Origin of the sequence: Microcoleus sp. Pol12A5 (assembly GCF_036701435.1) — a bacterium.
In the GTDB taxonomy this organism is placed as follows: Bacteria; Cyanobacteriota; Cyanobacteriia; order Cyanobacteriales; family Microcoleaceae; genus Microcoleus.
The window spans coordinates 111,679-169,349 of sequence record NZ_JAUBQU010000001.1; the positions used below are offsets into that span (position 1 = coordinate 111,679).

General features: G+C 46.9%; 47 protein-coding genes (1 of these 47 running past the window's edge). 23 read left to right on the top strand and 24 right to left on the bottom strand.

Annotation, left to right across the window (positions count from 1 at the left end; all coding sequences use genetic code 11):
* Positions 1-98 precede the first annotated feature (98 nt).
* A complete protein-coding gene (csaB, locus tag QUA45_RS00460; RefSeq protein ID WP_333218876.1) occupies positions 99-1,136 on the bottom strand; it encodes a polysaccharide pyruvyl transferase CsaB in 1,038 nt (345 codons plus the stop codon).
* Positions 1,137-1,535: 399 nt separating this feature from the next.
* Between csaB and QUA45_RS00465 the strand changes: the two genes are divergently transcribed.
* Together QUA45_RS00465 and QUA45_RS00470 are read left to right on the top strand one after the other, a co-directional pair.
* A complete protein-coding gene (locus QUA45_RS00465; protein WP_172186134.1) occupies positions 1,536-1,850 on the top strand; it encodes a DUF2499 domain-containing protein in 315 nt (104 codons plus the stop codon).
* 16 nt (positions 1,851-1,866) lie between these two features.
* Complete coding sequence (locus tag QUA45_RS00470) at positions 1,867-2,286, top strand: lysozyme inhibitor LprI family protein (RefSeq protein WP_333218877.1); 420 nt, start codon at positions 1,867-1,869, stop codon at positions 2,284-2,286.
* Positions 2,287-2,411: 125 nt separating this feature from the next.
* Here QUA45_RS00470 and QUA45_RS00475 read toward each other — a convergent pair whose 3' ends face one another.
* A complete protein-coding gene (locus QUA45_RS00475; protein WP_333218879.1) occupies positions 2,412-3,281 on the bottom strand; it encodes a DUF4037 domain-containing protein in 870 nt (289 codons plus the stop codon).
* A 260-nt stretch (positions 3,282-3,541) separates the two neighbouring features.
* Here QUA45_RS00475 and QUA45_RS00480 point away from each other — a divergent pair, with 260 nt between their 5' ends.
* Complete coding sequence (locus QUA45_RS00480) at positions 3,542-7,381, top strand: DNA polymerase III subunit alpha (RefSeq protein ID WP_333218881.1); 3,840 nt, start codon at positions 3,542-3,544, stop codon at positions 7,379-7,381.
* Here the strand turns inward: QUA45_RS00480 and QUA45_RS00485 are convergent.
* From QUA45_RS00485 to QUA45_RS00495, 3 genes are all read right to left on the bottom strand, one after another.
* The gene (locus tag QUA45_RS00485) at positions 7,358-9,448 is read right to left on the bottom strand and encodes a serine/threonine-protein kinase (RefSeq protein ID WP_333218882.1); all 2,091 of its coding nucleotides are present in this window, start codon (positions 9,446-9,448) and stop codon (positions 7,358-7,360) included. The genes QUA45_RS00480 and QUA45_RS00485 overlap by 24 nt on opposite strands.
* Before the next feature lie 329 nt (positions 9,449-9,777).
* Positions 9,778-10,116 (bottom strand): DUF3593 domain-containing protein, encoded by a 339-nt coding sequence (locus QUA45_RS00490; protein WP_333094864.1) that lies wholly within the window; start codon positions 10,114-10,116, stop codon positions 9,778-9,780.
* Positions 10,117-10,413: 297 nt separating this feature from the next.
* Positions 10,414-11,064, bottom strand: coding sequence for an ATP-binding protein (locus tag QUA45_RS00495; RefSeq protein ID WP_333218884.1), 651 nt, complete (start codon positions 11,062-11,064; stop codon positions 10,414-10,416).
* A 170-nt stretch (positions 11,065-11,234) separates the two neighbouring features.
* On the opposite strand from QUA45_RS00495, the gene QUA45_RS00500 reads away from it, so the two are divergent.
* Positions 11,235-11,438, top strand: coding sequence for a hypothetical protein (locus QUA45_RS00500; RefSeq protein WP_333094860.1), 204 nt, complete (start codon positions 11,235-11,237; stop codon positions 11,436-11,438).
* Between the two features lie 228 nt (positions 11,439-11,666).
* The gene (locus tag QUA45_RS00505) at positions 11,667-12,410 is read left to right on the top strand and encodes a pentapeptide repeat-containing protein (RefSeq protein WP_333094859.1); all 744 of its coding nucleotides are present in this window, start codon (positions 11,667-11,669) and stop codon (positions 12,408-12,410) included.
* A 104-nt stretch (positions 12,411-12,514) separates the two neighbouring features.
* Here QUA45_RS00505 and QUA45_RS00510 read toward each other — a convergent pair whose 3' ends face one another.
* Together QUA45_RS00510 and gatA are read right to left on the bottom strand one after the other, a co-directional pair.
* Positions 12,515-13,498, bottom strand: a complete 984-nt coding sequence (locus tag QUA45_RS00510; RefSeq protein WP_333218886.1) for an alpha/beta fold hydrolase — start codon at positions 13,496-13,498, stop codon at positions 12,515-12,517.
* Positions 13,499-13,616: 118 nt separating this feature from the next.
* Positions 13,617-15,077: an Asp-tRNA(Asn)/Glu-tRNA(Gln) amidotransferase subunit GatA gene (gene gatA / locus QUA45_RS00515; protein ID WP_333067011.1), complete on the bottom strand. Its 1,461-nt coding sequence runs from the start codon at positions 15,075-15,077 to the stop codon at positions 13,617-13,619.
* Positions 15,078-16,321: 1,244 nt separating this feature from the next.
* Here gatA and QUA45_RS00520 point away from each other — a divergent pair.
* The 3 genes from QUA45_RS00520 to QUA45_RS00530 all read left to right on the top strand — a co-directional run bounded on the left by QUA45_RS00520 (position 16,322) and on the right by QUA45_RS00530 (position 19,188).
* On the top strand, positions 16,322-16,777 hold the full coding sequence (locus QUA45_RS00520; RefSeq protein ID WP_039886916.1) for a helix-turn-helix domain-containing protein: 456 nt from the start codon (positions 16,322-16,324) through the stop codon (positions 16,775-16,777).
* Between the two features lie 207 nt (positions 16,778-16,984).
* On the top strand, positions 16,985-18,295 hold the full coding sequence (locus tag QUA45_RS00525) for a serine hydrolase (RefSeq protein ID WP_333218888.1): 1,311 nt from the start codon (positions 16,985-16,987) through the stop codon (positions 18,293-18,295).
* Between the two features lie 56 nt (positions 18,296-18,351).
* Positions 18,352-19,188, top strand: coding sequence for an alpha/beta hydrolase (locus QUA45_RS00530; RefSeq protein WP_333218890.1), 837 nt, complete (start codon positions 18,352-18,354; stop codon positions 19,186-19,188).
* Between the two features lie 137 nt (positions 19,189-19,325).
* On the opposite strand, the gene QUA45_RS00535 is transcribed toward QUA45_RS00530, so the two are convergent.
* The 3 genes from QUA45_RS00535 to QUA45_RS00545 all read right to left on the bottom strand — a co-directional run bounded on the left by QUA45_RS00535 (position 19,326) and on the right by QUA45_RS00545 (position 21,954).
* Positions 19,326-19,604, bottom strand: a complete 279-nt coding sequence (locus QUA45_RS00535; protein ID WP_333082740.1) for a DUF1816 domain-containing protein — start codon at positions 19,602-19,604, stop codon at positions 19,326-19,328.
* Between the two features lie 296 nt (positions 19,605-19,900).
* On the bottom strand, positions 19,901-21,244 hold the full coding sequence (gene rlmB, locus QUA45_RS00540; protein ID WP_333094855.1) for a 23S rRNA (guanosine(2251)-2'-O)-methyltransferase RlmB: 1,344 nt from the start codon (positions 21,242-21,244) through the stop codon (positions 19,901-19,903).
* A 263-nt stretch (positions 21,245-21,507) separates the two neighbouring features.
* A complete protein-coding gene (locus tag QUA45_RS00545) occupies positions 21,508-21,954 on the bottom strand; it encodes a Mini-ribonuclease 3 (RefSeq protein ID WP_190662113.1) in 447 nt (148 codons plus the stop codon).
* A gap of 97 nt (positions 21,955-22,051) precedes the next feature.
* Here QUA45_RS00545 and QUA45_RS00550 point away from each other — a divergent pair, with 97 nt between their 5' ends.
* Positions 22,052-22,351 (top strand): hypothetical protein, encoded by a 300-nt coding sequence (locus QUA45_RS00550; protein WP_333094854.1) that lies wholly within the window; start codon positions 22,052-22,054, stop codon positions 22,349-22,351.
* Here the strand turns inward: QUA45_RS00550 and QUA45_RS00555 are convergent.
* Together QUA45_RS00555 and carA are read right to left on the bottom strand one after the other, a co-directional pair.
* Positions 22,338-22,694, bottom strand: coding sequence for an STAS domain-containing protein (locus QUA45_RS00555; protein ID WP_333037230.1), 357 nt, complete (start codon positions 22,692-22,694; stop codon positions 22,338-22,340). The two genes, QUA45_RS00550 and QUA45_RS00555, sit on opposite strands and share 14 nt — an antisense overlap.
* A gap of 151 nt (positions 22,695-22,845) precedes the next feature.
* Positions 22,846-24,003, bottom strand: coding sequence for a glutamine-hydrolyzing carbamoyl-phosphate synthase small subunit (gene carA, locus QUA45_RS00560; protein ID WP_333094853.1), 1,158 nt, complete (start codon positions 24,001-24,003; stop codon positions 22,846-22,848).
* Between the two features lie 118 nt (positions 24,004-24,121).
* Here carA and QUA45_RS00565 point away from each other — a divergent pair, with 118 nt between their 5' ends.
* Positions 24,122-24,937, top strand: coding sequence for a retropepsin-like aspartic protease (locus QUA45_RS00565; RefSeq protein WP_333094851.1), 816 nt, complete (start codon positions 24,122-24,124; stop codon positions 24,935-24,937).
* Positions 24,938-25,142: 205 nt separating this feature from the next.
* Here the strand turns inward: QUA45_RS00565 and trpD are convergent, their stop codons facing one another.
* Positions 25,143-26,258, bottom strand: a complete 1,116-nt coding sequence (gene trpD / locus QUA45_RS00570; RefSeq protein WP_333218892.1) for an anthranilate phosphoribosyltransferase — start codon at positions 26,256-26,258, stop codon at positions 25,143-25,145.
* Positions 26,259-26,267: 9 nt separating this feature from the next.
* Positions 26,268-26,441, bottom strand: a complete 174-nt coding sequence (locus tag QUA45_RS00575; RefSeq protein ID WP_333218894.1) for a hypothetical protein — start codon at positions 26,439-26,441, stop codon at positions 26,268-26,270.
* Between the two features lie 689 nt (positions 26,442-27,130).
* Between QUA45_RS00575 and QUA45_RS00580 the strand changes: the two genes are divergently transcribed.
* Complete coding sequence (locus tag QUA45_RS00580; RefSeq protein WP_333218896.1) at positions 27,131-30,121, top strand: PAS domain S-box protein; 2,991 nt, start codon at positions 27,131-27,133, stop codon at positions 30,119-30,121.
* Positions 30,122-30,193: 72 nt separating this feature from the next.
* Here the strand turns inward: QUA45_RS00580 and QUA45_RS00585 are convergent, their stop codons facing one another.
* The 6 genes from QUA45_RS00585 to QUA45_RS00610 form a co-directional block, all read right to left on the bottom strand.
* A complete protein-coding gene (locus QUA45_RS00585; protein ID WP_445305228.1) occupies positions 30,194-30,352 on the bottom strand; it encodes a transposase in 159 nt (52 codons plus the stop codon).
* Positions 30,353-30,797: 445 nt separating this feature from the next.
* Positions 30,798-32,381 (bottom strand): mechanosensitive ion channel domain-containing protein, encoded by a 1,584-nt coding sequence (locus QUA45_RS00590; protein ID WP_333218898.1) that lies wholly within the window; start codon positions 32,379-32,381, stop codon positions 30,798-30,800.
* Between the two features lie 384 nt (positions 32,382-32,765).
* The gene (locus QUA45_RS00595) at positions 32,766-33,449 is read right to left on the bottom strand and encodes a ribonuclease HII (protein WP_333218900.1); all 684 of its coding nucleotides are present in this window, start codon (positions 33,447-33,449) and stop codon (positions 32,766-32,768) included.
* Positions 33,450-33,452: 3 nt separating this feature from the next.
* Positions 33,453-35,765, bottom strand: coding sequence for an Rne/Rng family ribonuclease (locus tag QUA45_RS00600; RefSeq protein ID WP_333218902.1), 2,313 nt, complete (start codon positions 35,763-35,765; stop codon positions 33,453-33,455).
* Positions 35,766-37,115: 1,350 nt separating this feature from the next.
* Positions 37,116-39,953 (bottom strand): TIGR03960 family B12-binding radical SAM protein, encoded by a 2,838-nt coding sequence (locus QUA45_RS00605; protein ID WP_333094843.1) that lies wholly within the window; start codon positions 39,951-39,953, stop codon positions 37,116-37,118.
* 140 nt (positions 39,954-40,093) lie between these two features.
* Positions 40,094-40,447 (bottom strand): STAS domain-containing protein, encoded by a 354-nt coding sequence (locus QUA45_RS00610; protein ID WP_333094841.1) that lies wholly within the window; start codon positions 40,445-40,447, stop codon positions 40,094-40,096.
* A 382-nt stretch (positions 40,448-40,829) separates the two neighbouring features.
* On the opposite strand from QUA45_RS00610, the gene QUA45_RS00615 reads away from it, so the two are divergent.
* Positions 40,830-41,027: a hypothetical protein gene (locus QUA45_RS00615; RefSeq protein ID WP_333067027.1), complete on the top strand. Its 198-nt coding sequence runs from the start codon at positions 40,830-40,832 to the stop codon at positions 41,025-41,027.
* Positions 41,028-41,803: 776 nt separating this feature from the next.
* On the opposite strand, the gene QUA45_RS00620 is transcribed toward QUA45_RS00615, so the two are convergent.
* Both QUA45_RS00620 and QUA45_RS00625 read right to left on the bottom strand, forming a co-directional pair.
* Positions 41,804-44,638, bottom strand: coding sequence for a PAS domain S-box protein (locus QUA45_RS00620; protein ID WP_333218904.1), 2,835 nt, complete (start codon positions 44,636-44,638; stop codon positions 41,804-41,806).
* A gap of 457 nt (positions 44,639-45,095) precedes the next feature.
* Positions 45,096-45,260 carry a hypothetical protein gene (locus tag QUA45_RS00625; protein WP_333218906.1) on the bottom strand — a complete coding sequence of 55 codons (165 nt, stop codon included), beginning with the start codon at positions 45,258-45,260 and terminating at the stop codon, positions 45,096-45,098.
* A gap of 507 nt (positions 45,261-45,767) precedes the next feature.
* On the opposite strand from QUA45_RS00625, the gene QUA45_RS00630 reads away from it, so the two are divergent.
* The 6 genes from QUA45_RS00630 (at position 45,768) to argH (ending at position 53,353) form a co-directional block, all read left to right on the top strand.
* Positions 45,768-46,493 carry a DUF502 domain-containing protein gene (locus QUA45_RS00630; RefSeq protein ID WP_333094837.1) on the top strand — a complete coding sequence of 242 codons (726 nt, stop codon included), beginning with the start codon at positions 45,768-45,770 and terminating at the stop codon, positions 46,491-46,493.
* Positions 46,494-46,846: 353 nt separating this feature from the next.
* Positions 46,847-47,479, top strand: a complete 633-nt coding sequence (gene nusB / locus QUA45_RS00635) for a transcription antitermination factor NusB (protein ID WP_333218908.1) — start codon at positions 46,847-46,849, stop codon at positions 47,477-47,479.
* A gap of 154 nt (positions 47,480-47,633) precedes the next feature.
* Positions 47,634-49,391, top strand: a complete 1,758-nt coding sequence (ftsY, locus tag QUA45_RS00640) for a signal recognition particle-docking protein FtsY (protein ID WP_333218910.1) — start codon at positions 47,634-47,636, stop codon at positions 49,389-49,391.
* Between the two features lie 572 nt (positions 49,392-49,963).
* Positions 49,964-51,451 (top strand): PP2C family protein-serine/threonine phosphatase, encoded by a 1,488-nt coding sequence (locus QUA45_RS00645; protein ID WP_333094834.1) that lies wholly within the window; start codon positions 49,964-49,966, stop codon positions 51,449-51,451.
* Positions 51,441-51,680, top strand: a complete 240-nt coding sequence (locus QUA45_RS00650; RefSeq protein ID WP_333094833.1) for a hypothetical protein — start codon at positions 51,441-51,443, stop codon at positions 51,678-51,680. Before QUA45_RS00645 ends, QUA45_RS00650 begins: the two co-directional genes overlap by 11 nt.
* A gap of 287 nt (positions 51,681-51,967) precedes the next feature.
* Positions 51,968-53,353 (top strand): argininosuccinate lyase, encoded by a 1,386-nt coding sequence (gene argH / locus QUA45_RS00655; RefSeq protein WP_333218912.1) that lies wholly within the window; start codon positions 51,968-51,970, stop codon positions 53,351-53,353.
* 99 nt (positions 53,354-53,452) lie between these two features.
* Here the strand turns inward: argH and QUA45_RS00660 are convergent, their stop codons facing one another.
* Complete coding sequence (locus QUA45_RS00660; RefSeq protein WP_190738786.1) at positions 53,453-53,644, bottom strand: hypothetical protein; 192 nt, start codon at positions 53,642-53,644, stop codon at positions 53,453-53,455.
* Positions 53,645-53,970: 326 nt separating this feature from the next.
* Here QUA45_RS00660 and QUA45_RS00665 point away from each other — a divergent pair, with 326 nt between their 5' ends.
* The 4 genes from QUA45_RS00665 (at position 53,971) to QUA45_RS00680 (ending at position 56,084) form a co-directional block, all read left to right on the top strand.
* Positions 53,971-54,132 carry a hypothetical protein gene (locus tag QUA45_RS00665; protein WP_333094831.1) on the top strand — a complete coding sequence of 54 codons (162 nt, stop codon included), beginning with the start codon at positions 53,971-53,973 and terminating at the stop codon, positions 54,130-54,132.
* Positions 54,113-54,586 carry a thioredoxin-dependent thiol peroxidase gene (gene bcp, locus QUA45_RS00670; protein ID WP_333094829.1) on the top strand — a complete coding sequence of 158 codons (474 nt, stop codon included), beginning with the start codon at positions 54,113-54,115 and terminating at the stop codon, positions 54,584-54,586. The genes QUA45_RS00665 and bcp overlap by 20 nt, the downstream gene beginning before the upstream one ends.
* A gap of 77 nt (positions 54,587-54,663) precedes the next feature.
* Positions 54,664-55,119 (top strand): NUDIX hydrolase, encoded by a 456-nt coding sequence (locus tag QUA45_RS00675; RefSeq protein WP_333094826.1) that lies wholly within the window; start codon positions 54,664-54,666, stop codon positions 55,117-55,119.
* A 158-nt stretch (positions 55,120-55,277) separates the two neighbouring features.
* Complete coding sequence (locus tag QUA45_RS00680) at positions 55,278-56,084, top strand: alpha/beta hydrolase (RefSeq protein ID WP_333094825.1); 807 nt, start codon at positions 55,278-55,280, stop codon at positions 56,082-56,084.
* 53 nt (positions 56,085-56,137) lie between these two features.
* On the opposite strand, the gene QUA45_RS00685 is transcribed toward QUA45_RS00680, so the two are convergent.
* Positions 56,138-57,049 (bottom strand): pantothenate kinase, encoded by a 912-nt coding sequence (locus QUA45_RS00685; RefSeq protein WP_333094824.1) that lies wholly within the window; start codon positions 57,047-57,049, stop codon positions 56,138-56,140.
* Positions 57,050-57,363: 314 nt separating this feature from the next.
* Between QUA45_RS00685 and QUA45_RS00690 the strand changes: the two genes are divergently transcribed.
* Positions 57,364-57,671: the start of a GAF domain-containing protein gene (locus QUA45_RS00690; RefSeq protein WP_333094822.1), read on the top strand. 1,801 nt of this gene lie beyond the right edge of the window; the window shows 308 of its 2,109 coding nt (coding positions 1-308); it begins with the start codon at positions 57,364-57,366; its stop codon lies off the right edge, out of view.

Below are 57,671 nucleotides of genomic sequence, written 5' to 3' on the forward strand. Positions count from 1 at the left end.
CAGGTTCCTCATCTAAAATGAAGTCGTCGGGCAATTTTTCCCAGGTAATTTTTAAGTCTGCTGTACTGACTGTCATTGTATTTCACCTCTGAATGAGATTACTGGAGCGCGGCTCGCAATACTTCGCGATGAAAGAGCGATCGCCCTACTATAAATTTTATCCTGTCTGGCGATAATGCGTCGCCGTTAGCATAGTGTTCCATCCAGGTTTTGCTGATTAAATAAGGATCGTCTGGCAATTCTGATAATAAGTATCCCGGCATTTCTAACTCGTCCATCAATTGACTGACTTTGGGGTCGTAGCTGAGGGCAAAACAGCGGCATTCTTCGGATGCGGCCATAATTAAACTGTGGTAGCGCATCCCGATCGCCATTTCGACTCCCCGGAATACTCCTTTCAATTTTCTGGGGTCGTCTAAACTGAGTATGCGACTCCTTTTCGGCAGCGCTTCGTGCAAATGTTGGGCAATTTCTAAGTCGTGAGACGCTTGAAAAGGCAGCAGCAAAATTAAGGTGCGAGTTGCTTTTTGGAAATCAACTAAAGCTTGAGTTAAGATTGACAAACGGGCGGGAGTTAGTGTAGAATGAGAACGCAAACAAACAGCAACTCTGGGCGCAGGTAAATCCCACAAACCCGACACAGGGGAATTCTCCAAAGCCCACACGGGATCGGGCGCTAAAGTAAAAGGAATTTTCCAATTTGCAAGTAAAGTAGCTGAACCTTTATCCCGCACGCTGACGGCGGTGCATCCAGCAAAACACCGCTGAGATAACTTGCGAGTCATTTCCCGCTTTAAAGGCCCAATTCCCTGGGCCCAGGCAACAGTTTTTAAGCCCATCCGCTGCGCTATTCCCATCAAACCGCCATAATAGAAAGGGCTCGCAATGCTAGTAGCGTCTTGGATTAAACTACCGCCGCCCCAAATTAGCGCGTCGGAGGTGCGGAGTGCTTCGAGAACTTGCAACGCATTCATGCGATCGCGCGCAGCTACCCCGTACCGCTGATTTGTCTCGACAGGATTGCCAGACAGGACGATCGGCGTCACGCCATCTGGTAACATTTGCAGTAGCGATGCCAACAGCGCCTCGTCGCCGCCGTTGCCTTTACCGTAATAGCCGCACAAAATTGCTCGCATTTCTACTCTTTTCTTTGTTTGTGATGGGGAATCTAACTATTTTAGATTGTAGATTTTAGATTTTTTTGATATTTGAGATTTGATTCTACTACCAAAAAAATGCTACTGTCAGCAAGCTTCAAGGCTTTACGTCATCAGTCAGCTCAAATCGCAAATCTAATAAAATCTCAACTCGCTAATCTAAAATTGTATGACCAGCCCAAAAACAGGTACAAGCCCCGACTTAAGTCGTGGATGCTCCTAAAATTTTAGACCAAAGCTCAAGCTCCAAGATTCATCTGTGGAGTAAATCTAAAATCTAAAATCTAAAATCTAAAATCGACTGACTCATCATACTTTATATGACAGTTGTGTAAGTCCAGATCGATAAATCTTTCATCTTCGTTCACGATACAAAAAATGCACGCTTTGTCAATTCCCACCTGGATTATTCACATCTCTAGCGTCGTCGAGTGGATTGCCGCCATCTGGTTAATTTGGACTTACGGCGAAGTCACTCAAAACCGAGCTTGGTGGGCCCTTTCCGCCGGAATGCTGCCCGCTCTTGTCAGCGCTATGTGTGCCTGTACATGGCACTATTTTGACAACTCTCCCGCCCTAGAATGGATCGTTACCCTGCAAGCGGCGATGACTCTCATTGGCAATTTTACTCTATGGGCGGCGGCTTGGTGGATTTGGCGATCGGCGCAGCCAGCAGAGAAAATTAAAGATTAAAAAAGGGAGAAACTAAGTGAAAAATAGCACTATTTGGGTAAAATTTGCGGCGAGTTTGCTTTTGTTGACAGCCGGATTTTTGCTTCCCAGCAAAGCCAGCAACATCCCTGTACAAGTCGCCCAACAGCCTAACTGCAAAAATCCTCAAACCACGCTAGAGATGAATGTCTGTTCCAGTCAAGAGTTTGAGGCTGCCGACAAAAAGCTCAATCAAGTCTATCAGCAACTGCAAGCAAAAATCAGCAGTAGACAAAAGCAGAGATTGACGGTGGCACAGCGTACTTGGATCAAATTTCGAGATGAAAATTGTGATTATGCAAAAGGACAGTTTGAAGGCGGTAGTTTGGCTGCTTCTACCTACGGTTATTGCAGGGCCAGAGTGACGCAAGAACGGATTAAAGATTTGGAAGGTTATTTGAAACAAGCAAATTTGTAAAAGTTCGATCGCTATTTAGGGAGGTGATCGGTTTGTGGAACAGGCGCCCCGCCTGTATTTGTGGAACAGGCGTCCCGCCTGTGCTCGCGAAAGCGGTTCGTAAAAAAATCTAATTCACCCATCTTTCAGAATTGCAACGCCACAGAATTAGTAGCAATTAAACCTGCCTCAATTAACAATCGATCGAGACTGTCAACCAGTCCATCAAGACAATGTAAAATTTGGCGATAGCCCGCAGGTAACGAAATAGAATTAGTTAGACTGTGAATCGGGCTATCCAAATTTTCAGGCAATTTTGAGCACAAAGCTGTTGCCCTTTCTACCAGACGTTTTTCGCCCGGATGAGGGATAGAATTAATAGCAAAAACAATATCAAAATAACTACCTAAAAAAGCTGCTGTTCGATGGATAATACTTACTGAATCGCGGCGCCAAACAGCGGATTCTAACTGGTGGCGAAATGAAAAAATCAGGTGGCGCAAAATCGGATAATTTTTGGCAATTATCGCTTGACGGAGTGGTTCGGGATAAGGTCGATCGACATTGGCTTGCAATTGCTGAAACCAACCGTCTCTGTCATACAATGATACTGAGGTGAGAACGTTCCACCAAAAACAGGTTGAATAACCTACTGATGCTTGATGTTTGACCAAGACGCGATCGAGTTCTTCTTCGATCCATTCGGGCTGGCGGTACATAATATCTATACCGCAGCCAGTGTTAATATCTATCCACTCGTCCCCGGGTTCCCAAAATTGATTGTTGATTGCGATGCGATCGGAAAATTGTCTCGCTATTGCCTCCCGTATGTCAACAGGAATTTCCTCTTTAACATATACGTAAAAATCAAAATCCGACGACTCATCCGTAACTATAGTTGTTCTAGAACCTGCTAAAACGACGGCTACAACTTGAGGCAAACTGCTAAACTGCTCCCCAATAGTTTGAGCCATTGATGGAATTTCTTCGAGAGCTAGTTGATAATTGTGCAGCATTTAATTACCTTGTTTTGCACTTAAAAAATCACAGCAAATGCTTAACTCTAGCGCTCAATATTTTAACGCATAACTTTGAAATCGTAACTCAACAATTGATAATTGTTAACAAATACGGCGGAGGCGAACTGATGCGCTGCTACATCAGACCTCCAACCTAAACCAGCTCAAAAGTGATATAAAGCTTTGTTTTTTATTTGACGCTTTGACACGCCAATGGTGTAGAATCTAAAATCTAAAATCTAAAATCTAAAATCGCTATGTCCTTCGTTGGTTTGCACATTCACAGCGATTATAGCCTGCTGGACGGGGCGTCTCAGCTACAGCAGCTCGCAGAACGGGCGGTGGAATTGGGGATGCCCGCGATCGCCCTTACAGACCACGGGGTGATGTACGGGGCGATCGAGCTAATCAAAGTTTGCCGAAATAAAAATATTAAGCCGATTATTGGCAATGAAATGTACGTCGTCAACGGCGACATTGAAGTCAAAGTTCGAGGTAGAAGAAAATACCATCAAGTTGTTTTAGCTAAAAATACCCAAGGTTATAAAAACCTCGTCAAACTAACCACAATTTCCCACTTAAAGGGAATGCCTGAAAGAGGTATTTTTGCCCGCCCCTGCATCAACAAGGAACTGCTAAAACAATACTCCGAAGGTTTAATTGTCACCAGTGCTTGTTTGGGCGGGGAAGTTCCCCAAATGATTCTGCAAAACAAGCTAGATGCTGCCCGTGAAGTAGCCACATGGTATAAAGAAGTATTTGGGGAAGATTACTATATAGAAATTCAAGACCACGGTTCCCCGGAAGACCGGATTGTTAATGTTGAAATCGTCAAAATTGCCCGCGAACTAAAGATTAAAATAATTGCCACCAATGATTCTCACTATATTTCCTGCAACGACGTAGAAGCACACGATGCTTTGCTGTGCATTAACACCAACAAACTGATTGAAGAAGACAAGCGGATGCGCTACAGCGGCACTGAGTATTTAAAGTCCGCAGAGGAGATGGCGCAACTGTTTCGAGACCATTTGGATGATGAAACAATCAAAGAGGCGATCGAAAATACCCTAGAAGTCGCAAATAAAGTATCGAGATACGAGCTCACAGGAGAAGCTCGGATTCCCACAATTCCAATTCCCCCAGAACATACAGCCGATACTTATGTAGAAGAAATATCCTGGCTGGGACTGTTAGAACGCCTCAAAGCCCGCACCAGAAATGAAATCCCCCCCATCTACAAACAAAGACTTGAATACGAACTGAAAATGCTTCAGCAGATGGGCTTTTCGGAATACTTTTTAGTAGTTTGGGACTACATAAAATATGCTAGAGATAACGATATTCCAGTAGGGCCAGGACGCGGTTCTGCCGCAGGTTCTTTAGTTGCCTACGTCCTCAAAATCACCAATATAGACCCCGTACACCACGGATTACTATTCGAGCGATTTCTCAATCCCGAACGCAAATCTATGCCAGATATTGATAGCGATTTCTGCATAGAAAGGCGGGACGACATGATTAAATACGTTACGGAAAAATATGGTAGCGAGCGCGTAGCGCAAATTATTACTTTCAACAGAATGACATCAAAAGCAGTCTTAAAAGATGTTGGCAGGGTGTTAGGTATTCCCTACAAAAAAGCAGACGAAATGGCAAAATTAATTCCAGTGTCTAGGGGAAAACCGGAAAAACTTAAAGTGATGATTTCCGATGACACACCTGCACAGGAATTTAAAGACAACTATGAAAATACAATTTGCATAAATGCAGAAACTGGTACTGAAGTCCCCGTTCGTCAGTGGATTGACATGGCAATTCGTATTGAAGGAACCAACAAAACCTATGGCGTTCACGCGGCAGGTGTGGTAATTTCTTCAGAGCCGTTGGATGAACTTGTACCGCTGCAAAAGAATAATGAGGGTGCTGTGATTACCCAATATTTCATGGAAGATTTGGAATTTTTGGGGCTGCTAAAAATGGACTTTTTGGGATTGAAAAATTTAACAACTCTCCAGAAGACTGTTGATTATATTAAGCAAACCCAAAATCTAATTGTCGATCCAGAAATGCTACCTTCTGATATAGAGCGCAGAGCTCAAGAGACTTTTGGCAGAATCAAAAAGTTACCCGATGATGTAGATAAAACCTATAGACTTTTAGAAAGAGGAGATTTAGAAGGTATTTTTCAGCTAGAATCATCTGGAATGCTGGATGTAGTGAAAAAACTCAAACCTTCCTGTCTGGATGATATTTCTTCTATTTTGGCACTTTACCGACCCGGCCCGCTGGATGCAGGTTTGATTCCGCAATTTATTGACTGCAAGCACGGTAAAACAGTTGAGTACGATCATCCGCTATTAGAACCGATTTTAAAAGAGACTTACGGAACGCTTTGCTTTCAAGAGCAAATTATGCGGATGGCTCAAGATTTGGCGGGCTATTCTTTGGGGCAAGCTGACTTGCTGCGGCGCGCAATGGGCAAGAAGAAAGCTGATGAAATGCAGAAGCAAAAAGAAACGTTTATCGACGGGGCTACTAAGAATGGAGTCAGTCAAAGAATTGCTGATAAACTGTTCGCGCAGATGCTGCAATTCGCTGAATACTGTTTTAATAAATCCCATTCAATGGCCTATGCGTATATCACGTATCAAACTGCATATTTAAAGGCGAATTATCCTCTCGAATACATGGCTGCACTGCTGACTGCTAACAGGGGCGATCAGGATAAAGTACAGAAATATATTGCCAATTGTCTTAAGCTGGGTATTGAGGTAGAGCCGCCAGATGTTAATAGCTCGGAACTTACTTTTACACCGCTGCCCAAACAGATGACTGGCTCTGCCAAAGATAAAATTTTGTTTGGAATTTCGGCTGTTAAAAATGTGGGAGAAGCGGCAATTGAAAATATTTTGGCGGCCCGGCAAGAAGGGGGTAAGTTTAAATCGTTGGCTGATTTGTGCGATCGCGTAAATCTCCATTCTGTCAACCGCCGCGCTTTAGAAGCATTAATTCAATGCGGTGCTTTTGATAAAATTGAAAACAACCGCAATCAATTAGTACACGACCTCGAAGGGGTGATTAAATGGGCGCAAGAGCGCAAAAGAGACCGAGAAAGCGGCCAAGGCAATCTCTTTGATTTGTTAGGTGCGAATAGCTTTGGCAAGTCAGTCAATACCTATGAGTCTGCGCCAAGATCTAAAGTGGTAAAAGATTTTGAAAAACAAGATAAATTGCGTTTAGAAAAAGAATTACTTGGCTTTTATGTGTCAGAACATCCCCTAAAGTTTCTCATGCAAGTAAACGAAAATTCCGATGTTGTGACTCTCGAACAGTTAGCAGATAAAAAGGGGAAAGTATCAGTTATTGTCATGCTGAGCGCTATCAAACTGGTAGTGACAAAAAAAGGCGAGGCGATGGCTATTTTGCAATTAGAAGATTTGACACATCAAATAAAAGCTGTTGTGTTCCCCAAGGCTTACGAACAAGTGAAGCCTTACATTGTAGAGAATGCTATCTTACAGATTAGTGGAAAAATTGAGAAAGATGGGGAGGAAATTCAGATAATTGTAGACACTGCAAAGCAGATTGAAACAGTACAGGTTACAGAGGAAATCGAGAGGGCGGAACCGGAAATAAACAACCCTTGGCCGGCGGAACCAGTCAACATTGTACGATCGACAAAACCGGTCGAAGTTTTAGAAATGGTGATTGTCAAGCTTACACCGCAACAAGTACAAGACGGGAAAAAACTCAATTCCCTCAAAGCTATTTTGCAAGAACTTTCCAATCGTGGAGAAGGTGCTAGCGTTTCTGTGGGGGGAATGGTTGTCGGTGAATATTCCTGTCAACCCCTTCGCATTAACCCTCAACTGTGGGTGCAAGATGGCGAGGGAACTGTTAGCCGTCTCAAGTCGGCTGGATTTGATGCTGGGGTTTTTCCTCTAGACAATCGCGGGGATGCTGCGGTATTTCGAGAAATGCGATCGCAACTTAATGTACATTCTTGGGCCAGTCGTTTACTTGACACTGAAACCGATCGCCTTCACCAGTATCTCAATTATCTCGCCCAATTAAACAGACGCCCGCCAAACTAACACTTCGCCGCCATCGCCACCGGTGACTAAAGTTTGACCGTCAGGACTAAAAGCCACCGGATTGCACCCAGCCAGACTGCACAAACATTCTCCTGTTTCCAGGTTCCAGAGTTTAACCGTACCGTCTCGACTGCCGCTAGCCATAGTTTCGCGATCCGGACTAATCGCCACCGAAATCACCGCATCAGAATGCCCCCTCAAAGTATTAATCAATTCCCCTGTATCGGCATTCCACAATTTAACAGTAGCGTCGGCACTTCCACTGACAATCATTTTGCCGTCTTGACTAAATGCGATCGCATAAACCCAATCTGAATGACCGACAAAAGTCCGTACACTCTCCCCAATACCTACAAGCCACATCTTGATAGTTGTGTCAGCACTGCCGCTGGCAAGCATCATACTTTGAGGACGAAAACTAACAGATAAAACCTTGTCAGAATGTCCCGAAAGTTTTTGAACCAATTCTCCGTTGCGCTGGTTCCACAATTTAATACTCTGGTCGCCGCTAGCACTAGCAATCGCTCCAGAGTCGCAACTAAAAGCCACCGAGTACACGGAGCCGTAACGATGACTGTACGGCGACCCAAAATCGCTGTAAAATTCGCGAATCATCGCCTTTTTATCCAGCTTCCACTCAATAACTTTTCTGTCAAAACTGCCGCTAACCAGCATTCTCCCGTCTGGGCTAATTGCCACAGCATCAACCGTTGCGGAATGTCCGAAAAAAGTATGGATGAATTCACCTGTTTGCAGGTTCCACAGCTTAATTGTTTTATCGTCGCTGGCGCTAGCGAGAATATTACCTTGAGGATTAATAACCACAGCATTAACCGGGGCCGAATGACCCTGGAGAATGCGTTCGCACCGCCAGTTATTAGACGACAATAATCTCGGATTGCCAGCGGATGGTACAACATGAATCTTCTGGGGCGGCGCGGCAGAGACGGCGGTTGCTGTATTTGGCTGCGAGTTAGTTACTGGCGAATTAATAGCGATTTTGGTTCGATAATTATAAGAAATTTGAGAGCGGGGATATTGCCCAATATTTACCAAGTCTTGCAACACTTCAGCAGCGGATTGATATCGCTCTCGTACCGAATCTTTGAGTAATTTATTCAAAATAGTTGCTAATTTTTGGCTGACTTTTATGCCTTTTTGCGCCAAGTGCGATCGCCAAATCCATTTGCATTCCAAAGCATCGAACAAATCCTTCAATACCGCCCCAGTTAGCAGGTGAATGCAGGTAACGCCCAAACTGTAAAGGTCGCTCGCCGGATACGCCTTGCCGCTGCGAATTTGTTCGATGGGCGCATAGCCAGCAGTTCCAGTTATCGTCCCAGTTTGCGCCTCAGAAAGGCCGGTAATGTGCTTAGCAACTCCAAAATCTACTAGCACAAACTGACCGCCTCTGGGCTTCCCCTGTACAGCAGGAGATTCAGCGACAATTAGCCCTTTCATACCAGCAGAAGATTGAGGTAAATTTGCCCCTGCTTTTCCTTTACCAGGAATTGAGGTGCTATATCCCGCCGCAGCCCACAAGGTTTGTGGAGTTCTCCGCACAATATTTTCCGGCTTAATATCCCGATGAATCACCTGCTGCTCGTGAACAAATTGCAAAACAGGCAACAAATTGATCAACAATTCCCAAATCTGTTCCTCACTAAAAGCTCCCTGCTGCTGCAACTCCTGAAACAAATTATTTCCCTCGATTAACTCTTCCACAAGATACAGACGTTTTGCTTGTTCAAAAGAAGCCAGCAAACTTGGAATCTGCGGGTGCTCTCCGAGTTCGTGCAATCGGTGAGCTTCTTGTTTAAACAGTGCAGTTGCCTTTTCTAATTCAGCTTTTTCTTGAACTTGGGGGAAAAATTGTTTGATGGCGCAGGGAGTTTTCAACCTATCTTCATCGACAGCTAAAAAAGTTCTGCCAAATGTTCCTTCACCGATAGGTTGAATGGCGCGGTAACGCTCTTTCAGTAGCAATTTAGAGCCGCACGCCAGACAAAAATTGGTTGAGTCAGCATTCTGCGGCTTTTGGCAATGGGGATTGAGGCAATAGCTCATCTTTTTTCCGGCCTGGAGATTCCCACCACAGCTAAACTTAGCAACATGGTAGTCTGTTTCCACTCACGCCCAGAGCACCATTCTCGATAATACCTGAGAAACTTGCTTTCTTAACCCAAAATCTCCGCTCTCAAGTTGAGCTCGTGGCAAGAAACCAAGGTGAGGACACTAGAAGTGCTTGATGTGAGTTTCCATATATTCTAATGCTTTCCTAAAATTTTGCCGGTTGGCGGCTCACAAACTGGTATGTCAACAGTTAATTAACTGTTAACTACGGCTATTCTGGAGCATTTATGCGGAGAGTAAATGCAAAACTGAGATGAACTCGGCTATTCTCCCCCATCTAAAAGACCCTCTGGCTCCTCGCCACCCTTCTGTGAGGATGCTTTGGCTTTAATCACTGCTTCTCTAAAGCCTAAAACTAATAAAATATTGGCAAGTGTTAAGAATAGTTCCGCAGAACCGTGCAGCCAATCGACATTTGCTAGTGACTCGTTGTAGGCAACTTTTGCGTAAATTGCGGCGGGAATCGTCACCGCTACAAAAACGAGAGTGCCGTAAAATCCCATCAGAGCTAAACGGGGCGTTTGTCCCGATCGAGTCAAAAACCAGAGAAATCCCAAGTAAGGAAATAGAGACAGAACAAATAAAGTTTCTTTGGAAATCATTAGTAATTGGTGAGCGACCAGATACTATGGTAAATTAAAACATCAAAAATTAGTGTGAATAATTTTTAACTTTTAATGTTGAGTTTTTAATATTTAATTAGACAGATTCACCCGTTTCTATCAAACCGCTATAGAATTACCCAAGACCATAGCTCTTAGCCCAATCCGCAGCAGGTTGGCAGTATTCAAAACCCCCTTACCCACGCGGAGACAAAACCCGTAACTTTTCCCCTAACACCGTTTTTACCATAACACATTTTTTACCGTGCCAGTTGTTACTTGTCCCTCACTCCCACGCTACCCAGCAATCAGAAATAGAGACAGTTCCAAAGTTTTCTGTCTGCTAGGCATTAAGCAAGGATCGTTCCAAACCTCTAAATTCAAGCCGTTATTTCTATCGGCTGCCAGAATTTCCTTCAGCTTAGCATCAAAATCAAAACACGGGCCACAATCCCAAACTTTGAGTTCCCACCGTCCGTTGAACACCCTAATTTCCAGTTGAACAGGAGTTTCTGCTGGCAGATTTTTGTGAGCGTGGCGAACTGCATTAGTGAAACCTTCAGCCAACGCCAACTGTAAGTTCCACCAAACTTCATTGGGGAGCGATAAATCTTTCAACTGTTCAAACCACAACAAAACTTGAGTTAAAGCATTGACATCTGTTTTGACTTGCAGGCTAATATGTTGAACACAAGTTTCATGCAGCTCTTCTTGCTGCTCTGTTTCAGTCTGCCAATCCCAGGTATTTAATAAATTTATTAACCCATCTAAAACGCTAGCTTTTTTTATATTTTGGGATTGATTGCGACCTTCTACTTCGTAAGTTTTGCTCAGCGACAAACAATTTCGATTGTCGAGAGTCCGGGTGTAACTGAGCTCGTCTGCAATCTGCCACATGAGTTTGATCCCCCTGCCGCCTTCTGCAAGTTGATCTATGCTGTTGGACATCTATTTTCCTCGTCTGAAAGTATTAGCTGTACCCTATTTTCCCACCCGCCGAGACATTTGGTACTTTTTTTATACTTGCTGGCTCGGTATTATTTCGGGGATCGTACAAAAATGCTATCTTTTTTAGAGAAGGCAGCGCATCAGCAATATGTCTTAAGAGTCTAAGCCAATTGGCTTATTTACCTATCGCCTGTACGGAGAACGATCGCCCTCGGCAGCAAAATCCAACTGCATCGATTACAAATACTTATCTGCTGTCGGAGTCGGTCACTTGCCGCAGCCGTCGCCAGAATCCCTGGCATTTAGCGCCTCCGGCCGATCGGCGTTCGCTGCAAGGGAGCCTTGATGTGCGGGCTTTCATCCCCAACGCGTAAGTAATATCGGTGAGCGCGATGGCTACGCCCCGGCTTACGCCTACGAACCTTACGCCGTCGAGCCGCGTCCATCCACTAGACTAGGACTTACGCAAACAACCCAGTTTCTGCTCAGAATATTGGGTTTGACAGCGAGGAATTAACGAGGAAACCGGGTTTTTGGTCCCCCGCACGTAAGTCCAGCAGACAAATCGGTGATGAAAGGCAGTTACAGGACTTACCCAGACTATGACCAAAATCAAACTGAAAATTCTGACTGCAGCGATAATGCTACTCCCATTTTGCGCCGCACTTCCCTTACAGGCTCAAAATCTGTCTCTAGTCAAGCGGCTGCTAGAAACCAGAGGATGTCCCGGATGCGACTTATTTGGCGCTTCCTTGAGCCGTGCAGATTTGTTTGGCGCTTCCTTGAGCCGCGCCACTCTCAGCAGGGCCGACTTAGTTGATGCCGACTTGACTGCGGCTGACTTAATGGAAGCTAATTTAAACAACGCCAACATGAGAAACGCCTTTTTAGCTGACGCCGACCTCCGCAAAGCCGACCTGAGCAGGGCAGACATCAGGGGAGCCAACTTAGAAAATGCCAACCTCAGCGAGAGTTTTCTGCGAGACGCATCCCTCCAGTTGGCTAATTTAAAATGCAGTAATTTGAGCGCCGCTAAACTAAGTAGAACAGACCTGAGAACTGCCGATTTAAGCGGTGCAAATCTCAGCGGTGCAGACCTCCAAGAAGCCGATTTAAGCGGTGCAAATCTCAGCGGTGCAGACCTTAGATCTGCCGACTTGAGGGATGCGAGATTGAACAAAGCTAATCTCACAGATGCCAATCTCTGCGGGGCCCGGATGCCGAACAGAAAAATATCTCGGCGAGGCTGCGAAGTTAAGAAAGAACAAGCGATAAGCACGAACAATTACTGCAATTACTGCTATGCTTTGAATGACTGGTGGCTGAATGTATTAAGATTTTACTAAACGGTATAATCGCCCTAATTGCTCCGCTTCAGATATGTACTGTCAGAAGTGCGAGCAGGCGGTACAGATATTAAACTAAACCTGTTACCGCCAATAGCTTTTATCTACTTTGAAGAACCTAAAAATTGGCTCAGTATTTGCAGATATTCTGCGCCCCCGATCTGTGCCACATTAGTGTGACCTCCATCAGGAACTATGTACAACTGTTTGGGCTCAGGTGCTGCCTCAAACATTTTTTTGCTCATTTCGACTGGAACTACATGGTCAGCAGTCCCGTGAATAAAAAGCACGGGCATTTGCAGGCGATCGACTTTTGAAAGAGAATCAAACCGCTGTGTCAGCAACAAATCTATCGGAAACATCCAAAACAGCCCTTTTTGGAAATTAACCATCGCCCGCGTCGAAGTAAAAGAGCCTTCTACGATTAACCCCGCCGCCTCCGGGTGACGCACGGCTAGATCGATCGCGATCGCGCCTCCCAAAGAATGACCGTAGAGATAAATTTGATTCGGGTTAATCCCCCGCTGTTTCACCAAATAATCCCAAGCAAGTTGAGCATCCTCATAAACCTGAGATTCACTCGGAAAATCGCCCTGGCTTTTTCCATAACCGCGATAATCCATCACAAATACCGACAAACCTAATCGATGAAATCGATAAGCGTGTTCGACATTTGCTCCCACATTTGAAGCATTGCCGTGCAGGTACAAAACTACCCCCCCTAATCCCTTATTAAGGGCGGGAACCGCAGCGATGGCCCGTTTGTCACTTTGGGGGGTACCCAGAAATGACTCCCCCTTTCTTGCTCCACCCCTTGCTAAGGGGGGGTTGGGGGGATTTCCCGAGGCAGGAATCCACCACCCGTGCACGCTGTCCACCGCGCCTGTTTTAGTTGAAATTGGCAGCCAAACATCTTGATATTTCAACTGAAAATCATCTGGCGTAGTTTCGATCGCCCGCGCGGGAAAAAAGATAAACTTACCTTGTGCTACAAATAGGAATACACAAGCAGCAGAATAAGCAACGGCCAAAACTATCCCAAAAGCTATTAGCGATTTAGACAAAAGGAATACTAGCAACTTGTTCATAGATAGAGCACGCGGGAAATTAGAGATCGCTCAAAAGCTAATGGCAAATGATTAATTCAGACAATTAGCCAAGATCGATTACTAACTTCCGCCGCAGCATTCCGCCGATTTTCAAAAATTAATCCAATTCCGGGTGGTGTAAGTGCCAATTCGTAGACTGTTCGTAAGCGTGAGCCACTTGAAACAAGCGAGATTCTTGCAAAACATTACCAATCAGTTGTATACCCACGGGCAGTCCTTTATCATCAAATCCGCAGGGCAAACTCAAAGCTGGCAAACCAGCAAGATTCACGGGAATAGTCATCAAATCTGACAAATACATACTCAGGGGATCATTGAATTTTTCGCCTGCTTTAAATGCGGTAGTAGGAGCAGTGGGACAGACTAAAACATCAACTTGAGAAAAAGCTTTTTCAAAGTCTTCTTTAATCAAAGTCCGAACTTTTTGAGCTTTTAGATAATAGGCATCGTAATATCCAGCCGAGAGTACGTAAGTGCCGATCGCAATCCGGCGTTTAACTTCTGCACCGAACCCTTGAGAGCGAGTTTTGGCATACATATCCAAAAGATTATCGGGGTCTGGAGACCGGAAACCGTACTTGACTCCATCATATCGCGCCAAATTCGCCGAAGCTTCCGAGGGAGCAATGATATAGTAAGTGGGCAAACCGTAGCGGAACCGGGGACAAGAAATTACTTGAATTTCTGCTCCCAATTGTTGAAATTGTTCGATCGCCTTAGTAACCGCTTCTTTAACCCCCGAGTCCAGCCCTACACCAAAAGTTTCTTTAATTACACCAATTCTAATCTGACCCTTCGGTCGCAAACTGGGTCTCAAAGCTTGGGCATAGTCAGGAATTGGAACATTCAGACTCGTGGAATCTCTCGGATCGTAACCCGCGATCCCCCCCAACAAAATCGCCGCATCCTCAACAGTCCGGCCAAAGGGCCCGATTTGATCGAGAGAAGAAGCATAGGCGACCAAACCGTAGCGAGAAACCAATCCATAAGTCGGTTTCAGCCCCACCAAACCGCAAAAAGCAGCAGGTTGGCGGATTGAGCCGCCTGTATCCGAACCCAAACTCACGACACATTCTTCGGCGGCTACCGCTGCGGCAGAACCGCCAGAAGACCCTCCGGGCACGCGCTCCAAGTCCCAAGGATTCGCGGTAACTTGATAGGCAGAAGTTTCTGTCGAGCTCCCCATTGCAAACTCGTCCATATTCGCCTTACCCACAATCACCGCACCGGCTGCTTGGAGTTTGGAGACGACAGTGGCATCGTAGGGAGGAACAAAATTCTCCAAAATTCGAGAGGCGCAGGTTGTGGGAACGCCCTCGGTACACATATTATCTTTAACGGCGATCGGGATGCCGGCCAATAGGCCAATTTGCTCTCCGGCTGCAATTTGGGCATCCACTTTATGGGCCTGCGCCAATGCGCTGTCTGCCGTCACGCACAGAAAGCTTTTCAACTTCGGCTCTACCTGGGTAATTCGGTCTAATGCTTCTTGAGTAATTTCCACAGCAGAGCGTTCTTTATTGACCAGTTGTCGGTGCAACTCGCGGATGGATGCCATGCTCGTACCTTTATCATTTCTACTTTGAGACAATACAGTTAATATAACTGGCAATTGTACCTGCTTACAGCCCGAAGGCAAAGTCGGCTATTTTTGTGGCGAAAGTTCGAGCCTCTAAGAGGGATCCGCTAACGCGCGATCGGTCATTTTATCTACAATTGATTAAATTGCCCAAATCCCACCGAACACTAAATAGCGATCGAGTTTTTCACCTAATCTTTTAACAAATCAAGAATGCAACTGTATCACGACTGATGCAAAAAGTGGTTTGACGCGAGATTTATATGAGTAAGGGGTAAGAGGTGCAATGCGATCCCTACATAATGAGGTTCTGCCTCCAAGAATGTGTATGCAAGATCACCCTCATTAGGAAATCAGTTAATCGCAATTCTGTCATCTAAATTCTAACATATTAGAACCCAGGTTCTTTTAGACGACACCCCCAAATTTATGGTATAAAAAAATCCTTAAAAAATCAACTAATTTCTGATGATGACTGCTTTGTATCAGTAAATATACTCAGCCAACATTAAATATTTTTGACTGGAAACTAATATTTTTGTTGGGTTAGATTTATTTTTATAAACCGAAACCAAAACCAAAAATTATAGTCTGATTTTTGACGAGTTTCTCCGGCTCACAACTATTTATAATAAAAAAATAAAAGGAAGATGGAAAATCATGACTAATAAAATATTAGACAATGGTTGATATTCGCTAATAATTAGGATTAAATTATCAAAAGCGCTTTTTTAGTCAAAACTTACTGAAAGTTATCCGTCATCCGAGTGAATTAATGGCGGCTGCCCGATCGAAGAAAATAGCGATCGACCTTTTCCGATACACGCCCCTTGTGCCAGAGGTCAATCGATTTTAGATTTTAGATTTTAGATTGAAGCCTTCACCCCACAGATAAATTCGGGCAGCAATTTTCATCGGATACAGATTTTTTATTTCTCCACGGATGAATCCGGGGCTTGTATCCTGGATGCTTTCGGTCAAAAAGCCTGTCAGAAATCTGGGGTTGACAAAAAAGCTTGAAACGCTCACCGCCACGCCGAGGTCTTTTGTTGCGCGCACCTGCAAAAAACAGCAGTCCTTCCTCAAGTGCGACTAGCTGCGTGCATCTGGGGTAAAAAAAGCTACTTATTTGTCCGAACGATCCCGAGGAAAATAATTTCATCCGGAATTATCCCCAAAACCAAAGATATATGGTAAGAAGTTCCCGATGCCCCGTTGGAGGAATGCCACCTAAAGCTCACTTAGAATCCCACCTGACGGCAGAGGAACTCAAAATTCGCTACCGGCAGGCACAAAACACCACAGAGTCGCGCCGCTGGCACTTGCTGCTTTTAGTTTCCCGAAATTGGACTATCAAACAAGCAGCCCAAGTCGTAGGCCTCAACTATGACTACGCCAAAGAAATTGTCCAGCGCTACAACCGAGAAGGGCCTAACTCTGTGAGAAATCGCAGCGGAGACCGCCAGCCCCCTCCTGCGAAATCCTTGCTGAATCCTGAACAGCAAGAAGAACTGCGACAAGCGCTGCAAGGTCCTGCCCCCGACGGCGGAGACTGGACAGGCCCCAAAGTCGCTCGCTGGATTGCCGAAAAAATCGGTAGCGATCATGTCTGGCCCCAACGCGGCTGGGATTACCTCAAGCGGTTGGGTGCTGACTGGCGACGGCGGCGCAAAAAGTAGATAGTTCGCCATATTTAAAGGGGGTTGATTGCTTTGGTGCGATCGCTCCCTTTATTTTGCTAATATTTTGCAACATTGGCGGGATCAAAACCATTTTAGAGTTTAGATTTTAGATTTTAGATTTTAGATTTGTTCTCTTATCTAAAATCTAAAACTGTTTGACTGATGTAACAATAGCTGCTTATATTGAATGTGGTGGTGTTGAGGATGTTAAATATGCGAGATATCAGGCGTTTTTTGTCGATCGCCAACAAGATGGCGGCAGTAGTAGCCGGCATTGGACTGGTTCAGATGTTAACCATCGCAAGTTCATTCTCTCAATCATCAAACCCGCGTTCCCTAGACGAACTCTACAAAATTCGCGATCGCCTGATCGCGGAATTAGAACAACCCCCCTCTCCCTCCCCAGAACCAACCCTGCTCTCGCGCTTAGTTCCTGTTGCTGCCAATCCTCAAGAACAACTGCTACAGCAGTTGCAAGCGGTGGAAGCTCAAATATTAGTAGAACAGAGGGCTAAGGACGACTTACAGCAAGCAGTCCGTTTAGCCAACCGAGCTGTAGAAACTCAACGGCAGCCAAATAAGTCGATCGAATCTTCGCAGCAAACTCAATTTTTCTGGCATCAGGCGCTCAACAACTTGCAGCAAGTTCCTCAAAATTCATTTTTAGCTTCCCTCACTGCCTCAAAAACTCAAGAATACCGGGAAAATTTAACCGCAGCAACCTTTCAAGTACAGCAAGCAAAATCAGATTTTTTGGGTGCGCTTGCCCGGGAAAGCGGTTTATCGGCTGAAGCTTCGATCGGTGTTTGCAACCTTTCTAGAGAATGCGTAAACCTCCGGGGCGATGTGCCTCCTGTCAGTCCGGCCAGCTTAATTAAATTGCCGATTGCTGTTGCCCTGATGCAAAAAGTCGAAAAAGAAAAAATTAGTCTGAACCAGGAAGTATTCGTCAATCGCGGTAATTTCACCGAAGACGCATCGGCAAAGATTACCTCCAATCGCAATTACCCGCTAAAGCTACTGTTAGAAGAAATGATCTATCGCAGCAGCAATATCGCCACCAATCAACTAATCGATTATTTGGGTTCGGATTACATCAATCAATATTTAAATAATAGCGGTTACGAAGTCACCCGCGTCAACTTCAAGTTGATGGGGGAAAGAATTATGCCCTCCAACCCCGGTTCTGGTCGCAACCGCCTAACCGCTAACGAACTCACCGAAATGATGGTGCAAATTTACAACGGCGAAACGCCCGGTGCTAAACTGTTAATAGAAACTCTCAACCGCCAGTACGATCACGCTCTGGGATTTGCTGCCTTGCAAGGAACTAAAGCTCAGTGGTTGGGCGAAAAAACCGGCCAAAATTCCCTGGTACTCGGCACAACTTTAGCGATGAGCATTGACGACGAGGCTTATGTGATTACTGTGATTGACAGCCGCAGCGGCGAGCTACCAATGCGCCAGTCTATTTCTAAAATTGCCGATTACATTGTCCGAAACCCCAGCTTTTAACGGCTGGAATATACAATTTATAGCGGGGGAGAACGCACCGCCCAAACATTTAAAAAATGCCGCATCAACAACTCAGTGTTTCCGTCAAAGGCAAAGGATTTCCAATTCTCTGCTTGCACGGCCATCCAGGTTCCGGCGATTGTATGTCGGTATTCACACAACACCTATCAAAGCGGTTCCAGACTATTGCCCCAGACTTGCGCGGATACGGCAACAGCCGCACCTCAACTTTCTTTGAAATGACCGATCATCTGGTCGATTTAGAAGCACTATTAGATAGATTAGGAGTCGATCGGTGTTTGGTGATCGGATGGTCTTTGGGAGGGATTTTAGCCCTGGAATTAGCCATGAAATATCCCCAGCGAGTCACCGGTTTGATTCTCCTTGCATCTGCAGCCAAACCGCGAGGAAGCCATCCTCCCATCTCTTGGCAAGATAACCTTTACACCGGTTTAGCCGGAATTATCAATTGGGCGATACCCGGTTGGCAGTGGAATATTGATACTTTTGCTAGGCGATCGCTCTTTCGCTACTTGATACAGCAGCATAAAGCCACCCCTTACCGCTACTTAGCACAGGCAGGTACCCCCGCCTACCTCAAGACTTCCAATACGGCCACCAAGGCGTTAAATACTGCTCTGAGGGCTGGATACGATCGACTGCTGCACCTGGCCGACATTCAATGTCCCAGCTTGGTGTTGGCCGGAGAGGGCGATCGGCACATCACCTCAGCATCCAGTTTAGAAACCGCCCGCCACCTCCACGATTGTCAGTGGCAGTGCTATCCCAATACAGCCCACTTGTTCCCCTGGGAAATTCCCGATCGGGTACTCGCAGACATCGATCGGTGGATTGAGAGTCACCCCGAAGCAGTTGGCAATTGCGAGTGTTGAGTTTTGAGTTTGTCACAAGTAATTTATTACCCAACACTCAAGAGTTTTGAAGTTACAACAACTCACAACTCAAAACCGCACAGCGTTGCGAGGGAAGCGTAGCCATATCTCATCAAAACTCAAAATTCCCCATGCTTCTACTGACCGCTCAAAACCGGCCAGAGTCCTCCATCACCAAGCTTTCCCAAATCTTCTGCAACAGTTAAAGTAAGTGGTTTGCAGCGGTGAATCGAAACACTAACACCTTCTGCCCCTTCATTTTCTATGTCTTCTACATATCCTGCTTTTGCAGCTTCCGCCTCGCCATCGGTTAAGAACGGGCCAAAATAGTAAATGCACCGCGGCGCTGAAGTTTTAACTTCAACCCACCAAGCCAATCCGAAAAAGTTGAGCAAGCTAATCAAGAATTCTTTCATCTGCTTTTCTAATGTATTTGACGGTGTTTTCAGGGTGCTGCGAACACGCCTAGGCTTTTGTTATTTACACGTGGCTAACTGCTGCCAAGAAACGATCCAAAACTATTTAAAGGTGATATTTAAATAGATGGGTGTCGAATTCCTGTTTGAACCTAGGGGCAAGGCCCCTTCTACTTTCGCCTAAACAAGTAACGACAGTCGATCGGCTATCCTTACTTGTTCTAGGTGTGATGCCACTCCATTCTGGGCGGCATTCACAATAAGCTACTCTGTTGTGCTCTTTTTTTCAACCACCTTTACGATCCGTGTACGTGAAACTTTTTGGGCCCGCGCTGGCGGTAAATTTCGTATAAAGCCATCCCCGTTGCTACCGAGACATTCAGGCTAGGAGTATGGCCCCTTAAAGGAATTGAAACTAATCCGTCACATCCGCGCTGTATCAAAAGGCTCAAACCGTCAGCTTCACCACCCACCACTAAAACAGTGGGCCCGGAGAACTTGACTGTCTCTATAGATTGACCGACGCCTGCTGCAGTGCCATAAATCCAAAATCCAGCCTCTTTGAGTTCTTCCAGCGCCCGATTAAGATTGACAACCCTCGCCACGGGCAGGCTTTCCAATGCCCCTGCTGCTACTTTTCTCACTGCCGAGGTAATCCCAACAGCCCGCCGCTGTGGAATCACCATGCCCTGAGATCCCAATGCTTCTGCGGTGCGAATAATCGCCCCTAGATTGTGCGGGTCGTTGAGTCCTTCTGCTACCACAATTACTGGATCTTCGCAAGCCGACTTAGCCTTTGCGATCAGTTCGCTCAAATCCAGGTATTCGTAGGCTGATACTTGAGCGGCTACGCCTTGGTGGTTTGCTTTGCGCGTGATGTAGTCGAGGCGCAAATCGTCAACTTCGTCAATGATGCTGCCGTTGGCTTTGGCTTCGGTTAGCAAGCTATGGAAGCGGGGATCGTAGCGCAGGTGGGGAACAACCCAAATCCGGTTGAGGACTTGGTTTGTTTCTAAAGCTGCTTGCACCGCATGGCGGCCGTAAATCATGTCGTCTGTGTCTGCGTCTGGTTGCACGACTGTATTTGAGGCACTGTCTACAGGGCGAGTGTCTCTGTCTTTGTCTCTGTCTCTGAAATGGTTGCCCCGGAATTCCTGCGGGCTATTGTCTTTGTCTCTGTCTTTGTAATAATTGCCCCTGGATTCCTGGGGTCTGCTGTCTCTGTCTCTGTCTCGGAAATTGTTGCGTGCCGGCTGCGGGCTGCTGTCTCTGTCTCTGTCTCGGAAATTGTTGCGTGCCGGCTGCGGGCTGCTGTCTCTGTCTCTGTCTCTGTCTTGGTAATAATTTCCCCTAGATTCCTGCGGGCTGCTGTCTCTGTCTTGGAAAGGATTATTTCTGCGAATTTCCGGTTGGCCGTCGGCATCGACTCTCCGTTTGAAAATTGCTCTCACGGGCATTTCTCGCGATTGCGGGGCGAAGGTCGATCGCTTTTGAGGCGCGTCTACTCCGCGAGTGTCGGGACGAGGCTTGCGTTCAAAGCGGGCAGAGGATGGTTGTGAGTCCTGACGGCGGCCTTCGCTTTTGAATGGCTTGCTGTCGGAATTCGATCGCGAGGAGTTTGGTCTGCTAAATTTTCTCATTGGTTTCTTGTGGTCAAAACGTTTTGGCTGAAGGCTAATCGATTGTAGATTGTAGATGTGAGATTCTTGATTGAGGGAGCAATCTTGGGGCTTTGAGTTTTTAGATATTCTAGGGAGGGAGCAAGGATTTTGCGGTGTTCAAATTGCTAGTTAATAACTGATAAATCCTGTTTTGCCGATCGAGATTTTTGCGGTTTTATGTTAGCCGTGCCAGGATGGTTAATTAATTCCTCCCCATGCCCGACTCTTAACTGCTACATCCTTTAAGTCTCAAGATCTAAAAGTGCCAGAAGTTCAGTCAATCTTTCAGGATCGGTGAGATACAAATATCCGACCAAGGTTTCTAAGCTGCTGGCTTGTTGGTATATCTCTGGATCTGCTCGCTTAGAACGGCCCGCTGCAGCATTGCGGCCGCGCTTGACAATTGCTAATTCTGTACTGTTCAAGTAAGGAGAGAGCGATCGCAAATGACGCGCTTGAGTTTCGGCTCGTACTTGCCCCACCACTAATTCGTGATAAGCTTGCAATCTTTTGGGTGGCACTAAGTACGAACTCCGAACGTAGAGTTCGTACACTGCATCTCCCAAATATGCCCAGGCTGCGGGCGAAATTCTTTCTATTTCTGCTGGTGTAGCCCTCGCAGGATGCACTCGATTTAAACTGATATCCGTCAGACTCAGTTTGAGTCCGTCATCTGCGATCGGCGACATACTTTTTTAAATAAAACTTCGGCACAGCTTGGTTTTTCTAGTCACTTACTTATTTGGTCTTTCGTCACTTCCGCAATTATAGCTTTTACATGACTGTTTGCTCTCAGAGCACGAAGCGAGATATACAGACAAAGCTTTTCGCGACGATCGCACTCCTAAAAAAGGCTTTTTACCAAATTGGGAGGCTCTAATTTTTATACCATTTTTCCGCGTGTTTGCCACACATATTTTACTGCCCATCCATCGAAACTCTAAACATCGGGGAAATAGCGGCTGGCGAGTGTCGCAGCTTCTGGGAAAATCGGTATTGTTTTACCAACACAAAAATAAAAATTTGCTATCCAGCGTTGAGAACCGGATAGCTAATTTAATTCACTTTGGCGTCAAGCATCCTTGACGTTTTTTACCGCCTCATCAACCGAAGGCTGCAAAGACAAAAATTTCTCTAAGCGAACCAGTTTAACAGTCTGAGTTACGCGGGGATTTGAGACAATTTGCAATGTCCCTTCCAAGGTTTGGGCTTTTTTGACAAGTTGCACAAGTGCGCCCAAGCCTGAACTATCCACAAAGTCTATCTGAGACAAGTCCAAAATTACGTGTTTTGGGCCCTCGTCAATACATTTGCTTATTACCTTCCGAAAAGTTGCCTCAGAAAAAGCGTCCAGCAGGCCAGTCAGGCGAAATAACTGATAGTTATTCTTGACTTCGCGAGTGCCTCTGAGGCTAACGGTCAGGGTCAATGACTCAGGAATGACACCCTCCTAGCTAGATATGGCTTAAAGTCGAGGCTTCATTATAGGAGTTTTTTGGTCTTTTGTCTACAGTTTTTTTTGCAGTGGTTTTTAGTTTTTTTGAGGCAGCAGCCATTAACGGTTGACTGCTGACTGCGGACTATTTACTGCTGGCTATTTTCTGATTGTCTCGCATTGACTGCACGAATCGATCGAATAAATAATCGGCGTCGTGCGGGCCCGGACTGGCTTCTGGGTGGTACTGCACGGAGAACAGCGGCAGAGTTTTGTGCTTCAATCCGGCTACGGTGCGATCGTTCAAATTGAGATGAGTAATTTCTACTTCGGGGGCTAGGGAATCGGGGTCGATCGCAAAACCGTGATTTTGGCTAGTAATTTCTACTTGCTGAGTTAAACCCGCTGGATGATTCAATCCCCGATGGCCGAACTTAAGTTTAAAAGTTTCTGCACCCAAGGAAAGTCCCAAAATTTGGTGTCCCATGCAGATGCCGAATACGGGTTTGTCCGACTTTAACAAAGCTTTCGCAGTAGCGATCCCTTCCGTTACCGCCGCCGGATCTCCGGGGCCGTTGGACAGAAAAATGCCGTCCGGGTTGTATTTGAGGATTTCCTCCGGCGACGTGTCAGCGGGGACAACGATTACCCGACAGCCGTAACTCGCCAGACGCCGCAGGATGTTGCGCTTGATCCCAAAGTCTAGCGCTACCACCGTCCACATTTTGCCCTTAGCAGGTTTGACTGTAGGACTGAACTCCCAAACCGAGTCCGTGGCTTCAGACCACTCGTAAACCTCGCGAGTCGTGACTTCCTGGACTAGATTCAGCCCGTCCATGCTGGGGGCATCTTGAACTTGCTCCAAAAGTTCCGCCTGGTCGAGAATCGTGGTCGAAATGCCGCCGTTGATCGCTCCCACCGTGCGAATTTTGCGAGTGAGGGCGCGGGTGTCGATCCCGTAAATGCCGGGGATATCGTACTGTTTCAGGTAGTCTTGCAGAGATTGCGAGCAGCGCCAGTTGCTGGGGCGGCTGCATACGTTGCGGGCGATCGCACCCCGAATTTGTGGGCGCGAGGATTCTTCGTCTTCGAGATTTACCCCGGTATTGCCCAATTCTGGATAAGTAAAAGTTACAATTTGACCGCAATAGCTGGGATCGGTCAATACTTCTTGGTAGCCCGTCATTCCCGTATTAAATACTACCTCGCCAACGACGGTGGCGTCAGCGCCAAACGACCAGCCGCGGTAAGCAGTACCGTCAGCCAGGACTAGGAGAGCGGGTTGTGCAGTTGAAAGTGACATGGCATCCTTAATTACTTTCGTTTGGTTTCATTCTTACCACTGCCAGGGATTTGATGCTAGTCGGCAATATACAGATATTATTTGAATTTGTGCAAGGGTTCGGGAAAAAAAGGCACTTATGCCCGAGGCAGAAGCAACAGATAATCAAAAACCTGCAATAAGTGCAAATTTTCCATCTCCCCCCGCGCCAGCAATTTATCTGCCAGCAGCTTATGAGGATCGAAAGTCTAAATCTATACCAAAAGGCAGTTGTCGCTGTTACGATCGAGCTACAGCGTTTAATCAAACTATGCCCAGCAAATCTCCCTTGCCTTTACTCTCAAACTCAAAAAAGCCTCTTCTGAGCCCTAACAGCCTGCACCAACCTTTACTGGTTTTAGCAGGGGTTATTTCTCTGAGCAGTTCAATTTTAGTAGGGACTGTTGCCAACTCCTCGCGAGCAGTGGCTCAAGAAAGTGAGGGATGCTTCATGAGGAGCTCGTCAGGCCGAACCATCAACCTCAGCCAATCAGTCTGCGGTTTTCTCCCCAAAGAATTGACTCCCACCACTTCGGCGGCGGCAAAGTCGGGAGTATTTCAGGCAAAAATCAAACGCCGAGAGGCTAATATACCCGTCATAGAAGTCACGTTTAACGGCAAACAAAAGTTCGAGATGATGGTAGATTCTGGAGCTAGTGGCACAGTAATTACACCAGCAATGGCTAAAGCATTGGGCGTTGTTCTTCAGGGAACAGTGCAAGCACAAACTCCCAACGGAGTTGCTACTTTTCCCCTCGGTCGCTTGACTTCTATTGAAGCAGGTGGTCTGGCAGTTAACAATGTAGTTGTGGCAGTCTCGCCATCCCTAGATATCGGACTGTTGGGTCACGACTTTTTTGGTAATAAAGATGTGACTATTAAGCAAGATGTAATTGAATTTCGATCGCGCTCTTAAAAAAAACGAAGAATGAAGAGGGAAGAAGTAAAGAAAAATTGAAAATTAAATAATTTTTCTTGTTGGTTAGTTAAAACAAAAAATTCTTTCTTCCTTCTTCCTTCTTCCTTCTTCCTTCTTCCTTCTTCCTTCTTCCGTTACAAAATCCGTTGCCGAACTTCCTTCATCCGTTACATCCGTTACAAAATCCGTTGCCGAACTTCCTTCATTTCAAAAACTCAATCAACTGCTGCAACTTCAACCAAGATTCGCCGCTCAATAAAATGTCCTTAGACATAGAAACTCCTGCGGCGTGGGAACCCATAGGAATTGCACCTCCCACCTGAAAAGCCAAAGAGGCATTCAAAGCTACAACATCCATTTGTGCGGGCGTACCTTTGCCTTGCAAAACGTTCCGCAAAATCTCGGCGTTTTCCTCAACATTTCCGCCTTTTAATGAGCCGATCGCACTTGGTGTCAATCCTACCTTTTCCGGGTCTAAAGTAGTGAGTTCCACTTTGCCATCCGACAAAAAGGCCAAATCAGTCACATCACCCAAACCCGCCTCGTCCAATTTTTCTCTGCCGTGAACGACTACAGCTAATTCAGTTCCCAACTCGCCCAAAGCTTGGGCAATAGTTGATACCAGACTAGGATCGAACACCCCAATTACCTGCCCTGTAGGGCGCATCGGATTGACAAGGGGCCCTAAAAGGTTAAAAACAGTCCGCACCTTCAACGTGCGCCGGAGCGACGCTACAGCCTTAAGTGCGGGATGCCAGCCAGGCGCAAATAAAAAGGTGATGCCTACTTCGTCTACCGCAAATCTTACCTTCGCGGCATCGGCGTTGAGGTTGACTCCGAGTGCTTCCAACACGTCTGCAGAACCCACTTTGCTTGATGCGGAGCGATTTCCGTGTTTCGCGACTCGAACTTTGCCGGCGGCGGCCACAAAAGCTACAGCAGTGGAAATGTTAAACGTAGAAGCGCCGTCGCCCCCGGTGCCGCAAGTATCAATTAATTTGAGATTGGAGAGTGAGGATTTGGGATCGAAAACGCTCTCCGACTCGCCTGCAAGCGACTGAGAATGCAATACCTGAGCCATTCCTGCCAATTCTTGTGCAGAGATGCCTTTGGCTTGGATGGCCGCTAAAATTGCTCCTGAGAGGACGGGGGGAATAGCTTCTGCTAGCCATCCCTGCATCAAGTCGGCTGCTTGGGCGCGTGAGAGAGATTGTCTGTCTAATAGTTGTTGCAGGAGGACTGGCCACACAGGAGAATCCGCCGCCTGGGTTGAAGCTGGGGATAACTCTGGCGTTGCTAGGAGAGGAGAATCTGTCATTTATTAGTTCTAGTCAAATTTAGCCCGATCGAGCTTTGCGGCAAAACCGAGAATCGATCGGGATTTTACCAGACTGGCTGACCACATTTTGCGCGATCGGACCCAGATTTTTGCCCAAATGCCAGCACCGCTACAGAATTTTTCCCCCCACAGCAGCAGAATATGAATTTTTTGATACAACAATTACCCTATTGTTGTGCCAACTTTACATAGAAACTCCATATCGTACAACTGCCAGCAGTCTGCTGTATTATCTATCAGCAATAATACTTAAGAGTAACTCAGAGCAGCCAAAGACCGATAAAAGTTTCCGACAGGAGTTGTGGAGAGCAAAAATTTTAGACATTAGGAGAACCCCAGATTCATCTGTGGAGTCAATTCTTTAATCTAAAATCTAAGATCTAAAATCGATTGACAGCAAGGACAGCGAGCGTTTAGCTCTTGTATGCGGGTTAGTTGCCTCGGAGAAGAGTCGATCGTACTCTCACCCAAATCCTCTCAAAATAGGCTGTTGCGGTTGTAGAAGTCGGTGCCTTTAATTGTAACAACATCCTTGCTAGTAACTTATTTCAGGGTATTCAACTGCTAATATATTCAGAGAGATTTCCAGGAGCGGGTTTTGCTCGAACACCTGCACCGCAAGCCGATCGATATGCCAATGCGAGCGTGACAACCACTCAAGCCTCAACTAAATACCGGAGCAGCTAAACTTTCTGCAGCAACTACTAACAACTAACACCCTAGTAGGATAGATGAATAAACACACTCGTCTCCGGCTGCGACACACCATCTTTTAGCCTAACTAATGGCTCAAATTTAACAGGCGGTAGGCCAAAATATTCAACTCACACACAAGAGCAGGGTATTGACAAGTGGGAAATCAAAAATTAGGAAATAAAGCGATAGAATGCCTGAATGTCGCGGAGGCACTGCACCAAATGGAAGCAAAATATTATAGTATGTTTGAAAATGCTGTGTCGGGTATTTTTCAAACAACCCAGTCCGGTCGCTACATCAGCGCTAATCCAGCTTTAGCTCGCATCTACGGATACAATTCCGCTGCAGAACTGATGACCTGTCTGACTGATATTAGCGATCAGCTTTACGTCAATCCCGATCGCCGCGATCAGTTTGTTTCTGCTTTGCAAGAACAGGGCATCGTATCCGATTTTGAGTCACAGATTTATCGGCGGGATGGAACAATAATTTGGATTGCTGAGAATGCGCGGGCTGTCTGCGATGAAGCAGGGAAATTGCTCTACTACGAAGGTTTTGTAGAAGATATCACCCAGCGGAAGCAAGCAGAATCTGCACTTCGAGAAAGCGAAGAACGCCTGCGCTTAATAATTGAAGGCGTCAAGGATTATGCTATCTTTATGTTAGATCCTGATGGGTATGTAGCGAGCTGGAATTCTGGTGCAGAACGCATTTTGGGATACAAAGCTTATGAGATAGCAGGCAATAATTCGGAGTGTTTTTTCACTAAAGAAGATCTTGAAATCGGCAAGCATAAAGAAAAATTAATCCGGGCGGTGGCAGAAGGTCGATACGAAAATGAAGGCTGGCGGCTTCGCAAAGACGGATCGCGATTTTGGGCGAATATTATTGTTACTCCTTTGCGCGATGAAAGGGGAAAGTTGCAAGGCTTTTCTCAAGTAATGCAAGATATTACTGAACAAAAGCGGGCGGCTGAAGAAAAGATGCAGTTGATTGCTTCTTTGCAGGCATCGGAAAAAAAGTTTCGCACTTTGTACGAATCGACGACTGATGCGGTAATGCTATTAGACGAAGAGGGTTTTTTGGATTGCAATCCGGCGACTTTAAAGTTATTTGGATGCAGCACTGAGTCGGAGTTTTGCGGCAAGCATCCTTCGGAGTTCAGCCCGCCGTTGCAACCGGACGGACAAGATTCTATGAGTCTTTCTCAAGAGCGAATTAATACGGCTCTGCGATCGGGAAATTGCCGTTTTGACTGGAGGCACTGCCGTTTGGATGGTTCTGAGTTTCCTGCGGAAGTGCTGCTAACTTCTATGGATATCGGCGGCAAAATAGGGCTGCAAGGCGTGGTGCGCGATATCACTTATCGGGTGCAGGCTGAGGAGGCACTGAAGCAGGCTAATGAGGTATTGGAATGCCGGGTTAAAGAGCGGACAAGTCAGTTGGAAGAGGCTATTAAAAAGTTGAGATTGTCGGAAGAAAAGTTTTCTAAGGCTTTTCGATCGAGTCCAGATCCGATGATTATTACTACTTTTGCCGAGGGTCGTTTTATTGAAGTTAATGATAGTTTTTTGTCGATGACTGGTTACGCCTTAGAAGAAACGACCTCCAATACAGTACCGGGGTTAAATATTTGGGTAAGGTCTCAAGACCGACTTGATTTTAGGCAAAGTTTGCACGAACAAGGTGTTGTTCGCAATCAGGAATGCGAGTTTCGGATGAAGTCGGGATCGGTGGTGGTGTGTTTGCTGTCAGCAGAGTTGATTAATTTGGACGGCGAACTCTGTATGCTGGCGGTGATGACGGATATTACCGATCGCAAACACGCCGAAGAAGCCCTACGGGAAAGCCAGCGGGCCTTGGCGACGCTGATGAGCAATTTGCCGGGAATGGCCTACCGTTTTCGCAACGATGCCGATCGCAGTATGGAGTTTGTCAGCGAAGGTTGCTATCAGTTATCCGGCTATTCTCCTGAAGAATTTATCGGCACTCGGGAAGTTTCTCTCTCGGAATTGACTCACCCGGACGATCGCGATAATTTGTGGAATGCCGTGCAAGTTGCCTTACAAGAAAATCGACCCTATCAGCTAAATTACCGAATTACTTCTAAAAATGGCGAATTAAAATGGGTTTGGGAGCAAGGTTTGGGAGTGTTTTCCGACTCGGGAGAATTGATAGCTTTGGAAGGGTTAATTACTGATATTTCCGAGCAAAAACGCAGTGAAGAAGCTTTGCTGCGATCGCAAACAGAGTTAACCCAACAAAAACTTCAACTCGAAAATACTTTGCACGAATTGCAGCAAACTCAAGCTCAATTGATTCACACTGAGAAAATGTCTACTCTCGGTCAAATGGTAGCCGGTGTTGCTCACGAAATTAACAATCCTGTTAGCAGCGTCTGCGGCAATCTCGTCCACGTCGGCCACTACACGGAAGATTTGCTGAATTTGATCGATATGTACCAGAAGCACTGCCCGCAGCCGCCGGTAGCAATTCAAGAGAAAATTAAGGATATCGAATTAGAGTTTCTGCTAGAAGATTTGCCGAAAGCGATGTCTTCGATGCAGGTTGGGGCCGATCGCATTCGGGAAATCGTGCGATCGCTCAGAAATTTCTCTCGCAAAGATGATTCTCAAATGAGCAAAGTTAACCTGCACGAAGGGATTGAAGGAACGTTGCTGATCCTGCAAAGCCGTTTGAAAGCCAGAGGAAACTATCCCGAAATTGCGGTAATTAAGGACTATGGAAATTTGCCTTTGGTTGAGTGTTATGCCGGGAAAGTCAATCAGGTATTTATGAATTTAATCGGAAATGCGATCGACGCGATCGAGGAATACAACGAAGGGCGTTCAGTTGCCGAAGTCAAAGCTAACCGCAGCAAGATTAAAATTAGGACAGAAGTCCAAAACTCCCATGCTGTAATTAGGATTTCTGACAACGGCCCCGGTATGCCAGAAGAAGTTTCCCAGCAGTTATTCGAGGCTTTTTTTACCACCAAACCCGCCGACAAAGGCACCGGTTTAGGCCTGTCAATTTCCTACAAAGTTGTCCAAGAACACGGTGGCAAACTGAGCTGCGTGTCTGCACTCGGGCACGGAGCCGAGTTTATCATAGAATTGCCGATCGAACAAACTAGCGATCGTTGACCGACTGAACCGGGAATTAGATGATACTGAGCGAGACGCGACAGCAGGACTGAACAAATGGTTCTTCCGTACTTAGTATGCTAAAGTATTAGGAAAATGCCAAAACAATAAGCCGCAAGCCTGAAAGTTATGAAAACTCCTAAATCCAAAGCCAGAGCGTTTTAAGAGCTTTAATTTATTATTTATTCCTTCGACAACGCCGTTGGTGGTTCTTTGTTCATGCTTACCCAGCTACCTCTGCCGAGCCTTCGCTCGATGGTTTTCACGGTTTTTTTGTAGTAAGGTTCTGCCTTCTTTAACCAATCGATTAATTCTATAATCCCTTGCCCTTTGTTGTATTTTTTCTACTACAACTCCCGGTAGATTAATAATTTTGGTTATTAATTTGTTCACAATCATCTAACGGATGAGGGGGGATGAATTGACTGCGGTAGTGCAACAATGTGTCAGTCCTGCCCGGAGTGCGGGACTGACACATTGTTGCACAAAGAGAGGATTCAGATTGGCTAATATTTTAGCACACTAAGTACGGAAGAACCTGGCTCTGGTGCAAGATGTGAGCAGACACAAAAAAACAAGGTATGTCAACGAATGTTTTGAGCCTAAAATCTTCTTCCCTTCAGCCTTCTGCCCTCTGCCTTGCCTCAACAGTAAATATTAATGCCGACCTACTTAATTATCTCTGTGCAAATTGTCGATCGAACACTGACTTGAGCTTGCTGCGTAATAACCGTTGAATATGTAGATGCTTGCCTGGTTTCACCCGAGTCATGGTTCGGATAACCAGATTGTCAACATCAAAATTTTCCAGTCCTTCAATTCGCGTGGGTTCCAATACTTCTGGACATTCACTCTGAAGCAGCAGTCCGGCCTCATTAATTAATGCATACACTGCATCCAGATCCAAACCTGGTAGAGCTGGAACATCTACCTTGGCATAGCTGTATTGCTTGGAGTAATTAACGATTGAGCCGATTTCTCCGTTGCGGATAATCTGTAACTGTCCGTCTGGGTGACGAACATGAGTAGTACGGAGTTCGATGGCTTCAACTTCTCCCTCCAAAATCCGGTCTTCTCCCTTCCCTGCCTCGATGTAGTCGCCTACAAGATAGTAGTTTTCAAACAAAATAAAGAAGCCGCAGACAATATCGTTGATTAAGTTTTGTGCCCCAAACCCCACAGCTAAACCGATTATACCTGCTCCAGCCAGAATGGGAGCTGGATTGATGCCGACTAAATTGAGAACAAGAATTCCTCCGACAAAATAAGTCAGATATTTTAAGATACTTTTGAACAGGGGAATGATAGTAAGACGCCGCTGCCGCTGCAAATCGGTAAGATGATCGGTTTTGAGGACTAAATCTTCTAAGATAATATTAGTAAATTCAATAAAGACTCCGCACAGGAAATAGAGTCCAATTATCTGGATGATTTGACCTGAATAATTCGTAATCCAAGCGATGGAGTCGATGTCTTGAATAATTAAAGTTGCGATCGCAACATACAAAATGTATTCCAGCGCCTTCTTCAGTCCTGGCACTAAGTGTCGAAAGCGTTCATAGTGACGCAATACATTTTCGCTGCTGGAGTAACGCAGACTCAGAGCATCCAGCGTGTCGATCAGCACAGACAGCACTTTGATGAGCAACTGCCCTAGAGAAACTGCCAGATAAGCTTTGAGTCCGACTCGGACATACTTGGTGACGACAGCCGGTGCGTGCAGAAAATCGCTGCAAAAAATCAACGCCTGCAGCCAAGTTCCATTTGATACAACCTTTTTGAGCGAGTTGAAAAATACCTCAACGCTTTCGTCGTTGGCGGTGATCTGATCCGAGCCTTGAGCCAGCACGCTGCCCCGATCCAGCACCTTTAGTAGATAAGGTAAACTGAGCTTGACCAGCAATAGTAGGCTAATGCACTTCAAGAAGGCGATCGCTAGTTGGTTCCAAATTTTGCGGGGAATGCTGCTCAGCAAACCCAGGTAAAAGGACAACAGACTTTTCCCCTGAAAAATCAGCGCCCCATTCACTCCTGCCACCAGCAAACACAGAGCGACGCAGGTCACGAGTAATATGACCGTGATATTTTGTCGCAGGTTCGTGACTTTTGGAGAGTGATTCCGAAACCGGGTTGACTCTAGCGCTTTCAAGCTAAAACCAGCCAGCCAGTTCAAAAACACGAACCCAGCCACAAGCCCAGCAATGCCGAAAAGGGTAATGGCTATATCTACCACCATGGGTAGTTTATGACTTCCAAACATTTGACTTTTTCCTGCTCTAAACTATCTAGACTGGTAGGGAAGTACCCGACTCTGACAATTCCCTCACATGATTGGGTGAGATAAAAATTATAGAATGAAGGCATCGCACAACACAAAACTTCACAATGTGGCGAGGTTAAGTTGCAAGATTTTAATAGTTAGTGAAGGGTTAAAGCTGACGGGGTAATACAGGGAGCTACAAAGCAGACAGAATCAGGGACATAGCTCGTTGACCCCGTTGGTGCTAAAGCTTAGGCTACGATCGAGTGCTTTTTGATAGTTGTGGGTGCCGAATGTAGGTTAAAAGAGCGAGCGGGACGATCGCACTCGTTAGATCGCTGATTAACCGAACGCGATCTAACGAGTAATTCTGATTTCTGATAACTATTTTTGACAAGGACTAAAAGATTGTCGGTGAAAGGCAGATACACCGCAGCGTTCCAAAGCCAATTTATGTTTGGCTGTTCCATATCCTTTGTTATTTGTCAAGTCATATTCAGGATACTGAACAGCCATCCGCAGGATTAATTCATCGCGCCAAACCTTCGCCACAATACTAGCAGCAGCAATCTGAATCGATCGCGCATCACCCTTAATCATTGTCTCTTGCTCGATCGCCAAATTGGGAATCCTTTGATTCCCATCAACCAAACACAAATCCGGCGTCACCTTCAACTTTAAAATCGCCCGTTTCATCGCCAACAAAGAAGCCTGCAAAATATTGAGGCGATCGATCTCCCGCACCGAAGCCGCACCAATTTGACAGTCAACAGCCACAGCCCGGATTTTCACAGCTAACCGACTCCGGGCTGCGGCACTCAACTGCTTGCTGTCGCGCACCCCGCAACTTGCTAATTCATCGAGAACTTCGTCGGGCAAAATGCAGGCGGCAGCCACCACCGGCCCGAACAAAGCCCCTCGTCCGACTTCATCCACACCTGCAATTACTAGAGTGTTCGAGGGAGAGGGGGAAAGGGGAAGATGGAAAGATGGGAAGAGAGTAAAAATTTCTACTTCTTCCTTCTTCCCTCTTGCCTCTGACTTCTTCCTTCTTCCCTCTGACTTCATATATCACTCATCCACAACGGCTGACGAGCGGCGGCGGCGGCGGCGGTTGATAGCAGGCTCCTCGGGTTCGCTGGGTTCGCTGGGTTGGGTGGGTTCGATCGGCTCATTGAGTTCGATCGGCTCATTGGATTCGATCGGCTCATTGAGTGCGATCGCCTCATGGGATGCCGTCGGTTCATAAGATTCGCCCATCACATCGCTGGGTTCCTCAATCCGATCAAAATCATCAGTTTCGTCGATCAAACTCTCGCCATAAATTTGGGTTTCATCATCATCATCATCCTCCTCAGAAAAAACAGGCTCAACTACCGACCTTTCTGGATAATAATCCCGTTCCTCAACATTCTGTGCAGGCGTCGTCGCTTCAAATTCAAATTCGAGCTGCTCGAAAGGCGGCTTGTTCGGGGCCGCTCCCGGGAGAGTCACCGAAACGATCGCATTCTTAGGATTTTTCACGCTGCGATCGGTAAGCACCAAAGGAGAAACCCCCATCAGAGCATAAACATCCTGTTCCTCCGCCGTCATTTCCACCGAAATCACCTCTGGAGGCTCCACCATCGGCTTCATCAACTCAGACTTAGCCGGACGCACGCGATCGAAATCCTCGCGCCTGCCAACAGTCGCCATATTCACCAGCCCGAAGCCCTCCGAAGCCGCCCGGATGCCGGGGGGTGCCAGATACTCAGATCGCGTATCCGCGACGGGCGCGCTCGAAGTATTCGGCAGCCGCAACTTGCTACGTACAGGTTCCTCCTCCGCCGGGAGAGCAAAAGGCTCTTCGCCAATCCGGCGGCGGCGGCGGCGTCTAGTTCCGTTCCCCAAATCCTGATAGCTGGGATGGTTGAGCAAGTCCAAAGGCGAGGCGTTGCTGCCGGTCTCAAAATCCACACTTTCGCTCTGAGGTTCCCAAGCAGCCCGAGCAGGTTCGGGGGGGCGTTCTTCCCGCACTGGTGCAGGAGTTGCAGCCGCCACAGGCGTCAAGCTGCGGCGTTCCAATCCTTCGGGCAAATTCAACAAAACGCGGTTCGACGTAGCAACGGTGCGATCGCCCGATTCCCGCACCGCTGCGGCGAAGTCTTCTTCTCCGGGGAGTTGCACCAGATGACCCAACCCGCTGCAAGTCGGACAACTGTGACCAAACAACTCGTAAATATTTTGACCTTGGCGCTTGCGAGTCAGTTCTACCAGCCCCAATTCCGACAGTTGAGCGATTTGCGGTCGAGCTTTGTCAGCTTTGAGAGCTTTATTGAAATGTTCCAGCACCTGCAACTGATCGCGGCGGGATTCCATGTCAATAAAGTCAACAATAATCACCCCGGCAATATTGCGTAACCGCAGTTGTCTAGCAATTTCCGTGGCTGCTTCGCAATTTGTCCAGAGTACCGTTTCCCTAGCCGTGGCCGATCGAGTAAACGAGCCAGAGTTGACATCTATCACCGTCAGCGCCTCAGTCGGCTCGATAATCACATAACCGCCCGAAGGCAAATCAACCCTTGGTCTGAGGGCTTCTCGAATCGCAGCGTTAACCCGGAAAAATTCTAAAATCGAGGCGCGCTCTCGGTGGTGGTCGATCAAAACTCCCGCAGGAAGTTTACCGCCGTTCCAGCTCATCAACTGCTGCTTCACCCGCTTAATTCCATTTTGCGAGTCCACCACAATCCGATTCACGTCACCGCTGAACATATCTCGCAGCACCCGCTGGATAAAATCGTCATCCCGGTTGAGCAGTGCCGGCGCCCGCGAAGTACCGCCTTCGAGTTGAACGGCTTCCCACTGTTTTTGGAGGACTTCCAAATCTTCCATGATCGCTTCTTCGGTCATCCCTTCAGCTTCAGTGCGTACCAGCAGCCCCATCCCGGCCGGTTTCACCAAAATAGCCAGGGCTCTGAGGCGGTTGCGCTCGGCTTCGGACTTGATCCGCCGCGAGAGATTGACTCCCCTGCCGTAGGGCATCAGTACCAAATAGCGGCCCGGCAGGGTAATGTTGCCTGTCAGCCGGGGGCCTTTGCTGCCCGTCGGTTCTTTCATTACCTGTACCACCACTTTCTGCTGGGGGGTCAGGAGTTCTGTAATTGCTCCTGCCGAGCGTTTAAGGCGCAGCGGGCCGAGGTCTGTGACGTGCATAAACCCGTTACGTTCTGGATCGCCAATATTGACGAACGCCGCATCTATCCCAGGCAGTACATTTTCAACAATTCCCAAGTAAATGTCACTGACTTGGTGGCTGCCTGTGGCTACCACAAGTTCTTGGATTTGATCTTCTGAAAAGACGGCAGCAATGCGATGCTGCTCTGCTATAACTATCTGCTTTGTCATTCAATTTCCTCAAAAAACTGGCAGCAAGTTAGAGACACTTACGCACTCATAGTGCCTCTGAACTTAGACTGTAATTAGTAGTAGCTTGAAGAGTTATTAGCTGTGAGTTGGTGCAGGGTGGAAGGAAAGTTAACTGTTGACCGTTCACTGTTAACTGTTCAGTGTTCACTGTTCAGTGTTAACTGTTACAGATAAAGTAGTTAAACCCGCCCGTACAGAGTTATGAGTTATGCTCAGCAGATAAATCTGAGAGATAGAAATAAGGAGGTTTTTATCGAGTTAGCCAGATTGAGATTTGAGTTGAGAATTGCGAAATCAATACTCAAAATTCAACACTTACAACTCTTCCTTTGAACTCAGCGAATAAATTCATTGACACCGTACCAATTTCTTAACACACAACTTAACACTCCGAACTGATAACTCCGCTTGCGTGGTGGTTGAGGGCTGGTTTTGAGCGAAAGTAGGTAGGAGTGAAAGCGCTTAGACTTTTGTTGAATTCTTGCGCGATCGCACTCAACATACCCCAGCTTGGCATTCGACTGCAACCTCCGCCCCTGCCAACCCTAAAACCTCGTCAGTCGATTTTAGATTTTAGATTTTAGATTTTAGATTTACTCCACAGATGAATCTGGGAGATTGAACTAGAGTCTAAAATCTAAAATTTTGGTTTTCCACGAATTAAGTCGGGGGCTTATCTCCGTTTTTTGACGGTTCAGTCAATTTTAAATTTTAAATTTTAGATTTTAGATTTACTCCACAGATGAATCTGGGAGATTGAACTAGAGTCTAAAATCTAAAATTTTTGGTTCTCCACGAATTAAGTCGGGGGCTTAGCTTATTTCCGTTTTTTGACGGGTCAGTCGATTTTAGATTTTAAATTTTAGATTTTAGATTTTAGATTTACTCCACAGATGAACCTGGGAGATTGAACTAAAGTGTCACATCTAAAATTTTTGGTTCTCCACGACTTAAGTCGGGGGCTTATCTCCGTTTTTTGACCCGTCAAAAACATCTATTGTTGAATACCCGCTCTGCGGTTTGAACCGTGAGATTTGTGAATAAGCCGACCACCGACAACCAGTCGATCGATCGAAATTAATCGCTAAATTTGGTTCAGACCCCGCTCCTGCAGGTTTGGCGCTAGATTTAGCCCGTGAATGTACAACAAAAAGGCTTGAAGTCTTGAACAGAAGCAATTTGCACCCAGCCCGCGTTGCTGGTTGACGAGGGCGGCGAGCGACTAAAGCGCTCGAGCCGCCGCGGCTTCCATAACAAGCGATTATAGCGTGAAACGACACATCCCGATCGAGAGCCGAAGGTGAAATATTCCACCACAGCTCCCCTATTTTAACCATAACCCAGGATTAGCTGACTACGCTCAACCTGCAGAAGCTGAATTTCCTGCTGGCTGACTTGTTCGAGCATGAAAACAATATGTTCTGGCTTGAGCACGTTGCCGTCGCTGCGACAACTGCCGGTATAGCGCAAGACGGCTCTACCTTCGGATGTAGCACTCCTAGCAGAGGTGCTGCTGTCTGGTTTGTGCCGTACAAGTTCTAGTTTGTGCAGCCTTTGGCGCAAATTGATATCCTGCGTCTTTCCCGACTTAGTAGTATGCACCCGCCAAAAAGCCTCGGTTTCGGCGATCGTCTTGACCCAAGCTTCCCAGTTGGCATCAGGAGCCACGGGGACAGGAGCAGAATTTTCCCCGTCTAATTCACCATTTTCTGTCAAGGAGCCGCCTACAGCCACAGTAATCACGTACTCCGCTGCTTCTAACAACTGGTTAGCAGAAGGAGCCTTGAGATCGATCGACTCAACCTTGTAAATCGGAATATTTTCCGGCAGCTTAGCCACCAACTTTTCCCGAAAACTCTCAATATCGATCGACTCAGTGAGCTCAAAGTCGGCAATTTCCCCAGTGCTGGTAACACCCAGAGGCAGAGCATTTGCCAGAGAAATCCGAGGGCTCGGGTGAAACCCGCCGGTAAACGAAATCGGCAAATCAGCTCTGCGGACTACTCGATCAAACAATCGGATCAAATCCAAATGACCAACCAAAGCCATATCGCCCACCTTCCCGAACCAAACCCGCAAACGCTGTTTCCGCTCCGTATTCGGCACGAACTCCCCAGCAAACTCAGGAATTGGGAGCGCATCCACAACCACATTGTGTCCGAAATCGGTGCCACACACCCCGCAGCGCGAACACCCTTCAAAGGAACAGTCGGGAACCGTCGCTGCTTCTAAAGCCTTTTGCAAGTCAATTTTCAGCCAGTTTTTGTCGATCCCCGTATCTAAATGATCCCAAGGCAGGGCCCGATCGAGAGAGAGGGGGAGAGAGGGGGAGGGGGAGGGGGAGAGGGAGAGGGGGAGATCCGAAGAATTGGGAAAATCTTCCTTGATTTCTCTTCCTTCTTCCGACTTCCTTCTTCCGACGAACCTCGGACTGACATCCGTTACATCTTGTACAGTGCTCGTTGCCGAACTTCCTTCTTCCTTCTCAAAAAGATTCCACTCGCCGCTTTCGACTTGGCGGTATTTCCAGGTAAGACCGGATTCATCGATCGCCTGAGTCCAAGCTTTATAAGCCTGATCTAAGCTTTCCCACCACGCATCCATACCCGCGCCAAGTTCCCAAGCGCGGCGGACTACAGCAGCCAAACGTCGATCGCCCCGTCCGACAAAATCCTCCATTGCCGAAATTCGCACATCAGTGTAGTTCACCTTGACGCCCCGCATCCCTCGAAATTCTCCCTTCAGGAGTTTTTGCTTGCGGGAAAACTCAGCAGTAGAAACCGAGTGCCACTGAAAAGGAGTGTGAGGCTTAGGCGTAAAATTAGAAATTGTCAAGTTAAAATTCAGTCCCCGGCGGCCATCCACCCTGCATTCCCGGTGCAGCCAGCGGACTGTTTCGGCGATGCCCAGAACATCAAAATCTGTTTCTCCGGGCAAACCGATCATAAAATACAGCTTGATTTTATCCCAGCCGCGATCGACCGCAGTTTTGACACCCCGGAGCAATTCTTCGTTTGTCAAACCTTTGTTAACGATGTCGCGCATCCGCTGAGTACCCGCTTCCGGGGCAAAAGTCAAACCGCCTTGTCGCGTACCGCCGAGAATGTCGGCAATATTATCGTCAAATCTGTCTACCCGCTGACTGGGTAAAGACAGAGAAATATTTTTATCTTTCAGGCGATTTTTGATTTCCATCCCGACTGCCGGGAGTGCCAGATAGTCGGAACAACTCAGGGAAAGCAGGGAAAACTCGCTGTGACCGGTGGCTTGCATCCCCTGTTCGATCGCCTCTACGACTTGCTGCGGTTCGACATCGCGCGCGGGACGAGTCAGCATTCCCGGCTGACAGAAGCGACAGCCGCGGGTGCATCCCCGGCGGATTTCTACTGTCAGCCTGTCGTGTACTGTCTGGACGTAGGGAACCAGCCCGATCGAATAAGCTGGTATCGGAGTTGCCACGCGGCGCAGAATTCGTTCTGGAACTTGCGGGCGGTTGGGATGAACAGAACCGTCGGCCGCCATATCGTAGAATTGCGGGACGTAGACGCCTGGAATTTGCGCTAAATCCAGCAGCAATGCTTCTCGGCTCAAATTATTGGTTTTGCCTTCTGCCAAAATCAAGCCAATTTCTGGCAGCAACTCTTCTCCATCTCCCAAAGCGATGAAGTCAAAAAAGTCCGCGTAGGGTTCGGGGTTAGAAGTTGCCGTTTGCCCGCCAGCAAAAATCAGCGGAATTTGAGCAGCGTTTTGGGGATTTGTCGCTCTTTCTTGCCAAGTTAGGGGAATGCCGGCTAAATCCAGCATTTCCAGAATGTTTGTGGCTCCGAGTTCGTAGCTGAGGCTGAAGCCCAGAATATCAAATTCTGTGAGCGATCGCCTCGATTCTACGGCAAACAGCGGAGTTTTGGTCGATCGCAATTTTGCTGCCAAGTCTGGTGCGGGCAAATAAGCTCGATCGCACAACTGTCTCGGCCCTGCGTTCAAAATGTTGTAAAGGATGATGTGTCCCAGATTGGAAGCACCAACTTCATAAACTTCTGGGTAAGTGAGAACCCAGCGCACCAACGCCTCGTCCCAAGGCTTGTGCGTAGATCCCAATTCGTTTCCCAGATAACGAGCAGGCTGATTAATGTCTGCTGTAAGTAATTCTTCGACTTTTACTGCCACGGCTCGACTCGCTAAATATTTGCGACTCTTAAGCAGCCTACCTTAAAATCTGCCAACACGCCAACGACAGTAGCCTGTCTTTTCCGGCATTTAACCGAATTTGCTGTGTTTTGTTGCTTGTTTTCGCCTAGGAGTCACCTCTACCAGTGCTGGTTTACGCAGGAGTTTTCGGCTTCAAAGCTATCGACATTTTCAAATATTTCAAACACTCGATCGAGTTGGCTGAGTTCCAGAATCATCTTAATCCCGGGAGATACTGAGCAAAGACTAAACCTGCGCCCCATTTTTTTCGACTGTTTGAGGCCCGAAACCAATGCCATCAAACCGGCACTGTCAATAAATTTTACTGCGCCCAAATCTACGAGTACCGCTACCACCCCAGGGGCTGCAATTGCTGTCATTAGTTGCCGTCCGAATTCTCCGCAGGTGGCTGCATTCAGGTGGTCTAGGGGTCGAATCACCGTAATTGGTTTATGGGCAAGAAGTGTCTGCATATGTCAAACCTATGGTTGCTACGTATTTTCAACTACTGTGCTGGACAGGTGTAAGCCTAAACCTACTTGATTACTCTGAGGCTAACTTGCTCTGAGGGAAATCGACCAGTTTTTTCAGTAGTTTTACTGAATCTTTATTTATTGCCTCTTTTTTATGAAATTTTGCGTAAGATTTGGGCAGGAAACGTAAGCTACTATACTATTTTTTATTAATGCCAGCAGCTTGAGTCTTGGTAACTCTAAAAATTACGATCGACTTTGCCCTAGCTGTTAGATAAAACTGAACAATGTAATTTAAATCACTTATTAGTTCTGATCTAGATCACCTGTTTGCTCGACACTTCAGATGAAAATTAAACTGTACGGAGTTCTCCGACTTACTATGCAAGCAACTCATGCTATTCGTCAACTTGTAGAAAAAGCCCTCTACATTAAGCAGTTGACGCCTGACATTGAAAACGAAATCAACTACGAGCTCACCCGTTTGGGGTACATCTCGGATATTGATTATGAGGCTTTAGAGTTATTAATGGATGAAATGGATGCCGGCCGGGTGCAATTGGTATCTAACCGTCGATAGTGGAAAGTTGGCGGCGAGTCCATATCCCAAAACCTAAAAAACCTTGCACGGCGGGCAGTATAGGAGTTTTAGAAGCATTTACGCCGGCCGAATATTTTTCTAATGAAGCATCTCGTTGCTGAACTTGAGATTTGAGGAAATAGTGTTAGGGGCGATCGTCACTGCACCTCTGCTCAAAAGCTAAAAACTTTGACTTAGATTAAATTTATAACTTTTGGGGTATGACAAATTAGGTTAATTGTAAGTGTCACTAAGAGTCATGCTTCATGAAGCAGCTAATTGCTGAACTTGATATTTTAGGAGAGACTGTTAAACGCGATCGTCCTTGCACCTTCTACAATTTGAGATATGAGATTTGAGATATGAGATTTGAGATTTGAGAAGTTGGACTACAGATGACGATCGGGGTTTGGAACTTGTCTACAGTTGCATTCCTTTTAGAAACTGCTATCAGTATCAAAAACTACACACGATGACCTAAATTAAATTTATAACTTTTGGGTCTTGACAAATTAGCTCTAAGTCTAATTCATACCGAAAATTTTTTTGGCAGGATTAGGACTCAGGCAAACTGTCACAAATAAAGCTTAAATTTTAAGTGTGTAGTTGCGCTTGTGCCCTCTTAGCTTAGGAAATAGCGTACAAGCGCAACTACATATTTTTGTTTAATCTACCAGTTGGCATTAGGCCTAAGAATTATTATCCGATCGCTCCAATGCAAGAACATTGGTTTGTAGTCACGACCTCCGTCCTCAAAGTTTGCAAACCCACTCAATCTAAAATCTAACCTCTAAAATCTTCGATCGCGCCGCCAAACTTGCCACCACCGCGACCAACTCAGCAGGCTCGATCGGCTTGGGCACGTAAATTTGAAAACCTTGCTGCAGTGCCCGTATCCGTTCCTCTACCCTACCAACCGCCGTGAAGGCCAACGCCGGAATTTCCCTGTCCACCATCCGCGATCGCACTTGTTGCAGCAGAGCCTCTCCGTCAAGGGCCTGTATCCCGATATCGATCGCCAACACATCCGGATTCAGCCTTTCAATCGCCTCCAACGCAGCCTTTCCAGAGCTAGCAGTCTCCACCTGGGCCCCGCAATCTTCGAGCACGGTAGAGGCAAAATCCAGGGAATCCGCGTCGATATCGACCACCAATACCCGCACTCCTGAAAGATTGCTGTTGACGAAAGACTCCTTTACAGGGGCTCGCGCCTTGCTTAGAGGAATCGCCAACTCCCCGAGTCCGGCAACAGAAAATCCGCCGTCGCCAGGAAGGTGTTGAATTGGCAATCTCACTAAAAACCTCGACCCTTTTCCCTTCCCGGCCGATTCGGCTTGCACCGTCCCCCCGTGCATTTCCACAAAATGCCGCACTAGGGCCAAACCCAAACCCAATCCGTTGTACGATCGCCTTGTAGAGCTGTCCGCTTGGCTGAACCGCTCGAAAACGTGCGGCAAAAACTCTTCTGAAATCCCTTGTCCCGTGTCGCTAACCTCAATTTCCACAGTAGCGGGCGACAATTTTTTACAGCAAGCGGATTCCTCATGGGCCAAAGTCCCCTGCATCTTTCGCACGGCCACCTTCACCTGTCCGCCATCGGGAGTAAACTTAATCGCATTCGACAGCAAATTCCAGGCTACCTGCTGCAACCGGCCCGAATCGGCAAAAATCCGCCCGGTAGTTGGGTCGAAATCCGTCACAATTTCAATATTTTTGGCGGCAATCGCGGGCGCCAGAGTATCGATCGCAGCCTCAACAGTCGAAATTACATCCACCCACCGCAAATTCAGCGACAGTTTGCCAGTAATAATCTGCGACACGTCCAACAAATCCTCGATCAGAGTTGCCAGCGATCGTGTATTGCGGTCGATCGTTTCCAGAGCCCGAACAGTCGTTTTTTCGTCAAACTTGCGGTTTCGCAACAGTTGTGCCCATCCCAGCATCGCATTCAGCGGCGTCCGCAATTCGTGGGACAAAGTTCCTAGAAACTCGTCTTTAATCCGGTTCGCGCGCGCCAATTCCTGGGCTCGATCGTGCAGTTCTCTTTCCAACTGCTTGCCAACCGTCAAGTCGAGAATAAAAGCCACAGATTCTTGCCGCTTTTGGGCCAGCAAAACATATCCGATCAACACCGGAATCCGGCTGCCGTCTCTCCTCCAGAATTCCTTTTCGTAGGGAGTGCAAGCCCCCGTTGCTTGTGCCTCTGCCATCCCCTTCTTGTCGAGAGACTGGTACTCCGGCGGTGTGATGTCAATCGAGTTTAATTCGCCGCGCTGCAACTGTTCCCGCGTGTAACCAATTATCCGCAAAAATTCATCGTTGGCCTCGATGATGCCACCGTTAACATCCCCGAAAATAATTCCTATCAAGTTAGCTTCGGCTAACATTCTCAGCTTTTCTTCGCTAGCTTGGAGTGCAGCTTCTGTTTGCTTGCGATCTGTAACATCTTGGATGTAACCCGACAAACCCGAATCGGAAGGATAAAAACGCATCTTCAACCACTTCTTCCATAACGGTACGAATTCTTCATACTCGATTGTTACCTTTTCTGCTAATGCTTTGGTAGCCATTTTGTAAAACTGTAAATCAACAGCACCGGGAAATATATCCCAAATTTTTTGACCAATCAGTTCTGCTTTTGGTCGGCCTAACAGCTCAATAGCTTGGTGGTTCACATAGGTATAGTTCCAATTTAAATCAACAGCGATAAAAGCATCGGTAATGCTTTCGAGAATGTTTGTAACTTTATCGTTTGCCAATTGCAGCGCTTTAGCAGTTTCTTCTGCTTGCAACCTCGCTGCTTGTTCGCGGGACAAAGCCGCAGCGCGTTCTTGTTCGGCCAGTTTTCGATCGCTAATATCGATGTAAGAACCGATGTAACCTGCAAAAGTGCGATCGGGCCTGTACCGAGGTACGCCTGTACCCAAAACCCAGCGGTATTCCCCGTCATAACGCCTCAAACGGCATTCTATCCGGTACTCGCTGCCAGCGTCGAAGGCTTTTTGGTAAATATCCAGACATTCTGGCAAGTCATCTGGGTGCAAGTTTTCCATCCAACCCGTGCCCATTTCTTGTTCCAAAGTTCTACCGGTAAACTCCAGCCAAACTTTGTTAAAGTAATCGCCAAGTTGGTCAGTGCCGGACATCCAAATCATCACCGGCGCGGTATCTGCCATAATCCGAAATCGAGCCTCGCTTTCCTGCTGCTGTGCTTCGGCTTGCTTGCGATCGTTCCGTTCTTGAACTTCCCGCAGGGCCCGCTCAATCGACGGCACCAGCCTTATCAAACGGCGTTTGAGAACATAATCAGTAGCGCCGCTTTTCAAAGTTTCGATCGCCACTTCCTCGCCTAAAGTAGCCGAAACAAAAATAAACGGCACTCCCGGACAAGTAGTGTGGGCGATTTCCAGCGCAGCTATCCCGTTAAAACAAGGCAGCATATAATCTGCCAAAATAATGTCAAAACGTTGTTTTTCCAGCGCCGTAGCAAAGTCTTCTCGAGTTTCCACACACACCAGAGAAAATTGGAGCCCGCCATCCATTAGATATGCCTCAATCAGTTCGGCATCTAGGGGACTGTCTTCTACTAAGAGGATACTGAGCGTTTTCACAAAAATTCCTTTTACTTAAATATTAATTAGCGGACACAAAATTTGATCGGGCTGCGGCTGGTTCAGTGAAGCCCAAAAAAGTCTTGCGTTTTTAATGACATAAAAAAATGTAAAAATCAATTGGTTTAATGAGTTGAGCATTCATATCTCAATCCTAGCTTCTAATCAATTCTATTGCTGCTTGCAGCGAGGTAAATCCCCGCTCTGACTTTAGCCGCTAGTACGCTTGTTTTTCATTAACTTTCGTCGGCTTCCAAGAAATCGCCATCGCTGGAGTCTTGCTTCTATGCAGCAGTTTAGCTCTACCCTGTTAAACAAATAGTTTCGCGCTTCTGGCTATAAAAAACTAGCTATGTAGTAATTTATCTCGCTTGCTACTAACTACTGCTACCTCGTTTGGCAGATTATTTTTTTGTAGTGATGCCCAAGTTAATTCTATATTGCTTTGCCGCTCCTCTCAAGCTCGAATTCGGTTGAATTCTGCCCTTATTTCCTGAATATCGATCGATCCTGTCAAAAAAGTCAAAGTTGCTGGTCTGTCTGCTTTACTTTTTGCCGGATTTGCCAACCATGCAACTGTTGCATGGTTGGCAACTGTTGCTTTGTTTATCTCTGTCGCCATCAAAAATCCCCTTGTACTCAAAAATAGTCGTACTGCATCTATCCAAAGATAGATTTTGTCAGAGACGCTGCACTCAACCTGCCGAAATTCCACTGAATTCGGTACAAGGAAGTGCCACCCAGCCGAAAATCTGAGAAAGCTCGATCGACCAATTAAATTCCTATACAAATCCCAGAAAATTTTGTCTGGACTCCCTACACTTCCACTCCCTGGCTGCCTCTGACCGATCGGCTTATTGATTCAACCGACCCAAAGTGTCTTAAAATATACAATACGGTGAGCTGCTGCACAGCCCGCATATATTAAAACCAAGCGCCAACTTGCAATAATTCTTTAAAATAGAGGTACAGCACCGGCGATCCCTAACTCTTCCCCCTCAGAAAGGGTAGGGTTTAGCAAAATTGAAGACGATCGTCTATGGTGACTTCCAGTAAAGCCCGTGCAGTTGCTTTAGTCTCAGCTTTATTCAGGTTATTGGCAACCAGTTACGAGGAGATTTGACCCGCCGTGCTCCAACGCATCAAACAAGACTTAAAAAACGACCTGATCGCAGGACTATTGGTAGTGATACCCTTAGCTACCACCATCTGGCTGACAATTACCGTCGCCAGTTGGGTGATCAATTTTCTCACCAAAATTCCCAAGCAGATCAACCCTTTTGACGGACTCCACCCAATTTTGGTGAATCTGCTAAATCTTTTAGTAGGTCTGGCTGTACCCCTGCTGAGCATCTTAGTCATCGGTTTAATGGCCCGCAACATTTTCGGCAAGTGGCTGCTAGACTTTGGCGAACGGCTGTTGCAAGCAATTCCCCTAGCCGGTTCGGTTTACAAAACCCTCAAACAACTGCTGGGAACCCTCCTCAACTCAAACGACAAATTTCGCCGCGTGGTGTTAGTGGAATATCCCCGGCGGGGAATCTGGACTTTAGCATTTGTGACCGGTACGATCGAGAGTAACGATATCCCGCCTCACCTTTCCGGTGAAACCCCGATCGGTATTTTCATCCCCACCACTCCCAACCCCACCACCGGATGGTACGCTATAGTTCCCGAGGCAGATTTAGTCAATTTGTCAATGTCGATCGAAGATGCCTTTAAAGTCATCATCTCTGGCGGCATCGTCAACCCCAACAACTCAATTGCAGTAACCCCTGAAAAAATCAAGGGCAAAACACTCGAACCCTTGGTATCCGAATCAAGATACCAGCCTGTCCCAGTTGAAGAAGAGTGAACCAAGACATTAATCTGTAGGTCAGCTTTAGAGAGCATATTAATGAGAGTAAAAAGCGTTTTTTAGGAGAGCAAACGGGACGCCCGCTACATATATACATATAGTGGGCGTCCCGTTTGCTCTCCTGTAAAAGCAAAACTCAGATGCTCCCCATTGTTAGCGGGTTTGAAACTCTAAACTTTACTTTCCCAATAACAGATAATATTTGTCCAAAACCTACCCAGAAACAATAGTGGCTCAGGGCGGGTTTTTTGCGAGTTTTTCTGCTAAAGTCCAAGTCTATGCTCTCAACCAGCGCCTAGCAATCTCAAAAATTCCCAAATTCCTAAAGTCCCAATTCCTATCTAAAAACTATGAAAAAAGCCCGCGAAACAGCACGCGAACTCGCACTCCTCGGCATCAGCCAACTGCCGGCGAATCCAGAACTCTTAGAAGCCAAGAAACTGCAAGATGTTCTCCTCGCCGCCATCCGCACCCTGACAGCAGAAGTTCAAGAATCCCTAGAAGCAGCCGCATCCGAAGTGCAGCTGAGTAGCGACAAACTGCTGGCCAGCGAAATCCGCGCAGCCGATATACAAAGTGCTAGAGCAATGGTGCGGGAAGCAGTCGAACTCACCCAAACCGCCATCAACCGTCTCGGTTCAGCAATGGAGTTTCCAGAACTGATCCAGCTAGCCAACCAGCAAGATGTCCGCACCTACGCTTTGCAAATCCTGACGAAAGTCAGCGCCAACCGTGTTCAAATTGATGAATTGCTCTCGGAAGCCCTTGTAGACTGGCAAATAGAACGGTTGCCCCGGATCGATCGAGATATCATGAGAATCGCGATCGCCGAAATGCTATATCTCGGCTTACCCGAACAAGTCAGCGTCAACGAAGCCGTCCAACTCGCAAAACGCTACAGCGGCGACGAAGGACATCGCTTCATCAACGGAGTCCTCCGCCGAGTAGTCGATAAAATCAATGCAGAAGTTGTTAGTCCCTAGTCCTTAGTCCTCAGTCCTCCGGGTGCTTGGTGAGTACCTTACCCGGAGGGTGCACGCCGAGGCACGAACCTTACCCAGAGTCATTAGCAATCCACAATCCGCAATTCGCAATCCGCTCTAAACTAAGGACTAATAACTATATTCCCAATTTCCTATGGTATTTAATTGGTTTCGTCGCCAGTACAGCGAAAGCAAATCTTCAGAAACAGAGGCAAACCCCCAACAGCAGCAAGATGAGTCGGCAAAATCCCCATCGGTTGAGCCTCAAACAGATGCAACAGAGCAAGGCTCTCCTGCTGTAGCCGAAGATTATCTCAATTGGGCAAAAGCTGCTTACAAAAATATTCAAAAACAGCAAAAACCCGAAACAGAAGTTTCTGAGATTGCAGCGCCTGATGTTCCAGCAGCCGAAGCAGAAAGCGCAGCAGTTGCAGAAGTTGCAGAACCTGCGACTATTGAAGCAACCGAGCCGATCGAACTTGAACCAGCACCCACAGCACCAACTGTTCCAGAAGTTCCAGAAGTTGCAGCACCAGCAACAGTTGAAGCAACCGAACTTTCAGAACTTGATGCAGCCAAGCCAGCAGAAATTGCAGAAACTCTGCAACCAACAGCGGGGGCGATCGACATTGCACCTATTGCTCAACAATTAGAAGTTACAGCAGAAAATATAGAAATTGCCGAACCTGCAACAGAGGTTGTAGAAACCGAATCACTGGCATCCGAGGGCGAAGCAGCCGAAGCCCTGCCGTTTTGGGCCAGAGCTCAGGCCGATCGCATGGAGCGCATCGAACGTCTCAAAGAAACAGCCCTTGAAGAACCAGAAGTAATTGCAGCCGCCGCCGAGAGAGCGGCAATTATCGAAGAAATTCCCGGTTTCGCCTTTGACGAAGGCTTCCTGTGGTCCTCAGAAATCTTAGCAAGTCAAGGCCGCCGACCAGACCAAGTATCCGTCGAAGAAATCACTTGGCTGCAAAAACTGCGGAAAGGCTTAGAAAGAACTCGTCGCAGCTTAATTAATCGACTAAAGGCGATCGTCGGTCAAGGCCCGCTCAATCAAGACGCGGTAGCGGAAATTGAGACTTTGCTCCTGCAAGCCGATGTCGGAGTCGCAGCCACCGACATCATTATCAGTCGCCTCCAAGAAAGACTCAGACAAGAAGTGCTGCCGCCCGAACAGGCTCTAGCCTATCTGAAAACCATCCTGCGCGACATTCTGGACGCTCCCTGTGCCGAAACCGCCGCCGGCAATCCCGCCTACAGCCTGACATTTGCCCCGGAAAAAGACACCTTCAACATCTGGTTAATCGTAGGAGTCAACGGTGCGGGCAAAACTACGACGATCGGCAAACTTGCCCATATTGCCCAAAAATCCGGCTACAAAACCCTAATTGCCGCCGCCGACACTTTCCGCGCCGCCGCCGTCGAACAGGTGAAAGTTTGGGGTTCCCGCAGTGGGGTCGAAATTATTGCCAACCCCGGGAAAAATACCGATCCGGCTGCTGTCGTGTTTGATGCGATCGCCGCTGCCAGCGCCCGAGGCACAGAACTGCTGATCGTAGACACCGCAGGCCGCCTGCAAAACAAAAAAAATCTGATGGACGAATTAAGTAAAATCCGTCGCATTGTAGATAAGAAAGCCCCAGGCGCTACCGTAGAATCTCTACTGGTCTTGGATGCCACACTGGGTCAAAATGGTTTGCGACAGGCAGAAGTGTTCGCAGAATCGGCAAAATTAAGCGGAGTAGTATTGACAAAACTCGACGGTTCTGCTAAAGGTGGTGTTGCCCTAGCAGTAGTGCAGCAGCTTGGTCTGCCAATCCGCTTTATTGGAGTCGGGGAAAGCATCGAAGACTTGCGTCCGTTTTCTAGTTACGAATTTGTGGAAGCCCTACTCGATTTTAGATTTTAGATTTTAGATGGATGAGGCATTTGCCAGCCGCCCCCATCTTTGGGAGGCGGACACAGATCTTCAAAATCTCAAATTATTAACCTCAAACTAGCATCGCAGGACTTGCGCCGATCGCCACGAGCGATCGAGTGAAAAATAAATATCTAGAAACAATACCTTCGTTCTGTTATTACTTGGTTGGGATCAAACCGCGAGGCAAAGCAAGCGTATCAAATTAAGCTCAAATTTAGTATCAGTCGGCTGTCTGAGTACATTCTTCCCGATCCCCCTGGCGCCCCCTTGATAGTCGGGTGGGACAGGAGATGCTCAAAGTCCCCCTTCTTCTTAAGGGGATCCGCTGCGGTCTTGGGCCCACCCAAGTAGAGCAAGGAGCGTGGATTGAGGGGGTATCTAGACTCAGCTATAAACGAGATTTCTTAAGAATTTTAGATTTAAGTTGATACAAATGTCCTAGTGCCCAACTTACTCGCTCAAACCAAACTACTTGCTCGAGAAAAAAACGGGTTTCTGTTCAAGTGGCCCGTAAGTCCTCAATCATTCCTGCTTCTAACATCGACAATCACAAATTAAAAATGACTGCTGTGCCTTTGCCTCGCCCCTCACCTCAACCTGCTGACCGCCCACCGGGTCGCAATTCCACCGACGCGACGCCAGTATTTGCCCTCAAAGAACTGGTGGCGCGCTTGCACCGATATCAGCACAACGTTCAAGATATGTTGGGTTCGCTGGGATTTGCCCTGCGAAGTTTTAACAATCTCAACCAATTTTTGGAGTTGGTGCCTTTGGTGGCGACTCGCGTTACCGACGCCGACGGGGGAGCTTTAGTGCTGTTCAAACCCAACGGTCAAGTTAGGTTCCAGCAGTTGCATTGTCAGGAAGGACGGCAGTGCCAAGATATGCGAAAAGCGCTGGAAATAGCCACCAGGCAAGCTACAGCAGGTGCGGGCGCTACTGCTTCATCGTTTTCGGAAACCTCTGGGCAAACTTCTAGTCTAGACCTGCAAGTCGGTCGTTATTTGGGTCCAGATGTTCATTTGTTTGGGGCACCAATTTTAGTCAACAATTTGGAACGCGGACGGCTTTATGTTTTTAGCAGCGATCCGCAATATCTCTGGACTCCCAGCAGACAGAAATTAGTTCGGTTGGTGGCGGATCAAACAGCTGTGGCCATTTGCAAAGACGAACTTACTGTTAAGTTGGCGGAAAAAGACCGCTTAGACAGAGAGTTAGAAATCGGGGCAGAAATTCAATTGCGGCTGCAACCCCGCAGTTGTCCGAAAATTCCCGGTCTTGACGTGGCTGCCCGCTGCCAAACTGCTAGCAGAGTCGGCGGAGATTATTATGATTTTATCCCCGCTGACTATGACCCGATCGGCAAGGAGAATGAGGGGGAAAACCCCCCATCCCTGATTAAAAATCTCAAGTCCAAAATCGACAAGGGCCGCTGGAGCATTGTGATCGGCGACGTGATGGGCAAAGGAGTACCGGCGGGCCTGTTGATGACGATGACACGGGGTATGCTGCGGGCGGAGGTTTTGAACCGCCACTCGCCGTCGAGAATTTTGCAACATTTAAACCGGGTTATGCACGCGGATTTGGAAAATTCCCACCGTTTTGTGACTCTGTTTTATTCGGAGTACGACCCGAAAACTCGCGTTTTGTCTTACAGCAATGCTGCTCACCACCCGCCTTTGCTGTGGCAAGCTGCAACTAATTCGATTGTTCAGCTCGATACTTTGGAGGGAATGTTAATTGGCCTGGATGCTGATTCGCATTACCAAGAAGCCCAAGTGCAATTGCAGCCAGGAGATACTATTATTTATTACACAGACGGATTTACCGATGCTGCTAATCAAAGGGGCGATCGGTTTGATGAGGATAACTTGACCTCAGCTTTTGGGTGGGCCTGTCAAAATTATCAGCAGTCTGAAGAAATTTTGGATTATTTGTTCGATCGCGTACACCAGTTTATCGGTATCGGCAATCGTAACGAAGATGACATGACACTGGTTGTACTTAGGGTAACACCTTTAGCAGGAGAAAATCACCATGATAGTTAATTTAATACCGGAAATTACTGCTGGATTAACCAATTCGATTAATTGGAATGATGTCGCTCACGTGTTAGTTTTAAAATCTCATTTGAGTTCGACGGTGATTTTGGGTCAAAGTTACGAAATTTTTACAAATTTCCAGAAAGCTTGGAACAATTTTGTTTCGACTGGTCAAATAGGAGCTTTTTTTATAGGTATTTTTGTGGGCTGGTTCTTTAAAGGGATTTTTCGTTAGAGTTCTTGTCGAAGAAGGTATCGGCAACGAATTTAAAAGGTTTGTAGCCCAAACTTCACTTCTTTATGATGCAGAAAAAGTTTCACAATTTTGTAGTCCAGACTTCAGTTTTTTCCGATCAAAAGATGTATAAAAAGTTGTTAGTCAGGACTTGAGTTTTTTATTGCCGAATTGGGAATAGAGGACTAAAGTGCTGACTACAAACCGGAGGAAAGACTAAAGTCTTTGCTACAAACCGGTTTTATAGAGTTCTGCAAGAGAGATACAATCTAGTTTTAGCTTGAGCAATGACAACACAACAAAAAACTTGGAGTCAAAGATTTGAATCGGCGCTGCACCCGGCGATCGCCCGATTCAATGCTAGTATTGGCTTCGATATTGAATTGATTGAGTATGACTTGACGGGTTCTGTCGCTCACGCTAAAATGCTGGCCAAAACGGGGATTATTTCCGCAGCAGAAGGCGAACAGTTAGTCAATGGTTTGGAACAGATCGGCCGCGAATACCGCCAAGGACTTTTTGTTCCGGGAGTTGATGCAGAAGACGTTCACTTCGCTGTAGAGAAGCGACTGACGGAGATCGTGGGGGATGCGGGCAAAAAGCTGCACACGGCCCGATCGCGCAACGATCAAGCCGGCACCGATACTCGCTTGTATTTGCGCGATCGCATCGCAGAAATTCGCGAGCAATTGCGGGAATTTCAAGGGGTTTTGCTCGATCTTGCCGATCGTAACGTGGAAACTTTAATTCCCGGTTACACTCATTTGCAGCGCGCTCAGCCAATCAGTTTGGCTCATTATCTGTTAGCTTATTTTGAAATGACCGATCGCGATTGGGAACGTCTCGGCGATATCTGCAAGCGGGTGAATGTTTCGCCTTTGGGTTGCGGCGCGCTGGCGGGGACGACTTTCCCAATTGACCGACATTATACAGCAGAACTATTGCAGTTTGACAAGGTTTATGCTAATAGCTTAGATGGAGTGAGCGATCGAGATTTTGCGATCGAATTTCTCGCCGCAGCCAGCTTGATTATGGTGCACCTGAGCCGCTTGTCAGAAGAAATGATTTTGTGGTCTTCTCACGAATTTGGATTTATTACGCTCAAAGATAGCTGCGCTACTGGTTCTAGTATCATGCCGCAGAAAAAAAATCCCGACGTGCCGGAGTTGGTGCGGGGCAAAGCGGGGCGGGTGTTCGGTAACTTGCAAGCCTTGTTGGTAGTAGTGAAGGGACTTCCTTTGGCCTACAACAAAGATTTGCAAGAAGATAAAGAGGCTTTGTTTGATACCGTAAGAACGGTACAGGGTTGCTTGGAAGCAATGACAATTTTGTTGCGCGAAGGAATTGAGTTTAATGGCTCACGCCTCGCTGCTGCTGTTACGGAAGACTTTTCTAACGCTACAGACGTAGCCGACTACTTGGCCGCCAAAGGCGTTCCCTTCCGGGAAGCTTACAACCTTGTCGGCAAAGTCGTCAAAACTTGCCTGTCGGGGGGCAAACTCCTCAAAGATTTGACACTTGAGGAGTGGAAAGACTTGCACCCAGCCTTTGAGACAGACATTTACAGCGCGATCGCACCTCAGCAAGTGGTGGCGGCTCGCAATAGTTACGGGGGTACCGGGTTTGAACAAGTGAGAAAATCACTTATCGCTGCGCGCGATCGGATCGCCTAAATATCGTTGAATTATTCGACAAATTCCGGCTGGCTATCTCTCCTTAGAACGATCGTGTTTTCCACTCTGGTTCTAAGTTCGGCAGATAGCCTGACTCAATTAATCTTCAGCAGCAGCCATGTCTTTGTCTCTGCCGCCACCGCTCATGGCGCCCATGCCACCGCCGTTACCGCCGTCAAATCGTCTTCTCTTATTGGAGAACATATCTTGATTTCTCCGCTTGCGAAACTTGCGAGCGTATGCTTGATTTCGTTGTGCCTTCTCTTTCTTGAGATTGCGGCGCTTAGCCATTCTGACCTCACTAATAAACATTGACAGTCCCCGGGCTTTCACGCACGGGGATTCTTAAGGTTGACACTCTGTGCACTCTTGGTGACTGAGATTCTTGGTTCAGCGAAGTCACTTGCTTGCGACAGGATTTCTCCAGCCAAAATATAGGTGTCTTCTCCCCAAGCGTAAATTCCGGTATGCCATACCGTACTTGATCAGTTCTCTTTATGTAGTTAGGTTTTCTTCAAATTTAGCTTTCCTAAACCGCAACACCGTTAGGTGAGACTACGCACTCAACTAATCCAGTTAAGTTTTTACGTTGGCTAGTTATACTCAATTTTAGACCGATGACGATCATAGCACACCCGGTACAAGACCCAGAAAAAAGAACACCGGGATTCAAGTCGCTGGTGGGCATCTCGGTGCGATCGGGACGCAATGTTTTCAATCTTCCAGAAGATTTCTATAAACTCTTGACAAATACGACAAATGACTATCAATCCCGGTGACGTAGCTCCTGTCTTCAGCCTGCCCGACGCGCAAGGCAATGTCGTCAGCCTTGCAGATTTTCGAGGGCGGCGAGTTGTACTTTATTTTTACCCTAGGGACAATACCCCTGGCTGTACCAAAGAAGCTTGCGGCTTTCGCGACATTTACTCAGACTACCAGTCGCGCAATATAGCAGTCCTCGGCGTCAGTACAGACGGGGCCGGGACCCACGCCAAGTTTACAGCTAAATATCAACTGCCTTTTCCCTTGCTGTGCGACTTAAACGCCGAAGTTGCTACCGCCTACGGCTGTTACGGACTCAAAAAATTTATGGGAAAAGAATTTATGGGAATTACTCGATCAACTTTCGCGATCGACCCAGATGGTAGGATTGAAAAGGTTTATCGGAAAGTCAAACCAGAAACTCACGCGGCTGAGATCCTAGCAGACTTGCCAGAGCTCTGGCGTGAATGAAAAATTAAAAATTAAGACTCCGGAGCTGCAAGCTAGGAGGCCTGAAATTACTATCTCCTAAACAAGCTTTTGAGTTTATGCGTCGATTGTGGCAAATTGTACAAACTGTGCTGGGACTGATTTTTCGACATCCCGTCACTGGTACTGCGGTGATTCCCGTATTGCCTGACGGACGAATTGTGTTAATTCGCCGCCGCGACAACGGTCGCTGGGCACTGCCGGGAGGTATGGTGGATTGGGGAGAGGATATTCCGACGACAGTGCGCCGGGAATTAGCGGAGGAAACAGGACTCGATTTAGTCAAAATCCGCCGCTTGGTGGGTGTTTATTCGGCTGCCGATCGAGACCCTCGCCTGCACTCGATTTGTATCGTGGTGGCTGCAGAGGTGCAGGGCAATATGCAAGTTCAGGATACGCTTGAGGTCAGTGAGGTTGAGGCTTTTTTGCCCGCATCGCTGCCGGAGGGTGCCCTCAGCCACGATAACGACCAGCACTTACAGGACTATTTTCAAGGCCTGACAACTTTGGCGTAAATCGGCGGGGCATCCTACTTTGAGAAAAGTCGGAAATTACCTCGCCCTCAAAAGTTTTCTGTTATAACTGGGGAATTAATTTTCACTGTTTTCCTACTTTTATTCACAATCTCTGAACATTAAATTAATCATCTTTTTATTACTAAATATTTAACCGGATGTACTCACCGCTACGCAATTCTCGGGTCAAACTCTCTGTAGGGCAAATTTTCTGGCACGAAGTCGGTCAAGGCCCGAATTTAGTATTTTTGCACGGTTCTTGGCAGGACAGCAGTCAGTGGCTGAGGACGATCGAACATTTGAGTCCCTACTACCAATGCTTCGCACCGGATTTGCTGGGGTTTGGCGACTCGGAACGCCCGAATCTTCATTATTCGATCGACCTGGAAGTAGAATGTCTCGCCCAATACCTCGATACTTTGAAGCTGCGAGAGGTTTATTTAATCGCTCATTCTCTGGGTGGTTGGGTGGCCACCAGCTACGCTATCAAATATCCCGATCGAGTTCAGGGTTTGGTCTTGTTGGCCCCAGAAGGTGTCAAGGTTGGCAATCGGCGAGGGCGGTGGCAGACGGCTAGCTGGCTGATCGGCCAACCACCCCTCGCTTTTTGGTTGCTGCGATCGATCTATCCAATTGCTAAGTTGCTGGGTAGCAAAAAAAAGATTGACGGACTGCTAAAGTTCAGGCAGCAGTTGATGCAGTCCCCAGTTGCCGTGCAGTTGCTGTTTCAGCGGCGGCGGACTGAAATTACAGCGGAGTTAGTTGATGAGAATTTGCCTTTGCTGAAAGCGCCTGTTTTGGTGTTACACGGTTCTGAAGATACTCCCGCAGTTTCCTCTCTCTGTCAATCCTATACTGCTCTGGCTCCTAATGCCGAACTGCAATTGGTCAGTCCGGGGGAAAGCAATTTGCCGCAGGAAGTCCCGGATGTTCTTGCTAAGTATATTCGGGAATTTGCTAAGTGAATTGGGAATTGGTAATTTGTAATTGGGAATTGGTAACACTCAACAGTCAACAGTTAACAGTCAACAATTAACAAGCTAATTCCCCAAAAAATAGCATCGGGTGCGTCAATTAAGCCTGCGGCTGTATCAGCAAAGGCTGCGGTGAGGTATTTTAAAAGCATAGTGCGATCGCCCCCCGTGACCGCAAATTTGCTATCAGGAAACAAACACCGCCAATCTTCAATAAAATCCCTAACTCCTGCCACCGTCGCATACACAACTCCGCTTTGAATTGCCCCAGCAGTGTCTTTCGCCCAGCGGTGCGGCAGATTTTGTGGTAAACTGATCAAAGGTAATGCAGAAGTTTTTTTACCGAGCGACAATAACTGCAAACCCAAACCTGGTAAGATTGCGCCCCCAACTAAATACCTATTGACATCAGCCCCAGTAAATGTTAAAGCTGTACCAGCATCTATAAGTAAAACTGGCCAACCCAATTGGTTCCCAGCGCCCAGTACAGCCAAAGCTCTGTCAATTCCCAGGGTAGGATAGAGTCCTCCGATCGGCAACTGGTCTAAAGTAATAATTCGGACATTAGGATAACTCTGCCAAATTGCTGTTTGGGGGGTAACTACTGAGGCCAAAATTAGAGGCAGCGGTACTAAAGAAAGTGTGTGAGGACTAGAAAAAGCGGGAGTAGTAGGAAGACAAAGGAGATTGTGAGAAGATACTTCCTCGATCGACCTCATTACTATTTGCACCAAATATTCTGCCTTTTCCTCCTCGGAGAGCGGGGAAACAGCATCAGCATTGAGATGCTCTGTATCCCATGTTTTCTCCAGGGTTTTGCCCACAAATAATCCCCAGTGCAGCCGGGAATTGCCGATCGCCAAAGCTATTTTAATCTGGTCTTTACCTATTAATCCAGATATAAGGTTGTCGGTTCTTGGTGGCGAACTAAAATTGTCGGGAATTGAGTTTTCCATGTCGATAGAGCGCGCCCAAACATTAAACTAAAGATAGATTTTATATTAAGTTTATTCGGTTAAGCGGGCGGTTAACTCTATTTGACATTTGACCAAGTTCCATGCCACGCGCCAATTAGTATTGTGGGCGACAGAGGGCATACTTGCTAAATATAAATATTTGTAAAGCAAATAATTGCTTTGCTCAGGCTGCATCCTTTATAATGTCTTAAGATATTCCAAAAGTCCTGGTAGCTGCGATGGGGCTGTTGGCGGGGTAAGCATAGGTTTAAAAAACCGACTCAATCAAAATACTGTACAACTCCTGAGTAAATATGTCTTTAAAAATACAAGAACACGAAAACCCCTGGCAGAGAGTAACTTCGCGGTTGCCTGAATCTGAAAACTGGAGGCAGGAAGAAAGTCTTTCGCTGCCGGAAGTAGACCAACAAAAAGCCCTAATCGTGCAGATGCAGCAGCAAGTTCAGTTATCAAACTTGCTGAACCAAATTAATAACGAAATTCGCAGTACACTTGACATAGAAGAAATTTTGACATCAGCCTGCCGATTGTTGGGGCAAGCCTTAGAATGCAGTCGCGTGAGCATTTTAGTCAAAGAATCAAATACAGAAAAAACTTTAGT

Bases quoted from the DNA above. Each gene is read 5' to 3' on its own strand.
- csaB (WP_333218876.1), bottom strand. From the start codon at position 1,136: ATGCGAGCAATTTTGTGCGGCTATTACGGTAAAGGCAACGGCGGCGAC.
- QUA45_RS00465 (WP_172186134.1), top strand. From the start codon at position 1,536: ATGCACGCTTTGTCAATTCCCACCTGGATTATTCACATCTCTAGCGTC.
- QUA45_RS00475 (WP_333218879.1), bottom strand. From the start codon at position 3,281: ATGCTGCACAATTATCAACTAGCTCTCGAAGAAATTCCATCAATGGCT.
- QUA45_RS00480 (WP_333218881.1), top strand. From the start codon at position 3,542: ATGTCCTTCGTTGGTTTGCACATTCACAGCGATTATAGCCTGCTGGAC.
- QUA45_RS00485 (WP_333218882.1), bottom strand. From the start codon at position 9,448: ATGAGCTATTGCCTCAATCCCCATTGCCAAAAGCCGCAGAATGCTGAC.
- QUA45_RS00490 (WP_333094864.1), bottom strand. From the start codon at position 10,116: ATGATTTCCAAAGAAACTTTATTTGTTCTGTCTCTATTTCCTTACTTG.
- QUA45_RS00495 (WP_333218884.1), bottom strand. From the start codon at position 11,064: ATGTCCAACAGCATAGATCAACTTGCAGAAGGCGGCAGGGGGATCAAA.
- QUA45_RS00505 (WP_333094859.1), top strand. From the start codon at position 11,667: ATGACCAAAATCAAACTGAAAATTCTGACTGCAGCGATAATGCTACTC.
- QUA45_RS00510 (WP_333218886.1), bottom strand. From the start codon at position 13,498: ATGAACAAGTTGCTAGTATTCCTTTTGTCTAAATCGCTAATAGCTTTT.
- gatA (WP_333067011.1), bottom strand. From the start codon at position 15,077: ATGGCATCCATCCGCGAGTTGCACCGACAACTGGTCAATAAAGAACGC.
- QUA45_RS00520 (WP_039886916.1), top strand. From the start codon at position 16,322: ATGCCACCTAAAGCTCACTTAGAATCCCACCTGACGGCAGAGGAACTC.
- QUA45_RS00525 (WP_333218888.1), top strand. From the start codon at position 16,985: ATGTTAAATATGCGAGATATCAGGCGTTTTTTGTCGATCGCCAACAAG.
- QUA45_RS00530 (WP_333218890.1), top strand. From the start codon at position 18,352: ATGCCGCATCAACAACTCAGTGTTTCCGTCAAAGGCAAAGGATTTCCA.
- QUA45_RS00535 (WP_333082740.1), bottom strand. From the start codon at position 19,604: ATGAAAGAATTCTTGATTAGCTTGCTCAACTTTTTCGGATTGGCTTGG.
- rlmB (WP_333094855.1), bottom strand. From the start codon at position 21,244: ATGAGAAAATTTAGCAGACCAAACTCCTCGCGATCGAATTCCGACAGC.
- QUA45_RS00545 (WP_190662113.1), bottom strand. From the start codon at position 21,954: ATGTCGCCGATCGCAGATGACGGACTCAAACTGAGTCTGACGGATATC.
- carA (WP_333094853.1), bottom strand. From the start codon at position 24,003: ATGTCACTTTCAACTGCACAACCCGCTCTCCTAGTCCTGGCTGACGGT.
- QUA45_RS00565 (WP_333094851.1), top strand. From the start codon at position 24,122: ATGCCCGAGGCAGAAGCAACAGATAATCAAAAACCTGCAATAAGTGCA.
- trpD (WP_333218892.1), bottom strand. From the start codon at position 26,258: ATGACAGATTCTCCTCTCCTAGCAACGCCAGAGTTATCCCCAGCTTCA.
- QUA45_RS00590 (WP_333218898.1), bottom strand. From the start codon at position 32,381: ATGTTTGGAAGTCATAAACTACCCATGGTGGTAGATATAGCCATTACC.
- QUA45_RS00595 (WP_333218900.1), bottom strand. From the start codon at position 33,449: ATGAAGTCAGAGGGAAGAAGGAAGAAGTCAGAGGCAAGAGGGAAGAAG.
- QUA45_RS00600 (WP_333218902.1), bottom strand. From the start codon at position 35,765: ATGACAAAGCAGATAGTTATAGCAGAGCAGCATCGCATTGCTGCCGTC.
- QUA45_RS00610 (WP_333094841.1), bottom strand. From the start codon at position 40,447: ATGCAGACACTTCTTGCCCATAAACCAATTACGGTGATTCGACCCCTA.
- QUA45_RS00615 (WP_333067027.1), top strand. From the start codon at position 40,830: ATGCAAGCAACTCATGCTATTCGTCAACTTGTAGAAAAAGCCCTCTAC.
- QUA45_RS00625 (WP_333218906.1), bottom strand. From the start codon at position 45,260: ATGGCGACAGAGATAAACAAAGCAACAGTTGCCAACCATGCAACAGTT.
- nusB (WP_333218908.1), top strand. From the start codon at position 46,847: ATGAAAAAAGCCCGCGAAACAGCACGCGAACTCGCACTCCTCGGCATC.
- ftsY (WP_333218910.1), top strand. From the start codon at position 47,634: ATGGTATTTAATTGGTTTCGTCGCCAGTACAGCGAAAGCAAATCTTCA.
- QUA45_RS00645 (WP_333094834.1), top strand. From the start codon at position 49,964: ATGACTGCTGTGCCTTTGCCTCGCCCCTCACCTCAACCTGCTGACCGC.
- QUA45_RS00650 (WP_333094833.1), top strand. From the start codon at position 51,441: ATGATAGTTAATTTAATACCGGAAATTACTGCTGGATTAACCAATTCG.
- argH (WP_333218912.1), top strand. From the start codon at position 51,968: ATGACAACACAACAAAAAACTTGGAGTCAAAGATTTGAATCGGCGCTG.
- QUA45_RS00660 (WP_190738786.1), bottom strand. From the start codon at position 53,644: ATGGCTAAGCGCCGCAATCTCAAGAAAGAGAAGGCACAACGAAATCAA.
- QUA45_RS00665 (WP_333094831.1), top strand. From the start codon at position 53,971: ATGACGATCATAGCACACCCGGTACAAGACCCAGAAAAAAGAACACCG.
- bcp (WP_333094829.1), top strand. From the start codon at position 54,113: ATGACTATCAATCCCGGTGACGTAGCTCCTGTCTTCAGCCTGCCCGAC.
- QUA45_RS00675 (WP_333094826.1), top strand. From the start codon at position 54,664: ATGCGTCGATTGTGGCAAATTGTACAAACTGTGCTGGGACTGATTTTT.
- QUA45_RS00680 (WP_333094825.1), top strand. From the start codon at position 55,278: ATGTACTCACCGCTACGCAATTCTCGGGTCAAACTCTCTGTAGGGCAA.
- QUA45_RS00685 (WP_333094824.1), bottom strand. From the start codon at position 57,049: ATGGAAAACTCAATTCCCGACAATTTTAGTTCGCCACCAAGAACCGAC.